The sequence below is a fragment of the Pseudonocardia terrae genome (assembly GCF_021343995.1).
In the GTDB taxonomy this organism is placed as follows: domain Bacteria; phylum Actinomycetota; class Actinomycetes; order Mycobacteriales; family Pseudonocardiaceae; genus Pseudonocardia; species Pseudonocardia terrae.
In genome coordinates, this window is sequence record NZ_JAJTTE010000003.1 from 56,972 (window position 1) to 113,909 (window position 56,938).

The 56,938-nt window shown below is 73.5% G+C and carries 48 protein-coding genes, 1 tRNA gene and 2 pseudogenes (2 of these 51 cut by a window edge); 24 read left to right on the forward strand and 27 right to left on the reverse strand.

What is annotated here, in order from left to right; genetic code table 11:
• Positions 1 to 252, reverse strand: partial view of an isochorismatase family protein gene (locus LWC33_RS02680; RefSeq protein WP_233302556.1) — the 5' portion only. Its footprint begins 63 nt before the window's first position; 252 of the gene's 315 nt are visible here — the first part of the coding sequence; the start codon lies at positions 250 to 252; its stop codon lies off the left edge, out of view.
• Between the two features lie 638 nt (positions 253 to 890).
• Here LWC33_RS02680 and LWC33_RS02685 point away from each other — a divergent pair.
• Both LWC33_RS02685 and LWC33_RS02690 read left to right on the forward strand, forming a co-directional pair.
• Positions 891 to 2,354, forward strand: coding sequence for a hypothetical protein (locus tag LWC33_RS02685; protein ID WP_233302557.1), 1,464 nt, complete (start codon positions 891 to 893; stop codon positions 2,352 to 2,354).
• 56 nt (positions 2,355 to 2,410) lie between these two features.
• The gene (locus LWC33_RS02690; RefSeq protein WP_233302559.1) at positions 2,411 to 4,411 is read left to right on the forward strand and encodes a glycosyltransferase; all 2,001 of its coding nucleotides are present in this window, start codon (positions 2,411 to 2,413) and stop codon (positions 4,409 to 4,411) included.
• A gap of 3 nt (positions 4,412 to 4,414) precedes the next feature.
• Here LWC33_RS02690 and LWC33_RS02695 read toward each other — a convergent pair whose 3' ends face one another.
• From LWC33_RS02695 to LWC33_RS02705, 3 genes are all read right to left on the reverse strand, one after another.
• Positions 4,415 to 5,071: a globin family protein gene (locus tag LWC33_RS02695; RefSeq protein WP_233302562.1), complete on the reverse strand. Its 657-nt coding sequence runs from the start codon at positions 5,069 to 5,071 to the stop codon at positions 4,415 to 4,417.
• A 138-nt stretch (positions 5,072 to 5,209) separates the two neighbouring features.
• Positions 5,210 to 7,147, reverse strand: a complete 1,938-nt coding sequence (locus LWC33_RS02700; RefSeq protein WP_233302564.1) for a glycosyltransferase — start codon at positions 7,145 to 7,147, stop codon at positions 5,210 to 5,212.
• A 109-nt stretch (positions 7,148 to 7,256) separates the two neighbouring features.
• Positions 7,257 to 10,211: an arabinosyltransferase domain-containing protein gene (locus LWC33_RS02705; protein ID WP_233302565.1), complete on the reverse strand. Its 2,955-nt coding sequence runs from the start codon at positions 10,209 to 10,211 to the stop codon at positions 7,257 to 7,259.
• A gap of 132 nt (positions 10,212 to 10,343) precedes the next feature.
• On the opposite strand from LWC33_RS02705, the gene LWC33_RS02710 reads away from it, so the two are divergent.
• The gene (locus LWC33_RS02710) at positions 10,344 to 12,104 is read left to right on the forward strand and encodes an arabinofuranosyltransferase AftB family protein (protein ID WP_233302567.1); all 1,761 of its coding nucleotides are present in this window, start codon (positions 10,344 to 10,346) and stop codon (positions 12,102 to 12,104) included.
• On the opposite strand, the gene LWC33_RS02715 is transcribed toward LWC33_RS02710, so the two are convergent.
• The gene (locus LWC33_RS02715) at positions 12,105 to 15,296 is read right to left on the reverse strand and encodes an arabinosyltransferase domain-containing protein (protein WP_233302569.1); all 3,192 of its coding nucleotides are present in this window, start codon (positions 15,294 to 15,296) and stop codon (positions 12,105 to 12,107) included.
• Positions 15,297 to 15,528: 232 nt separating this feature from the next.
• On the opposite strand from LWC33_RS02715, the gene LWC33_RS02720 reads away from it, so the two are divergent.
• From LWC33_RS02720 to LWC33_RS02730, 3 genes are all read left to right on the forward strand, one after another.
• Positions 15,529 to 17,691, forward strand: a complete 2,163-nt coding sequence (locus tag LWC33_RS02720; protein WP_233302571.1) for an acyltransferase family protein — start codon at positions 15,529 to 15,531, stop codon at positions 17,689 to 17,691.
• A 65-nt stretch (positions 17,692 to 17,756) separates the two neighbouring features.
• The gene (locus LWC33_RS02725) at positions 17,757 to 18,416 is read left to right on the forward strand and encodes a class I SAM-dependent methyltransferase (RefSeq protein WP_233302573.1); all 660 of its coding nucleotides are present in this window, start codon (positions 17,757 to 17,759) and stop codon (positions 18,414 to 18,416) included.
• Between the two features lie 194 nt (positions 18,417 to 18,610).
• Entirely contained in the window at positions 18,611 to 20,011 is a 1,401-nt protein-coding gene (locus LWC33_RS02730) for a hypothetical protein (RefSeq protein ID WP_233302574.1), read from the forward strand.
• Positions 20,012 to 20,086: 75 nt separating this feature from the next.
• On the opposite strand, the gene LWC33_RS02735 is transcribed toward LWC33_RS02730, so the two are convergent.
• From LWC33_RS02735 to LWC33_RS02750, 4 genes are all read right to left on the reverse strand, one after another.
• On the reverse strand, positions 20,087 to 20,740 hold the full coding sequence (locus LWC33_RS02735) for a nitroreductase family protein (protein WP_233302576.1): 654 nt from the start codon (positions 20,738 to 20,740) through the stop codon (positions 20,087 to 20,089).
• Between the two features lie 21 nt (positions 20,741 to 20,761).
• Complete coding sequence (dprE2, locus tag LWC33_RS02740; RefSeq protein WP_233302578.1) at positions 20,762 to 21,517, reverse strand: decaprenylphospho-beta-D-erythro-pentofuranosid-2-ulose 2-reductase; 756 nt, start codon at positions 21,515 to 21,517, stop codon at positions 20,762 to 20,764.
• 31 nt (positions 21,518 to 21,548) lie between these two features.
• Complete coding sequence (gene dprE1 / locus LWC33_RS02745) at positions 21,549 to 22,913, reverse strand: decaprenylphosphoryl-beta-D-ribose oxidase (protein ID WP_233302579.1); 1,365 nt, start codon at positions 22,911 to 22,913, stop codon at positions 21,549 to 21,551.
• Positions 22,914 to 22,978: 65 nt separating this feature from the next.
• A complete protein-coding gene (locus tag LWC33_RS02750) occupies positions 22,979 to 24,391 on the reverse strand; it encodes a hypothetical protein (RefSeq protein WP_233302581.1) in 1,413 nt (470 codons plus the stop codon).
• Positions 24,392 to 25,024: 633 nt separating this feature from the next.
• Here LWC33_RS02750 and LWC33_RS02755 point away from each other — a divergent pair.
• Positions 25,025 to 26,275: a hypothetical protein gene (locus LWC33_RS02755; protein ID WP_233302582.1), complete on the forward strand. Its 1,251-nt coding sequence runs from the start codon at positions 25,025 to 25,027 to the stop codon at positions 26,273 to 26,275.
• Complete coding sequence (locus tag LWC33_RS02760) at positions 26,272 to 26,865, forward strand: DUF1707 SHOCT-like domain-containing protein (RefSeq protein WP_233302584.1); 594 nt, start codon at positions 26,272 to 26,274, stop codon at positions 26,863 to 26,865. The genes LWC33_RS02755 and LWC33_RS02760 overlap by 4 nt, the downstream gene beginning before the upstream one ends.
• 41 nt (positions 26,866 to 26,906) lie before the next feature.
• Here LWC33_RS02760 and LWC33_RS02765 read toward each other — a convergent pair whose 3' ends face one another.
• The 6 genes from LWC33_RS02765 to LWC33_RS02790 form a co-directional block, all read right to left on the reverse strand.
• Positions 26,907 to 27,335, reverse strand: coding sequence for a GtrA family protein (locus LWC33_RS02765; protein WP_233302586.1), 429 nt, complete (start codon positions 27,333 to 27,335; stop codon positions 26,907 to 26,909).
• A 35-nt stretch (positions 27,336 to 27,370) separates the two neighbouring features.
• Positions 27,371 to 28,294, reverse strand: a complete 924-nt coding sequence (gene glfT1 / locus LWC33_RS02770) for a galactofuranosyltransferase GlfT1 (protein WP_233302587.1) — start codon at positions 28,292 to 28,294, stop codon at positions 27,371 to 27,373.
• Positions 28,291 to 29,097 (reverse strand): galactan export ABC transporter ATP-binding subunit Wzt/RfbE, encoded by an 807-nt coding sequence (gene wzt / locus LWC33_RS02775; RefSeq protein WP_233302589.1) that lies wholly within the window; start codon positions 29,095 to 29,097, stop codon positions 28,291 to 28,293. Before wzt ends, glfT1 begins: the two co-directional genes overlap by 4 nt.
• 1 nt (position 29,098) lies before the next feature.
• On the reverse strand, positions 29,099 to 29,971 hold the full coding sequence (gene wzm, locus LWC33_RS02780) for a galactan export ABC transporter permease subunit Wzm/RfbD (protein ID WP_372476536.1): 873 nt from the start codon (positions 29,969 to 29,971) through the stop codon (positions 29,099 to 29,101).
• Positions 29,972 to 30,059: 88 nt separating this feature from the next.
• Positions 30,060 to 30,626 (reverse strand): bacterial proteasome activator family protein, encoded by a 567-nt coding sequence (locus LWC33_RS02785; RefSeq protein WP_305080842.1) that lies wholly within the window; start codon positions 30,624 to 30,626, stop codon positions 30,060 to 30,062.
• A gap of 18 nt (positions 30,627 to 30,644) precedes the next feature.
• Entirely contained in the window at positions 30,645 to 31,628 is a 984-nt protein-coding gene (locus LWC33_RS02790; protein WP_233302590.1) for an NAD(P)H-quinone oxidoreductase, read from the reverse strand.
• A 56-nt stretch (positions 31,629 to 31,684) separates the two neighbouring features.
• On the opposite strand from LWC33_RS02790, the gene LWC33_RS02795 reads away from it, so the two are divergent.
• Both LWC33_RS02795 and LWC33_RS02800 read left to right on the forward strand, forming a co-directional pair.
• The gene (locus LWC33_RS02795; RefSeq protein WP_233302592.1) at positions 31,685 to 32,332 is read left to right on the forward strand and encodes a GNAT family N-acetyltransferase; all 648 of its coding nucleotides are present in this window, start codon (positions 31,685 to 31,687) and stop codon (positions 32,330 to 32,332) included.
• Positions 32,333 to 32,427: 95 nt separating this feature from the next.
• Entirely contained in the window at positions 32,428 to 32,739 is a 312-nt protein-coding gene (locus LWC33_RS02800) for a DUF2695 domain-containing protein (RefSeq protein WP_233302595.1), read from the forward strand.
• Between the two features lie 9 nt (positions 32,740 to 32,748).
• Here LWC33_RS02800 and ypfJ read toward each other — a convergent pair whose 3' ends face one another.
• Positions 32,749 to 33,699, reverse strand: coding sequence for a KPN_02809 family neutral zinc metallopeptidase (ypfJ, locus tag LWC33_RS02805; protein ID WP_233302597.1), 951 nt, complete (start codon positions 33,697 to 33,699; stop codon positions 32,749 to 32,751).
• Positions 33,700 to 33,883: 184 nt separating this feature from the next.
• Here ypfJ and LWC33_RS02810 point away from each other — a divergent pair, with 184 nt between their 5' ends.
• Together LWC33_RS02810 and LWC33_RS02815 are read left to right on the forward strand one after the other, a co-directional pair.
• Positions 33,884 to 34,375 (forward strand): MarR family winged helix-turn-helix transcriptional regulator, encoded by a 492-nt coding sequence (locus tag LWC33_RS02810; protein ID WP_233302598.1) that lies wholly within the window; start codon positions 33,884 to 33,886, stop codon positions 34,373 to 34,375.
• A gap of 39 nt (positions 34,376 to 34,414) precedes the next feature.
• Positions 34,415 to 34,502, forward strand: a tRNA-Ser gene (locus tag LWC33_RS02815).
• 170 nt (positions 34,503 to 34,672) lie between these two features.
• Here LWC33_RS02815 and LWC33_RS36415 read toward each other — a convergent pair.
• Positions 34,673 to 35,191, reverse strand: a pseudogene (locus LWC33_RS36415) (TetR/AcrR family transcriptional regulator); the annotation flags it as partial.
• Here LWC33_RS36415 and LWC33_RS02825 point away from each other — a divergent pair.
• Positions 35,133 to 35,773 (forward strand): annotated as a pseudogene (locus LWC33_RS02825) (aldo/keto reductase); the annotation flags it as partial. The pseudogenes LWC33_RS36415 and LWC33_RS02825 overlap by 59 nt on opposite strands.
• A 69-nt stretch (positions 35,774 to 35,842) precedes the next feature.
• Here the strand turns inward: LWC33_RS02825 and atpF are convergent.
• Positions 35,843 to 36,409: a F0F1 ATP synthase subunit B gene (atpF, locus tag LWC33_RS02830; RefSeq protein WP_233302601.1), complete on the reverse strand. Its 567-nt coding sequence runs from the start codon at positions 36,407 to 36,409 to the stop codon at positions 35,843 to 35,845.
• 259 nt (positions 36,410 to 36,668) lie between these two features.
• Between atpF and LWC33_RS02835 the strand changes: the two genes are divergently transcribed.
• Entirely contained in the window at positions 36,669 to 37,823 is a 1,155-nt protein-coding gene (locus tag LWC33_RS02835; RefSeq protein ID WP_233302602.1) for a threonine synthase, read from the forward strand.
• On the opposite strand, the gene LWC33_RS02840 is transcribed toward LWC33_RS02835, so the two are convergent.
• From LWC33_RS02840 to LWC33_RS02855, 4 genes are all read right to left on the reverse strand, one after another.
• The gene (locus LWC33_RS02840) at positions 37,790 to 38,095 is read right to left on the reverse strand and encodes a YbjQ family protein (protein WP_233302605.1); all 306 of its coding nucleotides are present in this window, start codon (positions 38,093 to 38,095) and stop codon (positions 37,790 to 37,792) included. The two genes, LWC33_RS02835 and LWC33_RS02840, sit on opposite strands and share 34 nt — an antisense overlap.
• Before the next feature lie 230 nt (positions 38,096 to 38,325).
• Complete coding sequence (locus LWC33_RS02845) at positions 38,326 to 39,744, reverse strand: amidase (RefSeq protein ID WP_233302607.1); 1,419 nt, start codon at positions 39,742 to 39,744, stop codon at positions 38,326 to 38,328.
• 41 nt (positions 39,745 to 39,785) lie between these two features.
• Positions 39,786 to 41,120 (reverse strand): MFS transporter, encoded by a 1,335-nt coding sequence (locus LWC33_RS02850; protein WP_233302609.1) that lies wholly within the window; start codon positions 41,118 to 41,120, stop codon positions 39,786 to 39,788.
• Between the two features lie 102 nt (positions 41,121 to 41,222).
• Complete coding sequence (locus LWC33_RS02855; protein ID WP_233302610.1) at positions 41,223 to 42,494, reverse strand: M18 family aminopeptidase; 1,272 nt, start codon at positions 42,492 to 42,494, stop codon at positions 41,223 to 41,225.
• Between the two features lie 18 nt (positions 42,495 to 42,512).
• On the opposite strand from LWC33_RS02855, the gene mftG reads away from it, so the two are divergent.
• The 4 genes from mftG (at position 42,513) to LWC33_RS02875 (ending at position 47,222) form a co-directional block, all read left to right on the forward strand.
• Complete coding sequence (gene mftG, locus LWC33_RS02860; RefSeq protein WP_233302612.1) at positions 42,513 to 43,985, forward strand: mycofactocin dehydrogenase MftG; 1,473 nt, start codon at positions 42,513 to 42,515, stop codon at positions 43,983 to 43,985.
• 78 nt (positions 43,986 to 44,063) lie between these two features.
• Entirely contained in the window at positions 44,064 to 44,435 is a 372-nt protein-coding gene (locus LWC33_RS02865) for a hypothetical protein (protein ID WP_233302613.1), read from the forward strand.
• 114 nt (positions 44,436 to 44,549) lie between these two features.
• Positions 44,550 to 46,568 carry a M3 family metallopeptidase gene (locus LWC33_RS02870; protein ID WP_233302614.1) on the forward strand — a complete coding sequence of 673 codons (2,019 nt, stop codon included), beginning with the start codon at positions 44,550 to 44,552 and terminating at the stop codon, positions 46,566 to 46,568.
• A gap of 150 nt (positions 46,569 to 46,718) precedes the next feature.
• Positions 46,719 to 47,222, forward strand: a complete 504-nt coding sequence (locus LWC33_RS02875) for a hypothetical protein (RefSeq protein WP_233302615.1) — start codon at positions 46,719 to 46,721, stop codon at positions 47,220 to 47,222.
• Here LWC33_RS02875 and LWC33_RS02880 read toward each other — a convergent pair.
• Positions 47,215 to 48,375, reverse strand: a complete 1,161-nt coding sequence (locus tag LWC33_RS02880; protein ID WP_233302616.1) for a benzoate/H(+) symporter BenE family transporter — start codon at positions 48,373 to 48,375, stop codon at positions 47,215 to 47,217. The two genes, LWC33_RS02875 and LWC33_RS02880, sit on opposite strands and share 8 nt — an antisense overlap.
• A 58-nt stretch (positions 48,376 to 48,433) precedes the next feature.
• On the opposite strand from LWC33_RS02880, the gene LWC33_RS02885 reads away from it, so the two are divergent.
• Both LWC33_RS02885 and LWC33_RS02890 read left to right on the forward strand, forming a co-directional pair.
• Positions 48,434 to 48,991, forward strand: coding sequence for an XRE family transcriptional regulator (locus tag LWC33_RS02885; protein WP_233302617.1), 558 nt, complete (start codon positions 48,434 to 48,436; stop codon positions 48,989 to 48,991).
• A 140-nt stretch (positions 48,992 to 49,131) separates the two neighbouring features.
• Complete coding sequence (locus LWC33_RS02890) at positions 49,132 to 49,458, forward strand: hypothetical protein (protein ID WP_233302618.1); 327 nt, start codon at positions 49,132 to 49,134, stop codon at positions 49,456 to 49,458.
• A 1-nt stretch (position 49,459) separates the two neighbouring features.
• Here LWC33_RS02890 and LWC33_RS02895 read toward each other — a convergent pair whose 3' ends face one another.
• A complete protein-coding gene (locus LWC33_RS02895) occupies positions 49,460 to 50,890 on the reverse strand; it encodes a glycoside hydrolase family 16 protein (RefSeq protein ID WP_233302619.1) in 1,431 nt (476 codons plus the stop codon).
• A gap of 310 nt (positions 50,891 to 51,200) precedes the next feature.
• On the opposite strand from LWC33_RS02895, the gene LWC33_RS02900 reads away from it, so the two are divergent.
• Entirely contained in the window at positions 51,201 to 51,863 is a 663-nt protein-coding gene (locus LWC33_RS02900; protein ID WP_233302620.1) for a response regulator transcription factor, read from the forward strand.
• An 82-nt stretch (positions 51,864 to 51,945) separates the two neighbouring features.
• Here LWC33_RS02900 and LWC33_RS35745 read toward each other — a convergent pair whose 3' ends face one another.
• Positions 51,946 to 52,368: a GlsB/YeaQ/YmgE family stress response membrane protein gene (locus tag LWC33_RS35745; protein ID WP_308190895.1), complete on the reverse strand. Its 423-nt coding sequence runs from the start codon at positions 52,366 to 52,368 to the stop codon at positions 51,946 to 51,948.
• A gap of 154 nt (positions 52,369 to 52,522) precedes the next feature.
• Between LWC33_RS35745 and LWC33_RS02910 the strand changes: the two genes are divergently transcribed.
• Entirely contained in the window at positions 52,523 to 52,798 is a 276-nt protein-coding gene (locus LWC33_RS02910) for a GlsB/YeaQ/YmgE family stress response membrane protein (RefSeq protein ID WP_233302621.1), read from the forward strand.
• Positions 52,799 to 52,883: 85 nt separating this feature from the next.
• Here the strand turns inward: LWC33_RS02910 and LWC33_RS02915 are convergent, their stop codons facing one another.
• Together LWC33_RS02915 and hisC are read right to left on the reverse strand one after the other, a co-directional pair.
• Positions 52,884 to 53,279, reverse strand: a complete 396-nt coding sequence (locus tag LWC33_RS02915) for a DUF4870 domain-containing protein (protein ID WP_233302622.1) — start codon at positions 53,277 to 53,279, stop codon at positions 52,884 to 52,886.
• Between the two features lie 111 nt (positions 53,280 to 53,390).
• A complete protein-coding gene (gene hisC / locus LWC33_RS02920; RefSeq protein ID WP_233302623.1) occupies positions 53,391 to 54,440 on the reverse strand; it encodes a histidinol-phosphate transaminase in 1,050 nt (349 codons plus the stop codon).
• Positions 54,441 to 54,500: 60 nt separating this feature from the next.
• Here hisC and LWC33_RS02925 point away from each other — a divergent pair, with 60 nt between their 5' ends.
• Entirely contained in the window at positions 54,501 to 55,187 is a 687-nt protein-coding gene (locus LWC33_RS02925) for a dienelactone hydrolase family protein (RefSeq protein ID WP_233302624.1), read from the forward strand.
• 65 nt (positions 55,188 to 55,252) lie between these two features.
• Positions 55,253 to 56,938, forward strand: the 5' portion of a protein-coding gene (locus LWC33_RS02930) for an acetoacetate--CoA ligase (protein WP_233302625.1). Its footprint extends 315 nt past the window's final position; only the first 1,686 of its 2,001 coding nucleotides appear in the window; the start codon lies at positions 55,253 to 55,255; its stop codon lies off the right edge, out of view.

Consider the following 56,938-nt stretch of genomic DNA (forward strand, 5'->3'; position numbering starts at 1 on the left):
GGGGAAGATCCGCTCGACGGCGTGCCGGTGCCCGTCGGCGTCCCGGTCGGCCATCGCGTCCGCGACCGTGGTGACGTGGTACCCGTGCTCGTGGGCGGCCCGTGCGGTGGACTCGACGCCTGCGCCGATCAGCAGCCCGCCCAGCGTCGGCCCGACGACCGAGATCGTCTGCGTGGACACCGACAACACGATGAGGATGCCGGCAGGGCTCGCCAGCCCGGTGCGCCGGGACTCGCTGCGGATCAGGTACATCGCGGCGGGACAGCCCGCGCAGGTCTCGAACCACCGAGGATCAGGCGGCGCGCCAGCCACTCGGCGCGGGCCGCCCGGTCACCGCCGCGCGTTCGCGCCCGGCGGCCGACAGCGTGATCAGCTGCCGGCGCCCGTCCTCGGGGTCGGGACGGACGCTCGATGAACCCGCGCCGGTCGAGCGCGGAGAGGATCGTGGCCATCGACTGCGGCCGGACGCCCTCGGCGGCGGCGAGCCACGCTCGCGGACGAGTCGCCCTCCTTGGCGAGCCGGGTCAACACCGCGGTCTGCGACGGGGTCAGCCCGGCCGTCTCCTCCGAGGCGACCTCGCGCAGCCGGTGGCGCAACCGTCCGACGACGGCCCGCACGTCCTGCGACGCGCAGTGCCGACTCCGAGATCTCGTCCATGCCGTCGACCGGAGAACTCGACAGCTGAAACTGTGCAGTTGAAGCTGCGTAGCTGTGGCTGACGAGTCGGTGTACCGGGTTCGTCCCGCGCCGTCCGCCGGTCGCCGCCCGCCGGTGGCCGCTGCCCGACGACCATGCCCCCGCCGTGCGGGGACGGACCCGTGATCCGTACGGTCGTTCGTATGGCGGTTCACCCGGTGTTCACCCGCTATGAGCTGAACGGTCACCTCCGGTGAGCGCGGCGCGCCTGCGTGCCCTTCGCGCGCTGCCCGGCCGCGCCCGGGCGCAGTTTCGGCGGCTGCGGGAGCTGCCCGTGCAGATGCGGGAGCTCGACCGGCACCTGTCGGCGATCGACGCGGAGCTGCACCACACCCTCGAGGAGCTGGGCGCGGTCCGCTCCCGGCTCGACGAGGTCGGGTCGACGGTCGCCAAGGCGCCCGACCGCCACGCCGAGCTGCGCGACTCCATCCACCTCGTCGCCCGCCGCGCGGCCCTGCACCGCACCCCGATCCGGGTGCTGTTCCTCACGCACGTCCTCGGCTCCTGGGACGCCACGCACCCGCTGGTCGAGGCGATGCAGGCCAGCGAGGACTTCGAGCCCGTCGTCGCGTCGATCCCGCGCCGCTTCCGCGGCTCCCCCGGCTTCTCCGGCGAGGAGGACGTGCACGAGGGGCTCCTCCACCATGGGGTGGCCCACCTCCGCCTCGCGGCCGACGGCGAGCAGGACCTGCTGCAGTTGGTCAAGGCCATCGAGCCGGACGTCATCTTCCGGCAGTCCCAGTGGGACGCCGACGTGCCGGAGGAGTTCGCGACCGAGCGCCTCGGCTTCGCCCGGACCTGCCTGGTCCCGTACGAGACGATGAACATCGTCCACAACGTGCCGGACCCGCGCACGCCGAACACGGCCGTCGACGCCCCGTTCCACCGGTCCGCCTGGCTGGTGTTCTGCGCCAACGAGCTGATGCTCCGGACGGCGGTCCGCGACGGCGTCCGGGCGGGCGCGCAGTTCCGGGTCGTCGGGCACCCCAAGGCGGACCGGCTGCGCGCCGCGGTGCCACGTTGGCCGCTCTCGGGTGACCGTCCCGGCCGGCCGGGACGGGTCGTCTGGTCGGCCCACCACACGATCGCACGGGGCTGGACGGACTTCGGTGCCTTCCACCTCATGCGGGCCGAGATGCTGGAGTGGGCCGCCGACAACCCCGACACCGAGTTCGTGTTCATGCCGCATCCCGCCCTGCTGCCCCTGCCCGACGCGCCCGAGTCCCCGATCACCCGGGCCGAGTTCGACGACTGGATGCGGGCGTGGTCGGCCCTGCCCAACACCGCCGTGCTGTCGGAGGCGGAGTACGGGCCGACGCTGGCCGCGTCCGACCTGATGGTCACGGACGGGCTGTCGATGCTGGTCGAGTACCAGCTGTTCGGGAAGCCGCTGCTGTTCGTGGAGCGCGAGGGCCACCGTCCGTTCAACGAGATCGGCCGGCGGGTCGTGCGCGGCGTGCACACGGTGCACGCGGTCGACGAGGCGCGGCGGCTGGCGGACAAGTTCCTCTCCGGCCACCCCGACCCGTTGGCCGACGCGCAACGGCGGAACGCGGACGAGCTCTTCGGCGCGGGGAACAGCGCACAGCGCGTCCTGGCCGTCCTCCGCGAGGAGATCGCCAGGGAAGCGGCCGGCACCCGGTCGTCGGCGTCGTGACGCCGCGTGGCTACCCTCGCCGGTGCCCCCGCCGGTAGCGAGACACCGAGGACCGAGTGACGACCACTGTGACCACGACCACCTCGGCTGAGAAGCCCAGCTCTGTACCCGCGCGCGACGGCACCGCCGACACGCTGCTGCAGCGCATCATCCTGCCCCGCCCGGCCGACCCGCTGGCGGTGCGCGCGCTCTACGTCGACGAGCGGACCGACACCGCGCTGGCGCCGACCGAGCCGGAGCCGGGGTCGCAGGACAAGCCGATGACGCTCACCGTCTCGGCGAGCACCGGGCGGGCGCTGCGGGTCACCTCGCGGACCTCCGCCGTGTTGCCGGCGCAGAGCGAGGTGTCCTTCGGGGCGTACTTCAACGGCTTCGCCGCGGGCTACTGGCGGGCCTGGTCGACCCTCACCGACATCCGGCTGCGGCTGGCGCTGGAGGGGTCGGGCCGGGTCGACGTCTACCGGTCGAAGGCCGACGGCTCGCACATCTACGTCACGGGGCAGCGCGTGGAGGGCCGGCAGGAGCTGGACCTCCCCCTCGACCTGCGCCCGTTCGAGGACGGCGGCTGGTACTGGTTCGACCTGACCACGGACGAGGGCGAGCTCGTCCTGCACGAGGGCGGCTGGCACGCGCCGACCGCAGCCCCGGGCCGCGCGGCCGTCACCATCGGCATGCCGACCTTCAACCGGCCGGCGGACTGCGTCGCGACGCTCACGGCGATCGGCGAGGACCCGGCCGTGCTCGCGGCCGTGACCGCGGTGGTCCTGCCCGACCAGGGCACGCAGAAGGTCCGCGACCAGGCCGGCTACGAGCAGGCGGCGGCCGTGCTCGGCAACCGGCTGCGGATCATCGACCAGCCCAACCTCGGCGGGTCGGGCGGCTACGCGCGGGTCATGTACGAGGCGCTCGGGTCGACCGACTGCGAGCAGATCCTCTTCATGGACGACGACATCCTGCTCGAGCCGGACTCGATCCTGCGGGCGGTCGCCTTCTCCCGCTTCTCCCGCGAGCCGATGCTGGTCGGCGGGCAGATGCTCTCCCTGCAGGCCCGCTCGCAGCTGTCGACGATGGGCGAGGTCGTCGACCGCAACCAGTTCCTGTGGCGGGTCGCGCCGGACACCCACCCGCACCACGACCTGGCCGACCGGACGCTGCGGCAGACGCCGTGGCTGCACCGCCGCGTCGACGTCGACTACAACGCCTGGTGGATGTGCCTGATCCCGCGCGTCGTCGCCGAGGACCTGGGCCTGCCGCTGCCGCTGTTCATCAAGTGGGACGACGCCGAGTACGGCCTGCGGGCCCGCGGCCGCGGCTACCGCACGGCGACCGTGCCGGGCATCGCGATCTGGCACATGTCCTTCATCGAGAAGGACGACTCCAGCGACTGGCAGGCGTACTTCCACTACCGCAACCGGTACGTCGCCGCCGCGCTGCACGGCCCGGACTCGCCGAAGGCGCTGCTGCAGGAGTCGTTCAAGCGCACGCTGCGGCACCTGATGCTGATGGAGTACTCGGCCGTCGCGCTGCAGATCAAGGGCCTCCGGGACTTCCTGGCCGGACCCGAGGCACTGTTCGCGAAGCTCCCGGTGGTGCTCGGTGAGATCCGCGCCGAGCGCGCGGAGTACGACGACGGCCGCCCGCTGCAGTCGGCGACCGAGGTGCCCCTGTCGACCCTCGACGCCCTGGGCGCCCAGCTGTTCCCTGAGCCGCCGCAGGGCAAGGTGAAGGTGGGCCTCGGTCTCGCGAAGGGCGTGCTGCGCAACCTCAAGTCGCCGAACCCCGCGCACGCCGAGGTGCCGCAGCGCAACGTGCCCTGGAAGCAGGCCCAGTGGTTCGTGCTGGCCGGGCTCGACTCCGCCACCGTCTCGACGCCCGACGGCCGCGGGGTCACCTTCCGCCGCCGGGACCCCGAGCTGTTCCGGCGGATGGTGAAGGAGTCCTTCGAGCTCCACCGCGAGGTCGCCCGCCGCTGGCCGCTGCTGCGCACCCGCTACACGGACGCGCTGGCGTGGCTGACCAGCCGGCAGGCGTGGGCCGAGGAGATCTTCGACCGCTGAGACTCAGGCCCGGGAACCGGTCTCCGAGGGCGCAGGGCGGGAGATGGCCTCGCGCATCGGCCCGGTCAGGGCCTTCAGCTGGGTCAGCGCGCCCTTCGGCACCCCGTGCTCCGCGAGGACGCCGAACAGGGTCTCGACGGCGGCGTCGTAGGCCGCGGGCGTGATGCCGGTGCCCTGCGCGTTCGTCACGGGCAGGTGCGCGTCCTGCAGCCGCCGGAGCGTGCCCGCGGTCAGGCCCTCACCGGTGAGCATGGTCAGGGCGCGGGCGAAGTGCTGCTGCAGCCGGACCATGTCGCTGCGGCCGAAGTAGTCGGCGATCTCCGGCACGGCGGCAGCCCGGTCGTAGAAGGTGGCGACCACGGTGGGCCACACCTGGTCACCGCGGGCCGAGTAGTGCACGAGCCAGTCCCGGAGGGGGAGGTCGCCCACCATCGGGGGCGGCGCCAGCAGCCGGCGGTCCGGGTGCTGGTAGGGCACCGGTTCGGCGGACGAGCGCTGGCTCGGGACCGCCGCCCGCCGCCGGCCCTCAGGCCGCGGGGTCGGTGGATCCTCCGTACGGGACCCGACCGCCTCCCGGCGGTCCCTCAGGAACAGCGCGGCGCCGGCCGCGAGCGCGGCCACCGCCAGGACGACGAGGACCACCACGGCCCAGAACGGCATCGAACACTCCGACGTACGAACGTGGCGCGACCTCGGCGATCGAGGACGCCGGGCCGAACGGGCGCGGCCCCGCTTCCGATTGTCACCCGACGGGGTGGCGCTCGGGGGTACGAAATGTCACGTCGTGTATCGCCGAGGTTACGACCTCGCGCGCTCGGCGGTCTCGTCCGTGAGCCCGTACAGCCGGGCCCAGTTCTCCCGGCTCGTCAGCTCCGGCACCGCGGCGCGGTAGCGCTCGGCCACCGCCGGACCCTCGGTGTGCAGGCGGCGCATCGTCTGCAGGCCGCGGCGGGCCAGCGCGTACAGCTTCGCCTTGTCCCGCTGCCGGACGCGGACGCCCTGCTCGCCCATGTCGGTGACGACGGCACGCTCGAACAGGCCGACGTGCCACCAGTGCGCGTCGCCGGCCGGGATGAAGCCCATCGGGTAGGGCGTCCTGCCGAGCAGCTGGTACACGGCGCGCTTCACCCAGGTCAGGCCCTCGCTGCTCGGCTCGCCGCCGGCGCGGTGCACGGTGAGGGCCCGAAAGTCCTCGGGTAGGTCGGAGATCTTGTGGACCATCGTCTCGGGGTAGTCCGCGCGGACCCGCCGGATCCGGGCCGCGGAGCCCACCGAGCCGTCGCGCAGGATCTCCGGGCCCTCGAGGAAGTCCTCCACGGCCTGCAGCAACGTCGCCGACAGCCCGTAGTGCATGCCGATCAGGTACACCGACAGCAGGTGCCGGACCCGGCCGACGATCGTCTTCGTGGAGAAGCCGGTGTGCAGCGCCGCCATGATCAACCCATTGCGCAGGTTGAAGTAGCGGTGCCACTCGTCCCAGTCCTTCCACCCGAAGTCGCCGTGCCACACGCCGGCACCGGGGAGGGAGACCGTGGGGACGCCGGCCGCGCGGGCGCGGTAGCCGTACTCGACGTCGTCCCACTGGAAGAAGATCGGCAGCGGGTAGCCGATCCGGCGGACCACCTCGGCCGGGATCAGGCAGGACCACCAGCCGTTGTACTCGGTGTCGGTGCGCCGCTCCTGGTTGATGGGGAGCAGCCGCTCGTCGCGCCCGAGCAGGTAGGCCTCGCGCAGCGAGCCGGGCGTCGGCAGGCCGTTGATCAGGTTCTCGGGGTCGGCCCGCTCGCCGGAGATGTGCAGGTGCGCTGGGTGCAGCAGGTTCAGCATCTGCCCGCCGACGATCGTCGGCTGCGGCGTGCAGGCCGCGAACGACGTCAACCGGATCAGGATCTCGGGCTCGAGCATCACGTCGTCGTCCATGAACAGAACGTCGCGGTGCTCCTCCGGGGCGCCGGTGGTGGCCTCGTAGAGCCCGCGGGTGAACCCGCCCGCGCCGCCGAGGTTGGGCTGTCGCAGGTAGACCAGCCGGTCGCCGAGCGCCGTGGAGACGGCCGCGAACCGGTCCCGCGACTCCAGCGGGTCGCTGCCCTGGTCCACCACCCGGACCACGCCGACGACGGCGAGCGCCTCGGGGTCGTCGGCGAGGGCCTGCAGCGTGTCGAGGCACTCCTCGACCCGGTTGTACGTGCAGATCACGACGTCGGTCGGCGGCACCGGGAGCGGGGCGAGAACGCTCCAGCGCACCTCCGACACGGTGAGTTCGCCGATCTCGGTGGTGATCTCCAGCCACATGCCGCCGCCGTCGAGGAAGCGGTCGATCGGCGCCGAGAGCCGGATCTCGCTGGTCTCGGGACCGGCCGCGGTACCGACGTCGACCGCGTCGACGATCCGGGAGACCTTGTTGGTGTCCGAGGCGAGCAGCCGGACCCGGCCCTCACCCGCGGCGACCGCGGTGACCTCCACGCGTTCGACCGCCGTCCAGCGCTGCCAGTAGGTCGCGTGGAGCCGGCCGAAGTAGGTGTTGGTGCTGACGCGCGTGCCCGGGGTCAGGCGGACGCGGCCGCGCTCGCGGCGGGCCACCCCCTTCTCCACCACCGAGTAGAGGTCCTCGGGAGCCAGCGCCGAAGGACCGAAGAACAGGCCGCGCTGTACGGTCAGCCGCACCGGGCCTTCCGCGCGATGCTCCGGGAACGCCGGTGCGGCCAGGGTCTTGTCCGGCGTCTCTGTGCGAAGCATGGGTGCGGCTCAGTCCTCCGGTGCGGGGTCGGTCCGGCGGGCCGGACCGCGGGGCGTCGGTGTGCCCCATTGTGGGGTATGGCGCCGCTCGCAGGCGGTCCGGCGTGCCTCAGCCGACGGGATCGAGACCGGGGACACGGGTACGTCCCGTGTGCACCCAACCACCGACCGTGCGTTCCGTGACCTGCGGCGTCGCGGCGGCCAGCGGCCGGACGGGGACCCAGCGGTAGACCTGGGCGGCGTCGCGGGTCGGGTCGCCGGCGAGGTAGGTCGCCATCCGCTGCTCGATCACGAGCGTGCGGGCTGCGGCGAACGGTCCCCCGAAGCCCGGCGTGTAGGTGATCGCGGCAGAGTCGTCGTCCTGCCGCGGACCGACCCGCCACTGTGGCAGCGCGGTGGTGCCGAGGGGGAGCGGCGCGGGCGCCAGGCACGGGAACACGAAGGCGACGGGCCAGTCGAGGATCGCCTCGGTCCCGGCCGGGAGGACCTGGTCCATCGGCGTGAGCCGCGGGACCCGGGGCAGGGTCGCGACGGCCGGGGTGTCGACCGGCTCCCGAACGTCGACGACGAGCCGCACCCGCGTCGCGCCCTCGGGCGCGAGCAGCCGGATGTCGCGTGGAGTCTCGCCGTCGGGCTTCAGCGCGATGCGGGCGAGGGGCGCGCCGTCGTCGCCGGCGAACTCCGCGGCGACGGTGTCCCCGGGCCGTAGGGCACCCGCGACCGTCACGACGACCGGGAGCTCACGCGACCGTTGGGCGGGGTCGAGGGCGAACCAGGCCGTGTGGCCGGTGCCGGCCGCGCGGATCCCCGGCAGCTCGGTGCCGCCCGCGTCGACCGGTACTGCCGGGAGGCCGGACGGGTCGGGCAGGGCGGGCAGCAGGCCCGCAGCCGGGTTCGTCTCGACCGAGAGCCGCTCCTGCAGACCACACGGGGTGCCCCGGGCGGTGGACAGCGCGTCGGACAGGAGCGTGTAGCTGTTCCGGTGCTGCCAGCCGGTGCGCGCGAACGACCCGACCTGCAGCAGCACCACCGCCACGAGCAGCACGGTCGTCACGGCGGCCGGACTCGGGAACCACCGCGGCAGCCGCCCGGACCCGCCGCCCGAACGGCGCCACGCCACGACCAGCAGGGCCGCGGCGACCAGCACGAGCCCCGCCACCAGCCAGACGGGCGCGAGCTCGACGCCCCCGACGAGCGGAGGGAGCGTGCTCCAGGTCAGGCCCCACCAGCCGGAGACGAAGGGCCAGAGGTTGCGCCCGGCCAGCACCAGCGAGCCGGCGACGGCGAGCGCGCCCAGCCCGGCGAGCCACGGCGCCGTCCGGCCCGCCAGGGCGCGCCGCCCGACGGCCACGATCCCGACGAGCAGGACAGCCGCACCGATCCCGGCGAGGTCGCCGAAGTGCTGGGTCCACTTGGTCGGGGTGGCGGTCATCGACGCGAGCCCGAGCAGGAACACCACGGCGATCCGCCGCGTAGGCCCGGGCGGGATCCGGCGGCCGCCGGCCGACAGCACGGCCCACAGCGCCGCGACCGCCGCGAGGAGCGTGAGCAGGACCGGCGCGCGCTTGCCGAGCGAGCCCTGCAGGTCGTCCTGCGTGAGCAGCAGCGCATAGCGGCTGTACTCGTCGTACCAGGGCTGGCCGCCGCCGATCAGCGTCCGGACCCGGGTGGCCTCGAGCATCGCGGCGAGGCTCTGGTCGTACACCATGAGGAACACCGCGGCGGCCGGGCCGGCCAGCAGGACGAGCACGAGCGGTACCGGACCCAGGCCGCTGCGGCGCAGCGTCCGCAGCACCGGTACCAGGCCGGCGACGACGGGGGCGAAGGCCATCAGCCCGCCGGGAGTCACGGCCGTCGTCAGGCCCGCGACGAGCAGCGCCAGGACCAGCGGCGTCACCCGACGCAGCGCGATCGCGCGCTCGACACCGACGAAGGCCAGCACGCTCCCGACCGCGACCCACGGCTCGGGGCGCAGGCCCAGCGTGTAGGGCAGCCACCAGGTGAGGAAGGTGAGTGCGGCGAGCCACGCGACCCCCCGGCCGGCGCGCGGCAGCAGCCGGGGCACCACGCACCGGGACAGCAGTCCCCACGTCACCAGGCCGAGCAGGACGGACGGGAGCCGCAGCCAGACCGTCGACGCCGAGACCTGGGACCAGGCGTAGTAGAGGTCGTAGAACCAGCTGAAGGGCGCCTCGGGGGCGTTGAGCCAGCGGTAGACGTTGCCGACGAACCCGCTGCTGCCGCGGTCGCGGACGATCCCGGCGATGTAGCCGTCGTCGACCGTCACCGGCCCGGACACCCACCACACCGCGAGGACCGCGGTCACGGCGAGATCGGGGAGCCGGGGCCGCCACCAGCGGCGCGGCAGGACCCGGACCGCGCGCCGCCGCTCGCCCCGGGCCAGCACGACCACCATCGCGACCAGCGCCAGCACCCCGACGGCGGCGATCGCGGCCTTCAACGGGGTGATCGAGGTCTGGAAGCGGGTGTCGGCGGTGAGCTGCAGCCGCAGGCCGGACGGGTCGGGGGCGTCGCTGAGGATCGCGGCGACGGCGGGCCGCAGGTCACCGGCGCGGGAGACGACCGGCGCGCCGTTGAGCAGCACGGTCGTGGCCGAGGGGTCGCTGCGGAACTCGACGGTGCACGCCCCCGCCGGGAGGGGCACGGGGTCGAGCTCGACGCCGGCCGTGGTCACGTGGAGCGCCCCTCCGGTGACCTCCATCCGCAGGCCGTCGAGCGGGTTCGCGCGGGGATCGGGCGCGGCGGGCGTGGTCGCGAGGAGCGTGCCCTGGCCGAGCGCGCGGGCGGCGTCGCACGTCGTCGAGGCCGTGAGCGCGACCGGCTGGTAGGGCATCAGCGGCAGCGCGGTCGGCACGGCACCCGGGCCGCCCCAGTCGTACCGGACCTCGGGCTGCACCACCGGCGCGAACGGGAAGGCGACCGCGCACGCGACCACGACGAGGCCGAGCAGAGCGGCGAGGACCCCGCGCCGCCGCCTCGGCGCGACGGTCGCCGAAGGGTCCTCCCGCGTCGCGTCGGGTGCATGGCGCGCGGGGGAGACCACGCGGACACAGTGCCAGCCCGGGCACGACACGCGACGCCCCGGGGCCGCAGGTCGGTCTCGATCCGTGATCGATCCGCCAGAATGTCCACGCCTGCCCGGGGGAAGGCTCGTCGAGTACGCAGAACGCGAGTGATGAGGAGCAGGTCCATCGACACCGTCGCGCCGGTCCACCACGCCCAGGTCGGACTCCCGCCCGCCCGCACGATCCGGCTCGGCCTGTGGAACGGCGCCGTCCTCGTCCTGCTCCTGGCGGTGTTCGCCGCGCTGATCTGGAACCGCCGCTGGATGAGCGACGACGGTCTGATCGTGCTCCGGACCGTGCGCAACCTGCTGGCGGGCAACGGACCGGTGTTCAACGCCGGGGAACGGGTCGAGGCCAACACCTCGACCCTCTGGACCTACCTCCTCGCGATCCCGGGCCTCGCGCCCGGCATCTCGCTCGACTGGACCGCCGTCGTCCTGGGCCTGGTGCTGTCCGTGGCGGGGCTGGGGTTCGCGGTCGACGCCGCCCGCCGCCTGCACCGGGCCCGCGCGATCCTGCCGGCCGGCGCGCTGGTGGTCCTGGCCCTGCCGCCCTTCTGGGACTTCGGGACGTCCGGCCTCGAGACCGGGCTGATCACCGGCTGGCTCGGGGCGAGCTGGTGGCTGCTCGTCCGGCGTCTGCAGGTGCGCCGGGGCGAGGTCACCGGGCGCGCCTGGCCGTTCGCCCTCCTCGTCGGGCTGGCGCCGCTGGTGCGGCCCGACCTCGCGCTCGCCGGGCTGGTCCTCGCCGTCGCCTTCGTGGTGCTGGAGTGGCGGCGCGGGGTCCGCAGGCTGCTCGCGCTCGCCGGCGTGGCGCTGGTCGTGCCGCTCGGCTACGAGCTCTTCCGCATGGGCTACTACGGCCTGCTCGTCCCGTCCACCGCGCTCGCCAAGGAGGCGAGCGACTCCCGGTGGGACCAGGGCGGCTGGTACCTGTTCGACCTGCTGGAGACCTACGAGCTGTGGTTCGCGGGCGCCTGCGCGGCGCTCGTCGCGTTCGCGCTGCTGAGCCGGCGCGGCCGGACCGGTCCGGAGCCGTCCGGCTCCCGGGGCGCGACGGCCGTGGTGGCCGTGGCGCCGGTCGTCGCCGCGCTGCTGCTGGGCCTGTACGTCACGCGGGTCGGCGGCGACTTCATGCACGGCCGGATGCTGCTGCCCGCGCTGTTCTCGCTGCTCCTGCCGGTGATGGTGGTGCCGGCGACCCGCTGGGCCCTGGTCCCGGTGCTCGGCACGCTGGTGTGGGCGGCGTTCTGCCTGACCTCGCTGCGCCCGGCCTACGGCGAGCACCTCGGCCCGCACTGGATCGCCAACGAGCGGCTCTACTACGTCCTGCTGCTCGGCAACCCCCACCCGGTCACGGCCGCGGACTACTCCACCCACCCGATGGTCGGCGAGGGTGCGGCCCGGCTCGTCGCGGCGCCCGGGCCGTCGCTCGCGATCGTCGGGGGCGGGCAGTGGTACGTCTACCCGGCCGCCGGTGAGCGGAGCACGCTGGTCTGGCTCAACCTGGGCGTGGCCGGCGAGCTGGCGCCCCTCGACGTCCGGGTGCTCGACGGCGTCGGGCTGGTCAACCCGGTCGCCGGGCACGCCACCGGGGTGCCCGGCGGGCGGATCGGGCACGACAAGGACCTGCTGCCGGAATGGTTCCTCGCCGACGCCGGCGTGCGCGGCGACACCGGCTTCGTCGGGCCGGCCTTCGTCGACGACGCCCGGCGCGCGCTGGGCTGCCCGGCGACCCGCGAGATGCTGGCCTCCTACCGCGACCCCCTCACCGCCGACCGGTTCCGGCAGAACCTGAGCGGGGCGGTCGAGCGGACCTCCTACCGCTATCCGCGGGACGCGGCGGCCGCCGCGTCCCGCTGCGGGAACTGATCAGGGGCGGTCGAGGGGCGGGTCCGCCGGGGCCTTGCCCATCTGGCCCACCTTCTGCCAGCCCCACGTCGTTCGGGTGCCCTGCTCGACGTCGGGGCCGCCCGGCGTCGGGGACCACGGCTCCAGCATCCGCAACTGGCCCCAGTCGAAGTCCCACTGACCCTGCAGGTAGGTCGGCAGCACGCGCTGCCGTGCCACGTGGTCGATCCAGCCCTGCGGACCGCCGGTCGAGGGGAAACCCCAGTTGTCGCCGACCTCGCGCTGCTGGGTGTCGGCCAGGATGCGGTAGCCCGGCATCTCGGCGACCCCGCGGTGCACCCCGAAGGGACGCAGGCACGGGCTGGGGAAGGCCGTCGGCCAGTCGTTGTACCCGGCCATCCCCGCGACCACGGTGGTGAGCGGGGTCAGCTGGGGGACCCGCGGCTCGGTCACGGCGATCCACCCGTCCTGGCCCAGGGCCCGGTCCGTGGCGACGACCCGTACCGCGTCGGCGGTCGCGGCGGCCCCGCTCAGCGGCAGGCGGACGTCCCGCCAGCCCAGGCCGGACGCGGCGGTCCCGAGCGGGTCGGCCGTGGCCGTGACGGTGCCGGACTCGCCGTCCGGCTCGATCCGGTCGACGACCTGGCCCCCGCGGGCGAACTCCAGGGTCAGCGACGTACCGTCGCCGACCTTCCCGGCGATGCCGAGGACCAGCGGGGCGGAGCCGTCGCGCGCGGGCTGCGGCAGGGCGTACCAGCCGCTGCGGTAGTCGCCGATCGCCTGCGGGTCGGCGCTCCAGCTGCCGGACACCCGGCCGCCGTGCGGCCCGGTCCCCGTCACGCCCGGATCGTGGTTGCCCCGGCCATCGGTGTCGCGCAGGGAACCGGGCCCTGCCGGCGGGAGGCCGTCCGGGGTGAACCCGACGGCCTCCGGCGGGCCACCCGGCCCGGTCGTCGGCGGGAGCACGCCCGCCTCGGGATCGGTCTCGACGAGCACCCGCCCGGCGAGCCCGCACCGCGACCCCGTCGGGTCCCCGATGATGTCCGCGGCCAGCGAGTACGTGCCCCACTGCTTCTCCACGCCCTTGGCCAGCGACGCGATCTGGAAGACCACCATCAGCGCGCAGATCACGGCGATCGGCGCGTTGTTCAGCCGCGGGCCGCGGCCGTCGGCCGGCAGGGGGCGCGGGACGGCAGGCCCGCGAAGGTGCTCGACCAACGCGTAGAGCAGCGCGAGGGCCGCAGCGACCAGCAGCAGCGACGTGGCCGAGATCCCGTGCACCGACGGCGGCTTGTCGAACCACGGCACACCCCAGTTCGAGACGTACCACCAGGTGTTCGGGCCCGCGAAGGCCAGCGCGGTCGTGCCGAGCAGCGCCGCGACGAGCAGCGCCTGGTTGCGCCGTGACCGCAGCACGCTCGTGCCGGTGGCCAGCGCGGCGATCGCCGCCATGCCCGCGCCGAGCGCGGCGAAGGCGCCGAAGTGGTGGGTCCACTTGGTCGGGGTGAACGCCAGCACGACGAAGGCGAGCAGGCTGCTCCCGATCAGCCGTCGCGACACGCCCAGGGCGGCCCCCGGGATCCGGCCGCGGCGCAGCAGCACGGCGATGCTCACCCCGAGCAGCAGCAGGAGCAGCAGGACCGGGAAGCGCCGCATGAGCGAGCCGTCGCGGCTGTCCGAGAACAGCAGCTGGTAGCGGGCGAGCTCCTGGTACCAGGGCTGGTTCGGGCCGATCTCGGTGCGCACCCGGGTGGCCTCGGCGACCGACGCCCAGGTCTGGTCGTCGAACACCGCGACCAGCACGATCACGCCGGCGGCCAGCAACGGCAGCAGCACCACCAGCCAGCCGGCCTTGCGGGCCCGCCCGGTGAGCAGGCGCAGCAGCGGGCGGGCCGCGGCGAGCAGCGGCGCGAAGGCGATCAGGCCGGTCGGGGTCGCCGCCACGGCGAACGCCCCGGAGACCAGCGCGCCGGCGATCGGCAGCAGGCGCTGGGTGACCAGCGCGCGCTCGAGGAGCACCAGGGACAGCAGCGCGGCGATCACCACGACCGGCTCGGGGCGCAGGCCGTTGTCGAAGGGGATCCAGAAGCAGAGGAACACGCCGGCCGCGGCCCAGCCCGCGGAGCGGCTGCGGCGCACCCGGGTGCCGAGCCGGGGCAGCAGCGCGCGGCTGATCAGGAACCACGAGGCGACGCCCATGAGGAACGCCGGGATCCGCAGCCACAGGACCGCGTCACTGACCTCGATCCACTTCGAGTACAGCTCGTAGAACCAGCCGAACGGCGCCTCCGGGACGTCGAACCAGCGGTAGTAGTTCCCGACGTAGCCCGAGGTCCAGGTGCCGCGGGCGATGGTGAGGATGTACCCGTCGTCGGGGGTCATGCTGCCGAACACGGTCGCACCGCCCAGCAGCACGACGACCGCGGAGTCCCGGATCCAGTCGTGCCCGCGCAGCCGGCCCGACAACCGGCCGGTGTGCACCAGCCGGCGGCCGTCCCGGTCGTCGAGCCGACGGAGCACCAGCAGGCACCCGAGCAGGGCGACGACGGCGAGCGCCGCAGCCGCCACCTTGAGCCCGGACGGGGCGGTGTCGAAGCGGTTGTCCGTGGCGAACCGGATCGCCGTGCCGGCGACCGGGTCCAGGTTCCGGTCCAGGTCCGACCAGAGCCCCACGACCTGCGGGCGGCGGTCGTCGTCGAACGCGGCGAGCGGGTGGCCACCGACCGTGACGGTGGTGCTCGCCCAGTCGGAGTGGACGACGAGTGTGCAGTCGCCCGGCGCGAGATCCGCCTCGGCGATCCGTTCCCCGCGGTCGTCGACGGCGAGCCGGCCGGCGTCGACGCTGACCCGCATGCCCACCGTGGCGCCGTCGGGGGCACCGGGGGCGGTGGTCGTGAACACCGTGGCCGCCTGCGGGCTGCGCGCGTCGAGGCTGCGCACGGCGGGACAGGAGACGGCGGCGTCGAAGCTCTCGGGGCGCAGGGCGACGAGGGGAGCGGTCACGGGGGCGGTACCGCCGTCGGCCGTCGGCCAGCTGAGCTCGGCGGTGTTCTGCGACACGGGCAGGAACGGGATCGCGAGCGCCAGCACGGCCGACAGCAGGCCGAGCCCGGCGGCGAGCCGTCGCAGACCGGGACGGTGGTGTGGGGGAGCGGAGCCACGCCGGGGAGGGGAGCTGCGGCGCGCCTCGTCCACCGTGTCGGTGGTCAGCACGACGCCCGAGGCTAGCTCCCGCCCCGGTGCGTCGCCGAACCCGTCCTGACCGGTGATGCGCGACACTGTCGTCCGGCTGTCATCCGGTTCGGGCATCAAGAATGACAGCGATGTAGTTCCACCACTGTACGTAATGTATTGGGCCGTTCGGGCGCTCCGTGGGGGACACCCGTGACGGCTACACGGGGGCATCGTTGTGGCCGATGTGACCACGACCGCCCAGCACGCGCCCGTGTCCGACACGGGTCGGCCTCCCGGCTCCACCGCCTCCGGACGGGTCGAGCTGCGCGCGTTGACAGGACTCCGTGCCGCCGCCGCGGCGTGGGTCGTGTTGTTCCACTTCCACTTCACCGCGCTGCCCGGCGTCGCGCTCGTCAGCGGGCTGCTCGGTCCGTTGGTCACGCAGGGTGCGCTCGGCGTGGACCTCTTCTTCGTGCTCAGCGGGTTCGTGATCGCCTACACCTACCTCGAGCAGCTCGGCCCGCGGCTCTCCGCGGCGCGGACCGGCCGCTTCGTCTGGGCCCGGGCCTGCCGGATCTGGCCGGCGTACGCGCTGGTGTTCCACATGTTCGGGATCTGGCTGGTCGCCCGCGCCGTCTACGGGAGCGACCCCGAGATCGCCTTCCAGGCGGTGCAGCCCGTGCTGAGCCCTGGTGAGTGGCTGCAGCAGATGTTCATGGTGCAGATGTGGGACAACCCCTACCTGGACGGCGCCTCGTGGGTCGGCCCGACGTGGTCGATCAGTGCCGAGTGGCTGGCCTATCTGCTGTTCCCGCTGGTCGCGGTGGTCTTCCACCGGATGCGGAACCTGCCGGTCGTCGTGCTGGCCGGCGCCGCCCTGGCCCTGATGACGCCGATCGCGGCGGCCTACCTGACCACCGGGAGCCCCTACTACCCGTGGAGCTGGGTCGTCCGGATCCTGTGCGGGTTCGGGGCGGGGATCCTGGCCTACCTGGCCGTGCGCCGCCTGCGCCGCCGGCCGGGCGTCGGGCGCCCGGCGTCGGTGGTCGCCTCGGTCGTCCCGGTGCTGATCGCCGTCGGCCTGCTTGCGGGCGAGCTCGTCGGCCCCGGACGCGGCGGTGCCGTCCTGGTGCTCTTCCCGGTGCTGGTCGGCGCCCTGGCGCTGGCCGACGGCGGCGTCCGCGGCGGCGTCGCGCGGTGGCTCTCGCGACCGGCGATGGTGCACGGCGGCCGGATCTCCTACGCGCTCTACCTGATCCACATCCCGATGTTCGAGGTCTTCTGGCTGGCCCTGCGCCGCTACGGGGGCTTCGGGGGCAGCTCCCTGCTCGCACCTGACGGCGTGCTCGCGCATGTGCTCGCGGTCGTCGTGCTGCTCGCGACCGTTCCCGCCGCCCACCTGCTGTTCCGATACGTCGAGGAGCCGGCGCGCGCCGCCATGAAGGAGATGCCTCCGCTGTGGGCGCGGCAGCTGGGCGACGTCCGGGACCGGCTGCCGGGGGTTCTCGCGCGTCTCGTGCCGGTCGGACCTGCCGCGTCCGTCCCGGTCCTGGCCGTGCCGGTGGCGCCCGCGCCGCGGCGGGCGGGGGAGCGCGGATCCGTGCGCGTCGGCGGCGTACCCGTCCCCCTCGTGCCCCCGGCCCGGACGGCATCGGACCCGCGGGCCGTCGAGCCCGCCCCCGTTCTCGCGGCGCCCGAGGTGCAGCGTTCCGTTCCCCCTGCCGATCACGCTGCCGATCACGCTGTCGAGCCGGCCGTCGATCCCGCCGTCGTTCCCGCTGTCGATCCCGACCTGGAGGTGGCCGCCATGCCGTCCGTCCCGACCGGCTCCTCGCAGGCCGCCGCTGACCGTCCCGCGGGCCCGCGGACGGCGCCGTTCCCGGCCGTCCCGCCCGTCGACCGTCCCGCCGTCGGGGTGCCCATCGACACCGACGCGGCCCGGCGGGACCCCGTCACCGCGGTCCTTCCGGCCGTCGCGCTCGAGCCGGAGGTCGCGATCGGGCTGAGCGGGGCCGGGTCCTGGCCGGAACGGCGGCGACGTCCGCATCCCGCACCCACCCCTCGGCCCGTCCCGGCACCCGAGCCCGCCCCACGTCCGGCGGCGATCGCCCCGATCGACACCACCAACGCCCGGCAGGACCCGGCCACCCGGGCGTTGCCGACGGTCGTCCCGATGCCGCTGATCGAGCCGCCGACCCAGGCCTTCCCGGCGGTCGCGCCGCTGCCCGAGCAGCCGAGCCCCGTGCGCCGGCTCCTCGACGCCCGCAACGCCGACCTCCGGTCGCCGCACCCCGAGCTGGCCGAGGCGCTGGCGCAGCAGCTCGTCGGCGCCCGGCTGGCCCGCGGGAAGCACCGGGTGAAGAACGCCCGCCCGCACGCCGCCCCGCACATCGCCGGGCAGCGCGGTCCGGAGCGCCAGGGCCGCGCGCGCTGACCGCCCACCCCCGGCGGAGGAGGGCGGCGGTCGGGCTGCTCGCGGCCTGATGCCACGATGCAGGCGTGCACGCCGAGCAGGTGACGGAGCCCGTCGATCGGGAGCGCGACCGTAGCCCGCTGCGCTGGTACGTGCGGCTCGTCCTGAGGTACGCCGGTCGCGGCCCGTACCTCGAGGTCGGCGGTGACGGCCGGCTGCTGCGCCGGCTCGCCGAGCACGGCCCGGCCTCCGGTGTGGCCCCGTCGGCGGGGACGGCGGCGCGGATCAGGGCCGAGGCCCCCGGATGTCCGGTCCACCGCCTCGTCGACGTCCCCGACGGATCCTTCCGGTGTGTCGTCGCGATCGACGCGCTCGGCCGCACCGACGATCCCGAGCAGGACTTGTCCGACGTCCGCGAGTGGCGGCGCGTGCTGGTCCCGGGCGGCCGCGCGATCGTCCTGGTGCCCGACGCCGCGGGCCGCGGCGCCGAGCTCACCGGCGATGCCGGGGCGGGTGCCCGGGCGGTCCGGCGATCCCACGCCGACTGGCTCCGGCTCTTCGCCGAGGCCGGCCTGTCCGTGCAGCGGGAAGGGTCCGACGGGCTGAGCCGGGGTCCCTACGGCCGGATCCCCACCTGGCTCGATCCCCGCAGGCTCCCGGCCCGGGTCCAGCAGGCGTTCGGTTCCCTCTACCTGAGCCCCGGCGAGGGCGAGAACAGCGTCTTCGTCCTCGAACGCCCGAACTGATCGATCCCTCGGTGCGCGGCACGCCGGTCGCGGACGTGCAGCACGTGATCGGACTGGCGCGCGCCGGGCCCCCGTAGACTCCGGTCGGTCCGCGCACTTCCCCCGTGCAGATCGGCGAGGCCGTGACCCTGAAGGATCCTTCGGCCCGACCGACTGGGTCACCATCTCCGATCCGGTCCGTTCGGCCCGCCGGCGTGTGCTTCGCCCTCGGAGGAGGGGTAGGCGGCCTCCTCCTGTTCCTGCTCGCCCGCGACGCGCTCATCGACGACGCCTACATCACCCTCGACTACGCGAGGTCGCTCGCCCTGCACGGACAGTGGGCTCTCGAGCCCGGTCACGTGGCGAACACAGCGACATCGCCCCTGAACGTCCTCCTGCTCGCCCTGATCACGGTCGTGACCAGGGCCCCGTTCCTCGCCGTGGCGGGCGTGCTGGCAGGGTCGCTGGCCCTGTTGGGTCTCGCGCTCTCCAGCATCTGCGGAAGGCTCGGATGGAACCGGTGGCCGGCAGCGCTCGCTCCGCTCGCGGTGGTGGTGAACCCGCTGCTCGCTGCCACGGTCGGTATGGAGACCTACCTCGGGATCGCGCTCATCGCGTGCCTCGGGTGGGCCGCGGTCGCGAGGAGGCCCGGGATCGCGGGCCTGGTGATCGGGCTGCTCGTCCTCACCCGGCCGGACCTGGTGATGTTCGGGGTCGCCGTGGTCGCCGTCCCCTCGCTGGTACGGCGGCTGCACGTCGTCGCGTCGACCGCGCTCCTGACGGCACTGCCCTGGTTCGCCGTCAGCTGGTGGGTACTCGGGTCGGCTCTGCCGGACACCGTGCTGTTGAAGGTCGGTGACCATTGGGGGCCCTGGACGTTCGTGAACGGGCTGCAGTTGTACTTCGGGGTCTACCCCGCCGCCGTCCTTCTCTCGGTCGTTCCGGCCGCGTGCGGCGTCGTGGCTGCCGCGGTCTGGTTCGTGCTCCGCCTCGCCAGGTGCGCGGCGGCCGGGGCGGTGCTGGCGATCGTGTGGGGGGGCGGCGCGTGCCTGCACGCCGTGCTCTTCGTGGCCCTCGGCACGGCGCCCTACCACTGGTACTACGGACCGCTGATCGGGTCGCTGACGCTCCTCGGCACGCTCAGCCTCGCAGCGGCGCCGGCCGCGATACGCGCGATCGGCCTGGTGGTCGGAGCGGTCGGGCTGATCGCCACCGTCGTGTTCCTTGTGCAACGGCCGTGGTCGACGGCCCCGATCACCACCAACTGGGCGACGGCACAGCAGTACCGCGACGCGGCTGCGCTGGTACCTGCGGGAGCGGTCGTCCGTTCCCCGGGCGAGATCGGGACGCTCGCCTACTACTGCGACTGCACCGTCGTGGACGGATTCTCGGATCGGGCGCTGATCACCCCGCTGATCCAGCAGCGGAGCGATCGCAGCGGGAGGCTGGGCCGGCAACTCCTGGCGGTCAACTATGCCCGCCTCGCTACCGGCCCGCCCCTCGATCCGCGGTTGCAGTTCGTGGTCGCTCAGGACGGGCCCGGCGTGAGCATCGCCACACCGTGGAGGTCCGCCGGGGTGCTGCGGGTCGGGCCGATCGAGCCTACTCCGGCGTGATCGCCTTCCTCGGCGTGAAGCCCGCTTGATCCGGCCGGGAGGTGACAGTGCTCAGCGCCCGGGTCGGCCGCCCGCTCACCATCCGTCCACGTGCAGCACCTCGTCGAGGGGCTGACGCGGTGCCGGCTTGAAGTCGGTGCCCTTCGTGTAGGCGACCGGCAACAACACACCCTGCTTGACGGTCGCCGGGATGCCGAGCGCCTCGGCGACCTCCTTCTCGTAGCGGAGGTGCAGCGTCGTCCAGGCGCTCCCGAGCCCACGGGCGCGCAGGGCGAGCTGCAGGCTCCAGGCGGCCGGCAGGAGCGAGCCCCACAGCCCGGCCTGGTTGCCCGCGGGCAGTTCCTCGGTGCCGGTCTCGATCGCGCCGATCACCAGCACCGGGACCTCGGCCATCACCTCGGCCAGGTACTCCGCGCTCGACGCGACGCGCTTCTGCGTGGCCTCGCGGCCGGCGTCGCCCGACGTGTCGTTGGCCGCGTAACCCGCCGAGTTGCGGTACAGGTCGAACGACCGCGCGTAGTGATCGGCGACGACCTTCCGCTTGGCCGGGTCGGTCACCACGATCCAGTGCCAGCCCTGCTTGTTGCTGCCGCTCGGCGCCTGCAGCGCCACCGCGAGCGACTCGCGGATGACGTCGAGCGGCACCGGGCGCTCCAGGTCCAGGCGCTTGCGCACCGAACGCGTGGTGCTGAGCAGTTGATCGGGGTCCAGCGGGAGCAGCTCTGCCATGTCCCCGACTCTAGATCGCCGCTACAGCGGCAGCCTACGGAAGACCGGACGCGGGACGTGCCGCAGCGCCGACATCACGAAGCGCAGCGGGGCGGGTGCCCACACCAGCTCCTGCTTGGTCCGCACCGCGTGGACGATGACCTCCGCGACCGCCTCCGGGGTGGTCGACAGCGGGGCAGGCTTGAGGCCCTCGGTCATCTTGGTGTGCACGAACCCGGGCCGGACCACGGTCACCGTGACGCCGAAGGGCCGCAGCGCCTCGGTGAGACCGGTGTAGAAGGCGTCGAGCCCCGCCTTGGTGGAGCCGTAGACGAAGTTCGACCGGCGCGCCCGCTCGCCCGCGACCGAGGACAGCGCCACCAGCGAGCCGTGGCCCTGCTGCTTCAGCCGGTCGCCGAGCGCCACCCCGACGGAGACGGCCGCGGTGTAGTTGACCTGCGCCAGCTCGACGGCCTTGGCGCCGTCCGTCCAGGCCTCCTCGTTGTCCCCGAGCAGGCCGAACGCCACGATCGCCACGTCGACGTCGCCCTCGGCGAAGGCCTTCTCGACCACGGAGGCGTGGGTGTCGAGCGCCTTCGCGTCGAAGTCGAGCGTCTCGACGGCGCAGCCCCTGGCCTCGAGCCGGGCCTTGGCGTCCGTCAGCCGCTGCGACGGCCGCGCGGCCAGCACGACCCGCATGGGCCGGTCCGAGGCGAAGGCCTCGACCGCGGCGAGCCCGATCTCGGAGGTCCCGCCCAGCAGCAGGATGCTCTGCGGGTTGCCCACGGCGTCGATCACGACTCGCTCCGCTCGTTCCGGGTGTCGATCATCAGATGAGCTCCAGTCGTCGTGCGAGGTCGGAGGCGAAGACGCCCGCAGGGTCGACGGCGGCGCGCACCGTGCGCCACTCCTCGAGCCGCGGGTAGCCGCGCCGGATGGCCTCCGGCGTGGTCCGGGACTCCTTGGCCAGGTAGTGCCGGCCACCGGCGTCGAGCACGATCCGGTCGAGATCCTCGCAGAGCTCGTTCAGGCCGGGCCCGATCGGGATGTCGACGCAGAGCGTCCAGCCGGGCTTGGGGAAGGACAGCGGGGCGCGGTTGCCCTCGCCGAACCGCTTGAGCACGTTGAGTGCCGAGACCTGCCCGGCCTCGGTCATCCGCTCCAGCACCGTGCGGATCACGTCACCGCGCTCCAGCGGCACCACGAACTGGTACTGCAGGAAGCCGTGCGGCCCGTACCCGCGGTTCCACTCGCCCGCGATGTCGAGCGGGTGCAGGAACTGGGTGATGTTCTGGATCGCGCCCAGCTTGGTGGGGGACTTTCGGTACCAGAGCTCGCTGAACAGCCTGCCGGTGACGCGGTTGAGCATCCCGGGCGGGAACACGTCGGGCACGGTCAGCAGTTGCGGGGCGTCGAACTTCAGCGGGTCGCGGCGCTGCTTGGGCGTGAGGTCCGCGAGCGTCGCGTGGTTCGCCCTCGTCAGCAGGCCGCGGCCGAAGTGCTCACCGGTGGTGACGGCGTCGAACCAGGAGACCGACTCGGCGTACTTCTCGTCGTCCCGGGTCTGGCGGTCCATGAGGTCGGCCAGGTTGTCGATCTGCTCGGTGTCGACCTTGAAGTAGGCGGTCTCGACGTGGTGCAGCTTCAGCCGCGCCCGCACGATCACACCGGTCAGACCCATCCCGCCGACGGTGGCCCAGAACAGTTCGGCGTCCGGCCCCTCGGGTGTGAGCTCGCGGGTCGAGCCGTCGGCCAGCACGATCGTCATGGCCTCGACGTGGTTGCCGAAGGAGCCGACGACGTGGTGCGCCTTGCCGTGGATGTCCGCGCCGATCGCTCCGCCGATGGTGACCTGCCGGGTCCCGGGCAGGACCGGCACCCACAGGCCGAAGGGCAGCGCGCGGCGCATGAGTGTGTCGAGCGAGACGCCGGCGTCGAGGTCGACGACGCCGGAGTCGGCGTCGATCGTGTGGATCCGGGCGAGCCCGGTCATGTCGAGCACGGTGCCGCCGGCGTTCTGCGCCGGGTCGCCGTAGGACCGGCCGAGGCCGCGGGCGATGATCCCGCGGCGCCCCGCGGCCTTCACCGCGGCGGCGACCTCCTCCGGCGTCCGGGGCGTGATCACCGTGGCCACGGTGGGCGCCGTGCGCCCCCACCCGTGCAGGGTCCGGGTCTCGCTGGCTGGGCTGGTCATCGGGAGCCAGGCTACCGACGCAACGGCGTGCCGTCGGAGTCGGCACCCCGCCCTGGCGGCCGCGGTCATCCGAGCCGGAACCGCTCCTTTCGTGCCAGTTTCGCCAGCTTCCGGTGCACCGGTGCCTCGGCCACGGCGTCGAGCAGCCACGCGAGGTCCGGGTGGCCGCTGCGCACGCTCTCGCCGAGCAGATCGAGCTGATCGGCCAGCGGCAGGCTCTCGAACGCGATCTCGACGGCACCGGTCTCGGCCAGCGCACAGAACGTGTCCGCGGCGGCCAGCCGAGCCTCGGCCGCGGTGAGCTCGGTCGTCGGCCCCGCCGCCGGCGGCCCGCCCGGTCGCTCGCGGAGAAGCCACGCGGCGGCCGCTGCGCCGCCGATCCCGCCGCGAGTGCGCGCGTCCCTCGCTGCCTCGATGCCGTGCTCGCCGGTCTCGGCGAACACCTCGAGCACGATGGCTCGGTCGCCGGGTGTGACGCCGGGCTCGTCGAGGGCCTTCGCCGCTTCCCGGGCGGCCCGGGCGGCCCCACGGTGGCCGATCCAGCCCGCGAGGGCGGCCTCGATCGTCTCCGGCGAGGCGTCGTCGAGCGACCGGAGCAGGGCGGCGAGCGACGAGCGGACCATGTCCTCGACGACCGGCGCCACGACGCCTTGCTCGACGAGCCGGTTGTTGACCGCCCACAGGCCCAACGGGGTCAGCGCGGCGACCCGGAGATCGGCGTCGCGACGACCGGTCAGCTCGCGGATCTTCTCCTCGTGCTCCCGGTCGGGCGCCGGTCCGAGACGGACGGCGCCGAGCGCCTCAGCCAGGCCCAGCGCGTCGAGCAGCGCCGCGTGCCAGTCCTCGCGGTCCCTGCCGGCAAGACCGGCCCAGGGGGTGAAGCCGAGCATCCCCACCGGGGCCTCGAGCGTCACCTCGGTCAGCATCTCGACCGGGACCGGCCCGCCGCCGGCTGTGTAGAGCGTCAGCTCCACCAGCTCCTGCATCGTCGGCCAGTACCACCACAACGTGGGCTGGAAGCGGGGATGGCCGTCGCGGGCGTCGGCGATCCGGGCGAAGGAGTCGAGGACGTGCTGCCAGAGCTCGAGGGGTCGGTGGCGGAGCGCGGCCCGGCCCTTCACCGGGACCAGCCGGCCCTTGAGAGTGCGGAGCAGACCCGCCGCTCGTGCCCACCGCAGGAGCAGGTCGACCCCGCACGCGCCGGGTCCGGCCTCGTCCTGGAGGCTCAGCGCCTGCTCCACCTCCCGCGCTCGCGTCGCATCCAGTCGGCCCCTCGGGTCGAGCGGGACACCCGTCCCGACCCACTCGACCAGGCCGATCAGCCGCCGGCACACGGGACTCGCTTCAGCGACTGCGATCAGCTCCGCGACCGGTGCGATCGACACCGGAGGCAGCCGGGGTGGCTCGTCCGGCACCTCCCAGGGCGCGGGGGCATTGATCTGCCCGAGATCGAGGAAGCGGTTGCGCGCGCCCGTCATCCCGGAAGTTTTGCAGAACGGGGCCCGACAGCTCGGCAGGTCGGCACCGCGTGCCGGTACGCGGTTGCGCTCGAGCTGTGAGCGGGGTGAGGCCTCGTGAAGCCGGTGCGGCGTGAAGTCGCTGCGGCCGCTACAGCACCTCTGTGCCACCCTGCGGCCCGTGTCCGCCCCTCCCCGTTCCGCGTCGGCCGCCGCAGTGCGGGTGGCGGGGGAGGGGCGCAGGTGGCTCGGGCTCGCGGCCCTGATCTACCTCGGGATCTCGCTGCTCCTCCAACGCCGCGTCCTCGGCGACCTCGCCGGCAGCGCCGTCGGGCGGGTGTCGACCGACCCCACCGGCTTCACCTGGTGGCTCGCCCACACCGCGCACGCGCTGGCCGACGGCGTGAACCCGCTGGTCACCGACCTGCAGCACTACCCGGTCGGGGTCAACGCGCTGTGGAACACGGCCGTCCCGCTGCTCGGTGTGCTCCTGGCGCCGGTCACGCTCACGGCGGGTCCGACGGCGGCGTTCAACGTCGGGATGGTCCTCGGACCGGTCGTCTCCGGGCTGGCCGCCGCGGCCGCGCTCACCGGGATCGTGCGGTCGCCCGCCGCGCGTGTGTCCGCCGGTGCGCTCTACGCCTTCTCCCGTTCATGCTCGCCCACCTCCAGGCCGGGCACCTCAACCTCGTCTGGGCGGTGCTGCCCCCGGTCCTCCTCGCCCTGGCCCACCGGCTGTTCGTGCGGGACCTCCGCCGGCCCTGGCTGCTCGGCGCCCTGACCGGGCTCGCCCTGGCGCTGCAGGCCTGGCTCTACACCCAGACGCTCGCGATCGGCGTCCTGATGCTGGTCGTGCTCGGGGTGGTGCTGGCCGCGCGGCACCCGGGCCGCGCCGCCGACCGGGTTCCCGGGCTACTGAAGGCCGGGACGGCCTGCGTCGTCGTGTTCGCCCTCATCGCCGGCTACGCGATCTATCTGGTCCTCGCCGGACCCGCACGCCCGCACGGCCCCCTGCGTTCACCCGAGTACGGCAGCGCCGACCTCGCCAATACGGTCGCCCCCACATGGCTCACCGTGATCCGGCCGGTGCCGGCCCCGGCCGAGATGCAGGGCAACCTCGGGGAACAGGGCGGGTACCTGGGCGTGGCGGTCCTGGTGCTGGTCCTGCTGGCCGTGTGGACGTGCGGGACCGCGGCCCGCGTCGCCGCGACGGTCGGCGCCGTCGCCTGGCTGCTCGCGCTCGGGCCGCAGCTGTTCGTGGCCGCGGAGCCGACCGGTGTCCCGCTGCCGTGGCGGGCCCTGCAGGGCGTGCCCCTGCTCGGCGAGATCGAGCCCGTCCGCCTGCAGGTGGTGGTCACGTTGGCGGTCGCCGTCCTGGCCGGCCTCGCGCTCGACCGCTTCCCGCGGCCCGTCGCGCTGGTCGCGATCCTGGCCGCGGCCTCCTGGCTCCCGGCCGACGCCCAGCGCACCACCTCCGCGTCCGCGCCGGCCTTCCCACAGCTCGCCGGGCAGGTGGTGGAGACGTGGCCCCGGATCACCAGCGACTGGTACGGCGGCGCGGACCCGCTCCGCGCGCAGATCGCGTCGGGCTTCGGCTACCGCGTCACCGGCGGCTACTTCCTCGGCTCCGACGCGGAGCACGCGGTGCTGCTCGAGTCCCCGTGGAACCGCTACCAGGCCGGCGCGGCGCTCGCCGGGGACTGGCAGGGGCTGGCCGCCCCGCCGGATCCCGACGCCGCCACCCGCGACCTGCGCGCGACGGGCGTGACCGTGGTCCTCGTCGTGCCACAGCCGGGCCGCGACCCGGCCCCGGTCCTCGACTGGACCCGCCGGGTCACCGGATCCGAGGGCGTCCCGCTGGACGGGGCATGGGCCTTCCCGTTGGCCGCTACCCTGCAGAGGTGACCGTTCCACCCCGCCCGGAGATCCGGATCTCCGACGCCGACCGGGAGCGGGCCGCGGCCCGCCTCCACACGGCGCTGGGCGAGGGCCGGATCACGGTCGCCGAGCTCGAGGAGCGGCTCGGGGCGGTGTATGCGGCGCGCTACGCCTCCGACCTGGTCCCGCCGCTCGCGGACCTGCCCGGCGAGCCGCTCGACGTCATGCAGCCCACCGCGTTGTCCACCCCGGTCGGTCCGCCGATGGTGCTGCGGACGGGGATGGGCACGCTGCGCCGCACCGGTCGCTGGGTCGTGCCCGCGCGGCTGCGCGTCCACAGCACGATGGGTTCTGTGCTGCTCGACTTCACCGACGCCGAGCTGACCCATCCGGTGATCGAGGTCGAGCTGGAGCTCGGCGCGGGTTCGGCCCGGCTGCTGGTGCCGGACAACGCGACCGCGGATGTCGACGGCCTGGTCGCCGGCATGGGCACGATCCGCAGCAAGGTGTCGGCCGCGGCCCGCCGGGGTGCCCCGCACTTCCGGGTCTACGGCCGCGCGGGCATGGGGTCGGTGATCGTCCGGCGTCGCTACCGCCTGGGCAACTACAGCTTCTGACCGCCGCGGGCGGGGTCGGTCGCACGCCGTGGTGACGGGCCTCAGCGGGCCCGGAACACCACCGTCCGCAGCATCACGAAGTTGATCGCGGTGGCGGTGCCCTGCGAGATGACCCAGGCGATCGACGCCTTGAACCCGATCTCGGGCAGCAGGTACAGCGCCAAGGCGTTCACGCCCACCGCGATGCCGAAGGTCGTGGCGTAGAGCAGCACGAACCCGGCCAGCCGGCCGCGGCCGCCCGCGGCGTCGCCGAAGGTGAACCGCTTGTTCAGCAGGTAGGCCGTGGTGGTGCCGCAGATGAAGCTGATCGCGCGGGCGAGCCAGGTGGGCGCGTCGAGCGAGAGCAGCAGGTGGTAGATCCCGAAGTCGACGGCGGCGGACAGCACGCCGACCACCCCGAACCGGACCAGCTGGCCCACGAGTCCGTGGCCGACGGGGGCGGGGGTGGCCTCGGGCTCGGTCGCGGTCACGCGTCGAGGGTAGCGACGCACGCCCCGGCCGGCGCTCAGGGGGCGCGGTGGAAGCGCTCGGCGCGGCCCTGGTTGAGCAGCCGCAGCCAGTCCCGGAACCCGCGCGGGTCCTTCTTCGTGACGAGGAAGTACCAGGCGAACCGGGGCAGCTCCAGCGCCCCGATGCGGCGCATCCCCGGCTGGCTCATGAGGAACCCGCGGTTGCGGTAGGTGTAGTACCGCTTGGTCGGGTCCTCCGGGTCCTGTGCGTGCAGCCGCCCGCCGAGCATCGGCTTGAACTCCTCGCCGCCCTGCGGGTGCAGGTAGGTGGCCTGCAGCGCGGTGCCGAAGGGCAGCCCGGAGCGCACCATCCGGCGGTGGGTCTCCACCTCGTCGCCGCGGACGAACAGCCGCAGGTCCGGCACGCCCACGACGTCGAGCGTCGAGGCCCGGAACAGCGCCCCGTTGAAGAACGACGCGATGCCCGGCAGCAGCTCCTGGTCGCCGTCCGGGTCCGCGGCGAGCAGCGCGGGGCGGGTCCGGTGCCAGGTCAGGCCGCGGCGCAGCGGGAAGGCCAGCCGGTCCGGCTCCGCCTTGTCCGCGACGACCGGCGAGACGGCGGCGAGCCCGCGCCGTTCGGCCAGGTCGAGGAGGGTGGCGAGGGCGGACTCGTCGCCGGCGTGCCCGTCGTCGTCGCCCAGCCAGACCCAGTCCGCGCCCATCGCGAGCGCCTGCAGGATGCCCAGGGCGAAGCCGCCGGCCCCGCCGAGGTTGTGCCAGGAGGGCAGCCAGGTGGCCGGCAGCCCGCAGGCCTCGACGACCTCGCGCGCGGGCCGGTCCGGCCCGTTGTCGACGACGACGAGGTGCGCGATCGGGTGGGTCTGCTTGGCCAGTGCGGCCAGCGAGTCGACCAGCAGCTCACTGCGGTGGCGGGTGACGACGACGGCGACGACCGAGCCCTGCGGGAGCGGCTCGCTCACGAGGCGGCGTCCTCGTGGGCCGGCTTGTGCAGGCCGTGGACCGGGTGGTCGGCGAGGACGTCGCGACCCTTGTAGTGGTGCAGCACGTCGCGCAGCGGCCCGAACTCGTGGATCGTGCCGTGCTCCATCCAGATCGCGGTGTCGCAGAGGTCGGCGAGGAACTCGTCCGAGTGCGACGCGAACACGAGGATGCCGGAGCGCTCGACCAGCTCGTTGAGCCGGTCGCGGGCCTTGGCCAGGAACTCGGCGTCGACCGCGCCGATGCCCTCGTCGAGCAGCAGGATCTCCGGGTCGATGCTGGTCACGACGCCGAGCGCGAGCCGCACCCGCATGCCCGTGGAGTAGGTGCGCAGCGGCATCGACAGGTAGTCGCCGAGCTCGGTGAACTCGGCGATGTCGTCGACCCGGGACTCCATCTCCTTGCGGGTCATCCCGAGGAACAGGCCACGGATGATGATGTTCTCCAGGCCGGAGATCTCCGGGTCCATCCCGACGGCGAGGTCGAAGATGGGCGCGACCTTGCCGCGCACGGCGGCCCGGCCGCGGGTGGGCTCGTAGATGCCGGACATCAGCCGCAACAGCGTGGACTTGCCGGCGCCGTTGTGCCCGACGAGCGCGACCCGATCGCCCTTGCGCAGCGCGATCGTGATGTCCCGCAGCGCCTCGATGATCGGCACCTTCGCCTCGGTGCCGATCCGGCCGCCCGCGCGGCCGAGGACGGACTTCTTCAGCGACCGCGTCTTGGCGTCGAAGATGGGGAAGTCGACGCAGGCGGCGTCGAGGTCGATGCTCGGCTCGTTCATCTCACACCCAGTACGCCACGCGGGCCCGGTAGTTGCGCATGCAGACCAGGCCGACGGTCCAGCCCACGACCGTGATCGCCAGGACCACGTACCAGTACCGCCACACCGTCTCCTGGCCCAGCAGCGGCCGGCGCAGGATCTCGAGGAAGTGGAAGACCGGGTTCAGCTCGACCAGCCGGGCGCGCTCCTGCACCGACGGGTTGTTGCTGAGGAAGTCCACCGACCACACGATCGGCGTGAGGTAGAAGACCAGCTGCACGACGCTGCCGATGATCGGCGGGATGTCGCGGAACCGGGTGGCGAGGATGCCCGACAGGATGGCGATCCACCCGCCGTTGATCGCCAGCAGGAAGAACGCGGGGATCGCGAGCAGCAGCGACCAGCCCAGCGGGTGCGGGAAGACGATCATCAGGATGACCCAGATGACCATGTTGTGCAGGAAGAACAGCGTCTGCCGCCAGACCAGCCGGTAGACGTGCAGGGACAGCGGCGCCGGGAGGAACTTGATCAGCCCCTCGTTGGCGATGAACACCTCGCTGCCCTCGAGGATGCAGCCGGAGACGAAGTTCCAGATCAGCAGCCCGACTGCCACGTGCGGCAGGAACTCCGCGAGCGGGACCTGGAACAGGAGCGAGTAGAGCAGCCCCAGGCCGAGGGCGATCACGCCCATGCTGATGCTGATCCACAGCGGGCCGAGGACGGAACGCCGGTAACGCTGCTTGATGTCCTGCCAGCCCAGGTGCCCCCAGAGGGCTCGCTGGTGCCAGCCCTGGCGCAGGTCGCCGAAGGCGCGCGCCCAGCTCCGCGAGCCGGGCGCGTCGGCGATCACCGGGCGCGCCCGCCCGGCAGTGCTGTCGTCCACGGTCACGGCCACCCGACGAGGGTACCGACGGGTGAACGTCCGGCCGCGAGCGGTGGGCCACCGGTCGCGACCTGCGCGGACAAGAGTCGGGAGGTGGCCGTCAGAGGTACTGGCCGGTGCCGCGCCCGCCGCCTTCCGGCACCTGACCCGGCATCTGGCCGCCGATGCCCGGCGGCAGCCCGCGGCGCATCTGCTCCAGCTGCGCCCGTGCGGCCATCTGCTGGGCGAACAACGCCGTCTGGATGCCGTGGAACAGACCCTCCAGCCAGCCCACCAGCTGGGCCTGGGCGATGCGCAGCTCACCCTCGCTCGGGGTCGCGTCGTCGGTGAACGGCAGCGACAGCCGGTGCAGCTCCTCGCGCAGCTCCGGGGCCAGGCCCTCCTCGAGCTCCTTGATCGAGTTCTCGTGGATCTCGCGGAGCCGGGCCCGGGAGGCCTCGTCGAGCGGTGCGGCGCGCACCTCCTCGAGCAGCTGCTTGATCATGGTGCCGATCCGCATCACCTTGGCCGGCTGCTCGACCATGCTGCCGATCCCACTCTGCTCACCGTCGTCGCCGTCGGCCTGCCGGATCTCCGACTGCGGCACGCTGGCCATGCCGACCGGGCGCCCGTCGGGCCCGATCACCATGACCTGCTGCTGGCCGTCGTTGTCCTCTGGTGCCGTCATGGCCCCCATCATGCCCGCCTACTCGGCGACCAGCAGCAGCTTGCCCACCACGCCGCCGGCCCCCAACGTGCGGTGCGCCTCGGCGGCCTGCGACAGGGGGAAACGGGCGTGCACGACCGGCTTGACGCGCCCGTCGCCGAACATCGGCCAGGTCTGCTCGCGCACCCCGCCGACCACCGCGGCCTTGCTGTTCGGGCCCTCGACCGGACGCCCGCGCAGCCCCATCGCGGTGACGCTGCCCCGCTTGGCCAGCAGCGCGCCGATGTTGATCTCCGCCTTCACCCCGCCCTGCATGCCGATGATCATCAGCCTGCCGTCGGCGGCGAGGGCGGCCAGGTTCGCCTTGAGCCCCTTGGCGCCCATGTTGTCGAGGATGACGTCGGCCCCGTGCCCGTCCGTCGCCTTCTTCAGCTCCTCCGGCACGTCGGCGTCGTAGTCGATCACGATGTCGGCGCCCAGCTCACGGCAGACGTCGAACCGGGCCGGGTTGGCCGTGGCGGCGACCCGGGCGCCCAGCGCCTTCGCCACCTGGATGGCGTGGGTGCCGATGCCGCTGCTGCCGCCCTGGATCAGGAAGATCTCGCCCTGCGCGAGTCCCGCCCGGTCGACGACGTTGGACCACACCGTGCACGCCACCTCGGGCAGGCTCCCGGCGGTCACCAGGTCCACGCCCTCGGGCTGCGGAAGCAGCTGGGGCGCCGGTACCACCACCTTCTGCGCGTACCCGCCGCCGGCCAGCAGGGCGCAGACCTCCTCGCCGACCGACCAGCCGGTGACGCCCTCGCCGAGGGCGGCGATCCGCCCGGAGCACTCCAGCCCGAGGATGTCCGACGCCCCGGGCGGCGGCGGGTAGTTGCCCTGCCGCTGCAGCAGGTCGGCCCGGTTGACCGCCGTGGCGACGACGTCGAGCAGCACCTCGCCGGGCCCGGGCTCCGGGTCGTCGACCTCGGTCCACCGCATGTTCTCCGGGCCGCCCGGCTCCGCCACCCTGATCGCGTACATGGCCCTGGACGCTATTCCGTCGTGGCCCCGGACGCAGTCCGGCAGGCTGGTGCGCCATGGGAACGGTCCGGCACTGGCCGCAGCGCGATCTCGTCCTGCGCACCCCGCGGCTCGAGCTCCGCCCCGACGACGACGCCGGCCTGGCCGAGCTGGTCGAGGTCGCCTATGCGGGGATCCACCCGCCGGAGCGGATGCCCTTCCTCGTGGCGTGGACGGACGCCGACCCGCGGTACATGGGCCGCGGGACGTTGCAGTACTTCTGGTCGGAGCGGGCCCGGTTCGCGCCGGAGGCGTGGGCGCTGCACTTCCTCGTGCGGCACGCGGGCCGGGTGATCGGGGTGCAGAGCCTGACGACCACGCAGTTCGCCGCCCGCCGCGAGGTGGACTCCGGCTCGTGGCTGGGCCGCGAGCACCAGGGCCACGGGTTCGGGACGGAGATGCGCGCGGCGGTCCTCGGCTACGCGTTCGACCATCTCCGCGCCCGGCACGCCCGGTCCGACGCGTTCGCCGACAACGCGGCCTCGCTGCGGGTGTCGGAGAAGCTCGGGTACGTGCGCGACGGGATCTCGGTCGTGGCGCCGCGCGGGGAGCCGGTGGAGAACGTGCGGCTGCGGCTGACCGCGGAGCGGTTCGTGCGGCCGGGGTGGGAGCTGGTCGTCGAGGGGCACGGGCCGGAGCTTGCCGGACTGCTCGGCGCGGCGTGAGGAGTTGTCCACAGGCCGGAGATCCTGTGGACAACTCGGCCGCGGTCCCGGCCCGGACCGCCGGGAGCGTCGGTGCCGCGGCCGACCGTGCGGCCATGACCACACACGGCCGTGACCCCGAGCCCGACCGGACCTCCCTCCCGGAGCGCAGGTCCGCCGACGCCCCTCCCGCCTCCGCCTGGCAACGCGTCGTCTGCGTGGTGCTGGGCATGTGCGTCGAGCACGTCGCGGCACTGCGCAGCCGGCTCGCCGCCTGCCTGGCCCTGCGCTGTTGCGACGGCTCGCTGCGCGAGACGCGGCGGTGGGCCCGCGCGCACCGCGTCCCGTGGGACCCGCTGGAGGGCGGTCTGCGGGCCCTGGGCGCCCGGTGCGACTGCGAGGCGCTGGAGGTGGTGGAGCGGGAGTGACCGCCGGGCTCAGCCCAGGGTGTTGGTGCTGAACGTGTCGCAGCGGGCCGGGTCGCCGGTGCTGTAGCCGGTGGTGAACCACTTCTCGCGCTGCGCCGAGGTGCCGTGCGTGAACTGGCTCTGGTCGACGCGTCCGCCGCCGAGGTTGCTCTGGATGTAGTCGTCGCCGATGCGGGATGCGGTGTCGAGGGCGGCGGCCACGTCGGCCTTGGTCACGTCCGTGATCAGCGGGCGGCCCGAGGACGTCGGGGTCGTGGTGGCGTGCTTGCCCCACACCCCGGCGTAGCAGTCGGCCTGCAGCTCCAGCCGCACCGAGCCGGAGGTCGGGCCGCTGTCGCCCGAGCGGACCTGGCGGTTGGTGCCGAGGAGGTTCTGGATGTGGTGCCCGTACTCGTGCGCGATCACGTACGCGCGGGCGAAGGGGCCGCCCTGTGCACCGAACCGCTGCTCCAGCTCCTGGAAGAAGGAGAGGTCGATGTAGACCTCGGAGTCGCTCGGGCAGTAGAAGGGCCCCACGTCGGAGGTCGCGCTGCCGCAGCCGCCGGTGCTGACCTGGCCGGAGAAGAAGTTGGTGCGAGGCGCGCGGTAGGTCTGGCCCGAGCGGGCGAAGGCGTCGGACCAGTAGCCGTCGAGCGAGTTGACCACCGCGGTCACCTCGCAGTCGAGGTTGGAGTTGGCGTCGGCGCCGGTGCGACAGCTCTGGGCGATCTGCGTGTTGTCGGCGGTCTGGCCGGAGGAGAGCCCGGACAGCCCGCCCGGCAGCGCGAACCCACCCGAGGTGCCGCCGCCCCCGCCCAGGGAGGAGAGCACGAAGTAGAGGATCAGGCCCACGATCCCGAGCCCGCCGCCGCCGAGGGCGACCCGGCCGCCCAGTGCCCCGCCACCCCCGCCGCCTCCGCGGGACCCACGCAGGTCGTCGATGTTCGACGTGTCCAGGTCCGCGTTCTCGTCGAACCGCATCCGTGCTCCTCCCCCGGGGCCCGGCGGGCGACCCGCGGACCGACGACGAGATCCCACCACACCGGGTCGAGGCGGGCGACACCACGCGCGGTCCCCGGAAGCTCGGCGCGTCACGGCGTACGGGGTCGTCCCGCACGCGGCGGCGGAACCGCCGGTCCGAGGTCCCCCAGTAGGGTGCGCAGCTGTGACGGATCACGCGGCGGAAGTGCCGGAGTCGTCCTCCACCCCGTGGCTGGACGAGAGCGAGCAGCGCTTCTGGCGGGCCTGGATCCTGTCCTCGACGCTGCTGGAGAACCGGCTCAACCGGGACCTGCAGGAGGGCCACGGCCTCTCCCACGGCGACTACGGCGTGCTCGTCATGCTGTCCGAACAGGACAATCATCGGATGCGGATGAGCGCGCTCGCGGAGGTGCTGGCCCTGTCGAAGTCCCGGCTGTCGCACCAGATCTCGCGGATGGAGAAGGCGGGCCTGGTCCGCCGGGACGGCGACGTGTCCGACGGCCGCGGCATCTTCGCCTGCCTCACCCCGCACGGCCACGACCGGCTCGTCGCCGCCGCACCGACCCACGTCACCGGCGTGCGCAAGTACGTCGTCGACCTGCTCGACGCCGAGGAGCGTGCGCAGGCCGCCGTCTTCATGGAGCGCGTCGCCGCCGGCCTGCGGGAGTGCTCGTAGCGGCGGCCGGCCCCAGAAGCAGCCGCTAGGCTGCCCGACGGAAGCGTGGCAGAGCGGCCGAATGCACTCGCCTTGAAAGCGAGAGACACGAGAGTGTCCGGGGGTTCGAATCCCTCCGCTTCCGCCAGGTCGGGACTCGGTCACCGATCTTCCCTCGCTGCATCGAAGCGTGGACGGCACGCCGGAGACGCACGGTCGACGGACACGGACGCCTCGCGGTGACGACGCCGAGGGCCGGCGACACCGAGGGTCTGACGACGCCGAGCGCTGTCGACGCCGAGGGCTGCTCAGCCCGTCGAGGATCAGTCCGAGCATGGGTTGTGAGCGGTCCTCCGGGCCTGTCGAAGCCCTCCAGAGCGCTCCCGTCAGCTGGAGGAAGTCGCGGGGGTCCGCGTCGGGACGGACGGAGCCGTCGCGGCGGCCCGCCTCGAGGAGCTGTGAGATGGCGGCGATCACCGGACCGTAGGTCTGCTCGGCGATCGACTGGTGCCCGCCGGGGCTGAGCGCATCGCCGAGCCCGTGTTTCCTCCGCATGGCATCGACGAGGTCGGTGGTCCATCGTCGGAGCGCCTCCAGGGGCGGATGGGCTGCCAGGAGGCCCGGCACGGAGTCGACGAGCCGGTCGACCTCGAGCTGGTAGACGGCGAGGACGAGTGCTTGGCGGGTCGGGAAGTTCCGGTACAGGGTGCCCGGCCCCACACCCGCCCGTTGGGCGATCTGGCTCATCGAGGTGTCGCCGTTCTCGGCGAGGGCCTGCCGCCCGCTCATCAAGCACGCCCTCGAAGCCGGCATGAACTTCTTCGACACCGCCAACATGTACTCGAACGGCTCCAATGAGGAGATCCTCGGCCGCGCCCTGAAGGATTTCGCGAATCGCGACGACATCGTGATCGCCACCAAACTGCGCCATCCGATGCGGTCGGGACCGAACGGGAAGGGACTGTCCCGCAAGGCGATCATGATGGAGGTGGACCACCGCCTGCAGCGGCTCGGCACCGACTACATCGACCTCTACCAGGTGCACCGCAACGACCACACGACACCGCTGGAGGAGACCCTCGAAGCACTGCACGACGTGGTCAAGGCCGGCAAGGTGCGTTACCCGGGTGCCTCGTCGATGCACGCCTGGGAGTTCGCAAGGCCCTGCATCTGCAGCGGCAGCGGGGATGGGCCCGCTTCGTCTCCATGCAGAACCACTACAACCTGCTGGCCCGTGAGGAAGAACGCGAGATGATCCCGCTGTGCCGCGACGAGGGCGTGGGCGCGATCATCTGGAGCCCGCTCGCGCGAGGCCGGTTGGCCCGCTCCTGGGGCGCCGCCCGATCGACGACCCGGGCCGAGACGGACGGCGGGTACGCGGACCTGCTCTACACCGCGCTCACCTCCGACAGCGACCGGGAGATGCAGCGGATCAGGGACCGGGTCCCCGGGTTCGCTCCCGCCTAGCGGGTCGATCTCCTTTGAGGCTCAGTTCGTGGCGGAGCGCTGCGAGCCCTGCAGCTCGGCCAGGTGGCGGTCGATCGCGGAGGAGCCGCGGGCTGGCAGCATGCTGCCCAGGATCCGCTGGGCCATCTGCGTCGACAGCGCGCCCAGGTCGGCGTGCAGGGCCTGCGCCGCGGTGGCCCGCTGCGTGGCGATCTCCTCGGCGGCGCGGGCGCGGATGGCGGCGGCGTCCTGCTCGGCCTGCGCCCGCAGCTCGGCCTTCACCTCGGAGCCCTCGGAGCGGGCGGCGTCGCGGATGCGCGCGGCCTCGGCGCGGGCGTCGGCGAGCTGGTCCTCGTGCTGTTTCTCGAGCTCCATCGCCTGGGCGCGGGTCTCCTCGGCACGGGCGAGACCGCCCTCGGTCCGGTCCTCGCGCTCGGCGTAGAGCCTCTCGAACTGCGGGAAGACCAGCTTCGTCAGCAGGAAGTAGAGGAGCCCCAAGCAGCCCAGGCCGACGATCACCTCGGTGAGGCCGGCACCCAGCGGGGCGCCGAACCCGGTGATCACGAACACCAGCAGGGCGAGCAGCGCGACCGTCACGATGGCGGACACGACCGTCGCCACGGCCGAGTGCCGACCCGAGCCCTGCGATGACATGCGGCCCCCTGAGGTCGTGGACGCAGGTACGACGTCATGTTGCCCGATGGGGCCCGCGCCATCACGAACCGGGTACGGATGAGGCCGGCACGCACCCCTCCGGTGTGTTCTCCCACCCGGCCCGCGCACGGTCTGCTCCCTGCCGATGTCGCGGGCGAGCGGTGTCCGACGGGTCCCGTGCCGACCTCGGCCCGGTGCGCGAGGATGACAGGCGATGCTCCTCGACAGGTCCGGTCGCCGCTACCCGCTCGACGAGCCGCGCTGGTGCGGCGACGACGGCTCCCCGTTGATGGTCGAGCCGCTGCCGGGCATCACCCGCGAGCAGGTCGTCCCGACCGTACGGTCGCAGTGGCGCTACGCCGCTGCCCTCCCGCTCCCGCTCGAGCCCGTGACCCTCGGCGAGGGCACGACCCCCCTGGTGCCCCTCCGCATCGAGGACGGGGACGGCGGGGACGACCTGGACCTCGGGCTGAAGCTCGAGTGGTTCAACCCCACCGCCAGCTTCAAGGACCGCGGCAGCTCCGTGATGCTCTCGCTGCTGCGCGCCCAGGGTGTGCCGGCGATCCTCGAGGACAGCAGCGGCAACGGCGGGTCGTCCGTCGCCGCCTACGCCGCGGCGGCCGGGATCGCGGCGACGATCCTCGCTCCGGAGTCCACCTCACCCGCCAAGATCCGGCAGAGCCGCGCGCACGGGGCGAGCGTCGAGCTCGTCCCGGGCACCCGGCAGGCGACCGCCGACGAGGCCGTCCGCCGCTCCGCCGAGGTCTTCTACGCCAGCCACAACTGGCACCCGTTCTTCCTGCAGGGCACCAAGCTGCTGGCCTATGAGATCTGGGAGGACCTCGGCTTCGCCGCGCCCGACGCCGTCGTGCTCCCGTGCGGCGCCGGGAGCCTCGTGCTGGGCTGCCACCTCGGCTTCGGCGAGCTAATGGCGTCCGGCGCCATCGACCGCCGGCCCCGGCTGCTGGTCGCGCAGCCGCAGCGCTGCAGCCCGCTCGTCGCGGCCTTCGAGGCGGGGGAGGACGCCGTCGCGCCCGCCACCTGGTCCCGCACGATCGCCGAGGGCACGGCGATCGCGCTGCCGGTGCGGGACCGTGAGGTGCTCACGGCGGTGCGGGTCTCCGGGGGCGCGCTGGTGGCCGTCCCGGAGGAGGAGATCGGTCCGGCGACACTCGCCCTCGCCCGTCGCGGCCTCTACGCCGAGCCGACGAGCGCGCAGGTCCTTCCCGCGATCCGCGCGTTCCGGGCCCGCGGCGCACTCCGGTCCGGCGAGCGGGTCGTCGCCGTGCTGACCGGCTCGGCGCTCAAGGCCACCGACGCCGTCGCGGAGCTGCTTCAGGCGGGTTCCACCGAGCAGGCGGTGCCGTAGGCGCACACCTCGGACCAGGTGTCGCCCATCTCCGTGGTGTCGAAGCGCATCGCGACCACGGCGTTGGCCCCGTGCGCCTCGGCGGCCCGGGTGAGCCGGTCGATCGCCTCCTGGCGGCTGGACTCGAGGTTCTTCGTCATGCCCTTGAGCTCGCCGCCGGCCAGCGACTTGAAGGCCGCGCCGAGCTGCGAGCCCACGTTGCGCGAGCGCACCGTGAGCCCGAACACCTCGCCGTGGACCTGCGTGATCCGGTGCCCCGGCACGTCGTTCATGGTGGTGATCAACATCATGGCCCCCCTGAAGGATCGACGGTCACCCTAGCGCCGTCTTCCTCCCCAAAGTTGTGTACGCACATTTCCCATCTGGTGCGGGCTCCAGCACGGGTTCATGCTGGTCGTGAGCCCGGAAGCTCCCGCATCGGGCTCGAAGGCCACCGCGTCAGGGGGAGCTGACGCGTCTCTCGCCGCCCCCGGCGCCCCACGGGCGCCGGGGGCGACGCACGTCAGCCGACGGCCGGGGGTCTGCGTTCGCCGACGCGGGTGGCCTGCTCGAAGGCATGGGCGGCCTGCAGCAGCGCCGCCTCGCCGCGGTGCGCGCCCACCAGCTGGAGCCCGACCGGCAACCCGTCGGGGGTGAAGCCGGCGGGCACCGAGATCGCCGGGTGGCCGAAGCTCGAGATCAGGTAGGCCGAGCGCATCCAGTCCAGGTAGGAGCTCTGCGCGACGCCCGCGATCTCGGTCGGGTACTCCATCTCCACCGGGAACGGGGGCACCTGCGCGACCGGCAGCGCGAGCAGGTCGTACTGCTCGTAGAACCGGCGCATCCGCTGGAAGAGGGCGGAGTGCAGGATCTCGGCGCGGGCGACGTCGGCGCCGGTGAGCCGGCGCCCCTCCTCGATGTTGCCGACGAGTGTCGCCTTCATCCGGTCGCGGTGCCGGGCCAGCAGCGGACCCATCGTCACCGCGAAGATCCACGCCCGCAGCGTGCGGAACACCTCGTCGGCCCCGCGCAGGTCCGGGTCGGCGCGCTCCACGGTGGCGCCGAGCTCCTCCAGCACCCGCACCTGAGGCTCCAGCGCTGCGGTCACGGCCGCGTCGACCGGGATCGACCCGCCCAGGTCCGGCGACCACGCCACGCGCAGCCCGGTGAGGTCCTCCCGGTCCAGCGGCGCGGCGAACACCGAGCCCGGCTCCTCGATCGCGATCGGGCTGCGCGGGTCCGGCCCGGCCATCACCGACAGGAGCAGGGCGACGTCGGAGACCGTGCGGGCCATCGGTCCCTGCACGTTCACCGTCGAGTAGGCCAGCTCGGCGGGGTACGACGGCACGCGGCCGGGCGCCGGTCGCAGCCCCACGACGTTGCAGAACGAGGCCGGGTTGCGCAGCGAGCCACCGACGTCACTGCCGTCGGCGAGCGGGTGCATGCCCGTCGCCAGCGCGGCCGCGGCGCCCCCGGAGCTGCCTCCGGCGCTGCGGCCCAGGTCGTAGGGGTTGCGGGTGACGCCGAAGAGCGGGTTGAAGGTGTGTGAGCCGGCGCCGAACTCCGGGACGTTGGTCTTGCCGAGCGTGATCGCGCCGGCCGCGCGGATCCGCTCGATCACGAGCTCGTCCTCCGTGGGCACCTGGTCGGCGAGGATCGGCGAGCCCTTGGTGGTGCGGATCCCGGCGGTGGCGTGGGTGTCCTTGTGCGCCATCGGGATGCCGTGCAGCGGCCCGACCGGCTCGCCCGCGGCGAGCCGGTCGTCGGCGGCCCCGGCCTCGGCGAGGGCACGCTCCGCGACCAGCGTGACGACGGCGTTGACCGCCCCGTTGCACGCCTCGATCCGGTCGAGGTGGGCCGCGACCAGCTCCCGCGCCGAGATCTCCTTGCGGCGCAGCGCTGCCGCCATGCCGCGGGCGGTCTCGAAGCAGACATCCGTCACGACCACGGACCGTATCCCCCCGGACCGGGGCGGCCCGCCTCCTACCCCTGCTTGACGGCGGCCCGCACCGACCCTGCGTCGACCGACGCCCGGCGCGGCATCAGCACCAACGCGATCATGGCGATCACGCAGCAGATGACGATGTACCAGGCGATCCCGGCGCTGGCCCCCGTGTTCTTGAGAATGTACGCGGCGATCAGGGGGGCGGGCCCGCCGGCGATCACCGACGCGAGCTGGTAGCCGATGCCGGCGCCGCTGTAGCGGATGTTGGTGCCGAAGCTCTCGGCGATCAGCGCGGCCTGCGGTCCGTACTGCATGTCGTGGAAGATCAGCGAGACCACGATGGCCAGCAGCACCAGCCCGGCCACCCGCGTGTTGAGCAGGCCGAAGTACGGGAAGGCGAACAGCGCGGTGCACACGATGCCGATGCCGTACATCATCTTCCGGCCGATCTTGTCGGACAGCCAGCCGAAGAAGGGCACGCTGACCAAGCCGATGGCGGCGGCGACGAGGGTGTCGTTGAGCAGCCCGGTACGCCCCAGCTTCAGCTGCTGGGTGCCGTAGGTGAGCACGAACGTGACGAACAGGTAGAAGGGCGCCTGCTCGGACAGCCGCACGAAGGCGGAGCTGAGGATCTCCCGCCACTGCGTGCGGAAGGCGTCGACGACCGGCATCTTCACCACGGTCTGCTTCGCCTTGACCTCGGCGAACTCCGGGCTCTCCAGGACGCGGAGCCGGACGTAGAGCCCGACGCCGACGAGCACGATGCTCGCCAGGAACGGCACCCGCCAGCCCCAGGTGAGGAAGGCCGGGCCGGTGGTCGTCGACATGAGCTGCACCAGCCCGGTGGAGATCAGCAACCCGAGCGGGACACCGAGCTGCGGCCAGCTCGCCATCAACCCGCGCTGCTTCGCGTGACCCCATTCCATCGCGAGCAGCACCGAGCCGCCCCACTCCCCGCCGACCGCTACACCCTGGATGATCCGCAGGATCGTCAGCAGGATGGGTGCGGCGAGGCCGATCGCGGCGTACGAGGGCAGCACGCCGATCAGCGCGGTACCGATCCCCATCAGCAGCAGGGTGATGATCAGCGTGGCCTTGCGACCGATGCGGTCGCCGTAGTGGCCGAAGATCGCCGCGCCGATCGGCCTCGCCGCGAACCCGGCGAACTGCGTCCCGAAGGCCAGCAGGATCCCGACGTAGGGGTCCTCGCCGGGGAAGAAGAGCTTCGGGAAGACGAGTGCCGCCGCCGTCCCGTAGAGGAAGAAGTCGTACCACTCGATCGTGGTGCCGACGGTCGAGGCGAACACCGCCCGCCGGCGCTGCGACCGCCGAATGGCCTCGTCGTCGCGAGGGCCCCCTACCGTGCTGGTCATCGGTCTGCTCCCCGTCGTCGTCGTCGCGGATAGACGTGGCCGACGGTGACGCGCGGTAGGTGCGCCGTCAAACGGAAGTGTGACAGGAGACCGGTAGGTCCGTTATGCCGGGTCGGCGAGGAAGGCCGCGCCCGCCGCGGCCAGGTGTCCGGGGTCGTCGATGCCGCACAGCTCGCGCGCCGAGTGCATCGACAGCACCGGGATGCCGACGTCGACGGTCCGGATCCCGAGCCGAGTCGCCACGATCGGACCCACGGTGGTGCCGCAGGGCACCGTGTTCTTGCCGACGAAGAACTGGGTGGGGACGCCGGCGCCGAGGCAGGCCCGCCGCCAGGCGGCGGCGCCCGGGGCGTCCGTGGCGTAGCGCTGGTTGGCGTTGACCTTGAGCGCCGGCCCGCCGTTGGGGATGCTCCGGTGCCCCGGGTCGTGTCGCTCCAGGTAGTTGGGGTGCGCCGCGTGGGTGACGTCCACCGAGAGGCAGCGCGACGCCGCGAACGCGCGCGCCCGGGCGTCGAACCCGCCGGCGAGCCGGGTCAGCAGGGTCTCGAGGAGCGGGCCCGCCGCACCCGTCGCCGTGCCGCTGCCGATCTCCTCGTGGTCGAAGCCGACGAACACGGGGATCACGCCGGTGTTGGAGCGCGACGCCGCGAGCAGCGCCGCCAGCCCGGCGTGCACCGACGCCAGGTTGTCCAGCCGCGGGCAGGCGAGCAGCTCGCCCTCGCGCCCGAGCCGGGCGGGCGGGGTGAGGTCGTGGACCACGAGGTCGTGCGCCGCGACCTGCCGCGGGTCGATCCCGACCTCGGCGGCGAGGAACTCGACGAGGTCGCCCTCGCGGACGTCGCCGATGCCCCAGATCGGCAGCAGGTGCTGCTGGGAGTCGAGGGTGAGGCCCTGGTTGACCTGCCGGTCCAGGTGGATCGCCAGCTGCGGCACGCGCAGCAGCGGCCGGTCGACGTTCACCGGCACCACGGTCCCGTCGAACAGCGCGAGCCGGCCCGCCAGCCCGAGGTCGCGGTCCAGCCACGAGTTCCACAGCGCACCGCCGTAGACCTCGACGCCGACCTGCCGCCAGCCCGCCGCCCCGGTGTCCGGCCGCGGCTTGACCTTCAGGGTCGGGGAGTCGGTGTGCGCGGCGAAGATCCGCAGCGGCGAGCCCGGCCGGGCGCCGTCGCCGACGTGCCAGGCCAGCACCGTGCCGTCGCGTACGAGGAAACGCCCGCCGGATGTGGTGTCCCACTCCTCCGTCTCGACCTGCTCGGTGAAGCCCGACTCGCGCAACCGGCGGACGGACTCGGCCACGGCGTGGTACGGGGTGGGGGAGGCGGAGACGAAGTCGGCGAGGTCGCGCGCGGCACTGCTGTCCCGGGGGCTCACGTGCGGCATCCTCGCACCGTGACCGACCCCGGGTTCGACGTGGTGGTGGTCGGTGCGGGCTCGGCCGGGTGCGCGCTGGCCGGGCGGCTGGCCGAGCGCGGCGACCGCACGGTCTGTCTGGTCGAGGCGGGTCCGGCCTCCCGGCTGCCCGACGTCACGAGCGCCGCGTCGCTCGCCGCCACCGCGCCCGGGCACCCGCTGAACTGGGAGTACACGGCCCGCCTGGTGCGCGGCCGGATGGTCTCGGTGCCCCGCGGCCGGGTGGTCGGCGGCTCCTCGGCGATCAACGGGTCCTACTTCGTGCGGGCCGTGCCGCAGGACTTCGCGGACTGGGGGATCCCCGGCTGGTCCTACGACGACGTCCTGCCGTACTACCGGCGTTCGGAGGCGGACCTCGACGTCGGCGGGCCGCGGCACGGCCGGGCCGGGCCGTTGCGGGTGCGCCGGCCGGCGGGCAACCTGCTCGCCCCGGTCACGCCGGTCTTCCTCGCGGCCTGCGCCAGGCTCGGCTATCCCGAGGAACCCGACAAGAACGCCGGCGGGCCGCCCGGGGCGGGGCCGATCCCGTCGAACGCCGCCGAGGGGGTGCGGATCAGCACCGCGACCGCGTACCTCCCGCCGCCCTGGGGCGCCGCGCCGGAGGCACCGACCCTGACCGTGCGGGCGGATGTCCGGGTCCTGCGGGTGCTGCTCGACGAGGACCGCGCCCTCGGCGTCGAGACGACGGCGGGGATGATCCGCGCCGCGGAGGTCGTGCTGGCGGCCGGGGCCGTCGGCTCGCCGTACCTGCTGCTGCACAGCGGGATCGGGCCCGCGCCGGTGCTGGAGCAGGCCGGTGTCCCGGTGCGGGCGGAGCTGCCCGTCGGGCAGGGATGGTCGGACCACCCGAGCGTCTACCTGCCCTTCCGCTGGCCCGGCCCGCCCCCGCACCCCGACGCCGTCGCCGGACAGGCGGCGCTCCACCTCGACTCCGGCTCCGACCCCGCGGGCGACCTGGAGGTCCTGCTGTTCGCGCGGCCGTTCAGCGAAGGCGGCGACGTGCACCTGATGTGCGCGCTGCAGCACCCGGAGAGCCACGGCGACCTCACGATCACCTCCGCCGACCCGCTCGCCCCGCCGCTGCTCGACTACCGCTACCTGCGCACCGAGGCCGATCGACGACGGCTGCGCGCCGCCGTCCGGATCGCGGCGGACCTGCTGCGGGCGGCCGACCTCGACCGCGCAACGCCGGAGGGCTGGGTGCTGGGCAACGACGTGCGGCTCGACGGCTGGATCCGGGACGTGCTCACCACCTCGGTGCACCTCTGCGGCAGCGCCGCGCTCGGCCGGGTAGTGGACCCCGACCTGCGCGTGCGCGGCTTCACGAACCTGCGGGTCGCCGACACCTCGGTGCTCCCCGTGGTCCCCCGCCGGGGGCCCGCCGCCAGCGCGGTGATGGTCGGCGAGCGGGCGGCGGACCTGCTGGCGGGGCCGGTACGCACAAGTACGTAGTGCCCGCGCAGGCCGACGCGCGTATGCCCGGGTGCACGTCCCGCCACCGGGGCGGGGCCGACCCCGAGGAGGACACCGATGTCGGAGACGGGCAGGACGAACATCGTCGTCATGTGGACGGTCGGCCCGGACGAGGTCGCGGAGGGCGACCGCATCTTCACCAGTCACGCGAAGTGGATGACCGGGCACCCGCGTTCGGGTGAGGAGGCGCTGCTCTCCTACACGATCTCCAAGGGGCCCGAGCTGTCCGACCCCGTCGACCCGAACTCCGCGCCGACGGGCAACACGATCTTCGTGCTCAACGAGATCTACCAGGGGCCGGCGGGGGTGCCCGAGCACTGGCGGCAGGCGATGGAGAGCTGGGAGGACCTGCCCGCGTTCATGGAGTGGAGCAGGCGCAACCGGGTCTCCACCCTGCACGACGGTATGGTGGTCCAGGCGCTCTGGTGATCCACCCCGACCTGCACGGCCGCTCGGTGCCCGGTCCGATGTGCCGGGCACCGAGCGATGGGTGGCGCCGCGTTCCCGGCTCTCCGACGCCCCGGCCCGGGCTAGCGTGAGGGGATGGCGAACCCCTTCCTCGCGCCGAGCGAGCTGCCCTACGGCCTCCCGGACTTCGCGGCGGTCACCGACGAGGACTACTTGCCGGCGTTCGAGGCGGGGATGGCGGAGCAGCGCGCCGAGGTGCAGGCGGTCCTCGAGTCCGGCCCGCCGACCTTCGCCAACACGATCGAGGCGCTCGAGCTCTCGGGCCGCACGCTCGACCGGGTCTCGCGGGTCTTCTTCAGTCGCGCCGGGGCGCACACCACCCCGAGGATCGAGGAGGTGCGCGCGGCCGTCGCGCCGATGCTCGCCGTCCACGCCGACGCGATCGCGCTGGATCCGCGGCTGTTCGCGCGGATCGCGGAGCTGCACGGGAAGCGGGAGGAGCTGGCCCTCGACCCGGAGTCGCTGCGGCTGCTCGAACGCCACCACCGCGACGCCGTCCGGGCCGGGGCCGAGCTCGGCGAGGCCGACAAGGAGCGGCTCAGCGCGATCAACTCCGAGCTGTCCTCGCTGTCCACGACCTTCAGCGCCCGGCTGCTCGCCGGGGCGAACGCGGCGGCGGTGCACGTCCACGACGTCGCCAAGCTCGACGGGATGTCGCCGACCGCGATCTCGGCCGCGGCCGCCGCGGCGGCGGACCGCGGGCACGGCAGCGGCTTCCTGATCACGCTCGTGCTGCCGACCGGGCAGCCCGTGCTCGAGTCGCTCACCGACCGCGAGCTGCGCCGGGAGATCTTCGAGGCCTCGATCGGACGCGGCGCGCGGGGCGACGAGAACGACACCCGGGACGTCGTGCTGCGGCTCGCGGCGCTGCGGGCGGAACGGGCGCGGCTGCTGGGCTTCCCGAGCCACGCCGCCTACGTGATCGACGACAACACCGCCGGCTCGGTCGACGCCGTCGCCAGTATGCTCGCCGACCTCGCCCCGCCCGCGATGCGCAACGCCGACGCGGAGGCCGCCGACCTCGCCGCGCTCGCCGGGCACGCGCTCGAGCCGTGGGACTGGGCGTTCTACGCCGAGCGGGTGCGGCGGGAGCGGTACGAGGTCGACGCCGCGCTCCTGCGCCCGTACCTGGAGTTCGAGCGGGTGCTGCAGCACGGCGTGTTCCACGCGGCCGAGGAGCTGTACGGGATCCAGTTCCACGAGCGGCACGACCTGCCGACCTACCACCCGGACGTCCGGTACTGGGAGGTGTTCGACGCCGACGGCACGCCGCTCGGCCTCTACGGAGGCGACTACTACGCCCGCGAGTCGAAGCGCGGTGGCGCGTGGATGAACGCGCTGGTGTCGCAGGCCGAGCTGCTCGGCACCCGGCCCGTCGTGATGAACACGCTCAACATCGCCAAGCCGGCCGAGGGCGAGCCCACGCTGCTGACGATCGACGAGGTCCGCACCCTCTTCCACGAGTTCGGGCACGCGCTGCACGGGCTGTTCTCGGCCGTCCGGTACCCGACCTTCTCCGGGACGTCCGTGCCCCGGGACTTCGTCGAGTTCCCGTCGCAGGTCAACGAGATGTGGCTGGAGCGCCCGGAGATCCTCGGCCGCTACGCGCGCCACCACGAGACCGGCGAGCCGCTGCCGCCCGAGCTGCTGGAGAAGCTGCTGGCCAGCCGGGCCTACGGCGAGGGCTACCGGACCACCGAGTACCTCGCGGCCTCACTGCTGGACCAGGCCTGGCACACGCTCAGCGTCGACGACACGGTCGAGGACGTGCTGGCCTTCGAGACCGAGGCGCTGCGCAAGGCCGGGATCGCGCACCCGCTCGTGCCGCCGCGCTACCGCAGCACCTACTTCAACCACGTCTTCGCGGGCGGGTACTCGGCCGGCTACTACTCCTACATCTGGTCCGAGGTCCTCGACGCGGACACGGTCACGTGGTTCGAGGAGAACTGCGGGTCGCGCCGGGAGAACGGCGACCACTTCCGCCGCGAGCTGCTGTCGAAGGGCGGCAGCGTGGACGCGATGGAGGCCTACCGCGCCTTCCGCGGCCGCGACCCCGAGATCCGCCCGCTCCTGGAGCGCCGCAACCTGACCTGACTCCCGCGAGTTGGGCCTCGGCGGGTCGGGGTCGCTGAGCACGCCGCCCGAGGCTCACACCCCGACTCGCGGGAGCCCAGAGCCCGACTCGCGGGAGCCCAGAGCCCGACTCGCGGGAAGCTCCGTGCCCTTCTCGACGGCACCGCACCGGTGACCGCCCGCCCGCGGCTCGACGCCCCGGTCCCGCTGTTCGTGCTGGCCACGGGCAAGGGGTTGGCGGTGGCCGGAGACCTGGGGTTCCCCGTCGTCGTCGGTGGCCCGGTGCTCGACGACACCCCGGCGGGTGCCGAGGCGCTCGCGGACTACCGCGACCGGGCCGGGGAGCGGGCGTACGTCGTCGTGTCGCTCGACGTGCTCGTCGGCGACGCGGAGCTCGCCCTACCGGAGGCCTGGGCGCTGGCCGCCGCGCACAGCACCGGGGAGTTCCCGCCGCTGGAGCCGTCCGATCCGGACCGGCCGCTTACCGACCGGCAACGGGCCACGGTGGAAGGAGCACTGCGGCGCACGATCGTCGGCGACGAGGCGACGGTCGCCGCGCGGCTCGACGCGCTCCTCACCCGCACCCGGGCCGACGAACTGCTGGTGAGCTCCTCGACCTACGACCGCGCGGCCCTCGCCGAGTCCGACGCCCGGCTGGCGACACTCCTCAGCTGACCGTCCGGGTGCGGCGCCGGTGCAGGAGCAGCATCGCGCCGCCGGCGAGCAGGCCCCAGAACGCCGAACCCAGACCGAGGAACGACACCCCGGCGGCGGTGACCACGAACGTCACGATCGCCGCCTCCCGGCCCTCCGGCTGCGCGACGGCCGACGTCACCGCGCCGGCCAGCGCGCCCAGCAGGGCCAGTCCCGCCACGGCCTCGACCAGGACGGGCGGGGAGAGCAGCAGCAACGCGGTGGCCAGCCCCGACCCGAGGCCCAGCACCGCCAGACCCAGCCCGGCCGTGACCGAGGCGATCCACCGCCGGTCGGGGTCCGGATCGGCGTCGGGCCCTGCGGCCAGCGCCGCGCTGATCGCGGCCAGGTTGACCGCATGCCCGCCGAAGGAGGCGGCGCCGAGGGTGGCGAGCCCCGTCGCGACGAGGATCCCGCGCAACCGCGGCACGAACCCGTACTGCGCCATCACCGCCATCCCCGGCACGTTCTGCGAGGCCATCGTGACCAGGAACAGCGGCAGCCCGATCCCGATCAGTGCCGACGGCGTGAACACCGGCGTGGTCCACTCCAGCCGTGGCGCCAGGTCGCTCCCGCCGAGGCCCGGCCCGGTCAGCGCGATGCCCGCGATCGCCACGACCAACGCGGCCGGCACCGCCCACTGCCGGGCGAACCGGGCCACCAGCGCCCAGACGACGATCACGGGCGCGGCCAGCAGCGGCACGTCGTGCAGGGCCCGGACCGGCGCGAGGCAGAGGTCGAGCAGCACCCCGGCCAGCATCGCGGCGGCGATCGGCCCGGGGATCGCGGCGATGAGCCGGCCGAGCGGTCGGACCAGCCCGGCGACGACGATCAGCGCGCCGCACAGCAGGAACGCGCCGACGGCCGCCGGGAACCCGCCCTCCGGAACACCCGAGGAGATCAGCAGCGCCGCACCCGGCGTCGACCACGCGATGCTCACGGGCATGCGGGTCCGCAGGCCCAGCACGAGCGCGACGATCCCGGACCCGACCGCGACCGCCAGCAGCCCCGACGCCGCCTGCGCCTCGGAGGCGCCGGCCGCCCGGAGCCCCGTGAGCACCACGGTGAACGAGCCGCCGAAGCCGACGATCGCCGTCACCACGCCCGCCAGCACCGGTCGTGCGATCCCGCGCACCGCGCCTCCTCCCGACCGTTCCGTTTACGGAACGCCAGCGGGATGGGACGATAACCGCGTGGACTCGACGGCGGCAAGCGAGTCGGCGCCGGCCCTGCCCGGCGGCGCCGCCCACGTCGGCCCGCGCGTGCGGGCCCTGCGGACGGAGCGGGGGATGTCGCTGTCGGAGCTGGCCCGCCGTGCGTCCGTCGGCAAGGCCACGCTCTCCGGGCTCGAGGCCGGCACCCGCAACCCCACCCTGGACACGTTGCACGCAGTGGCCGCCGCGCTCGGCGTGGCGCTGACCGCGCTCGTCGTGGGCGGCGGCAGTCCGCGCATCCGCGGCGCGGCGGTCGACATGGAGCTGCTGCGGGTGTTCGACGACGGCCCGGCCACCTACGAGCTCTACCGGATGCGGATCCCCGCCGGGGCCGAACAGGCCTCGCCGGCCCACCACCCCGGCGTCACGGAGCACGCGACGGTGTTCGCGGGCGAGCTCCAGGCCGGGCAGCTCGACGCGCCGGGGGTGGCGGGGCCGGGCGCGTATCTCGAGTGGGCCGCCGACGCTCCTCACGGATACGCCGCCGTCGGACCGGAGGACGTGCACGCCTCGCTGCTGATCCGCTACCCCACGTAGCGCGACCGCACGCAGCGGGACTGGCCGGTCACTGCGGGTGAAACGGCTGCTCAGGACCACGTTCGGGCTGATGTGACGGTTAACGCAGCCTGAGATCGGCTCGACAGAGTGAGGACCGACCCGCCGCCGGATGGACCGCCATGAGCCTGCAGCCGCGCCGGACCCTGCCCGACGACAGCCTGTCCGTCCGCGGTGCCGTGCAGCGCCCCGCGGAGCGGGCCCTCCGGCTGGCACCCCGCACCCGCGGGCCGCGGACCTGGGCCGAGTCAGCCGCCCGGCATCGCAGCCGGATCCGCCGGGCCCGGTTCGGCCGGCTGCTGCTCGCACTGGTCGTCCTCGCCGTGCTGACCGGGGCGGCCGTGATCTGGCAGCTCGCCGACGGGCGGCCCCAGCAGCTGCTCCGGGACGGGTGGGCGCTGCTCGAGCCGCGCGTCGACGACGTGGTCCGGCTGATCCGCCGGGAGTAGCTCACGAGTAGATGCGCAGCCAGTCGACCTGCATCTCGGTCGGGCGCGGGGAGCCGCCGTCCGGGAAGTAGTCGAGCTGGATGGTGGGGTGCATCGTGCCCGGCGGAAGGGTGGCCCGGTCGGTGCTGGAGAACCACTGCTGCCCGTCGAGGTAGCCGGTGATCCCGTTGGGCGTCCACTCCACGGCGTAGTTGTGCCACTGGGTGATGTCGATCTTCCGGTTCGCGGACTTCTGGTTGTTGTCCGCGCCGTAGTGCAGGAAGAACGACACCCCGTTCGAGGCGCTGTCCGTCTCGGCGAAGTCGATCTCGCCGCCGCGCGGCCACTCGATGTCGCTCGGCCAGAGGATCAGCACGGGGTGGTACTGCGAGTCGCCCGCCGGGAACTTGGCGCGCATCTCGTACCGGCCGTACTGGCGGCTGTCGTTGAACGCCATCCCGCCGGTGTTGCCGTTCGAGTCGCCGCGGATCGTGAGGATCCCGCCCGAGGTGGAGACGGCGTCGGGGGTGCGCCGGCCGTTGCCGCCGTGACCCGCGCCGTCGTACAGACCCCACTTGTCGAGGCCACCCGAGAACTCGTCGCCGCCGATCGACGTCCAGCCCAGCCGGCCGGCGGCCGTGCTGCCGTCGCCCGTGGCGACCGGACCTCGCGCCCGGGCCGGGCCGGTCCCAGGGTTCGCCGGGTTCGCCGCCGGTGGCCGCGTGGTCGTGGTGGCGTGCCGGCGCGCCGAGTCCACCGCCTGGCTCAGCGCGCCGGGGGCCGGGACGGCCGCGACGCCGGTCGAGGGTGCGTCCGGTGTGCCCTGCGCCGTGTCCGACGAGGTCAGCGACGTGGCCAGGTCGGGGCCGTCGTCGGAGACGGGGCGCAGCAGCCAGGCGACCGCGGCCGCGACGAGGACCGCGGCCAGGCCCACGGTGAGCGGGGCCCAGCGGCGCAGGGCCGAGCGCGGGGCGCGGCGGCGGCCGCGGCGGGGTTCGGGGGCCTCCCGCTCGATGTGGGTGCCGTCCGCGGAGTCGTCCGGGCCAGGGCTGTCCGGGCCGGTGGTGTCCGGTCCGTCGGGCACGCTCGGGGGCGGGCCCGCGATGATGTCGGCCGCCGTGACCACCGGCATCCCGGTGATCGGGCTGATCGGTGGTGGCCCTGCCCCCTCGGGATCGACCCGGGCCGCGGAGAGCGACGACGTGTGCGTCAGCAGCGCGGGCTCGCGCTGCGACTCGTCCGGTCCGGAGTCGAAGGCGGGGCTGAAGTCGGTGTCGGAGTCGTGGCCGTCGGCGGAGCCCGGCGCGGGGATCGTGGCCGTGGCGCCGGCGGCGTGCCGCCGGTGCGCCGAGCGGCCCGACCGGCCGGTGGGGGAGCCGTGCTCCGCGGAGAGTCGGGCGACCAGCTCGCGGGGGTCGAGCCGGTCCTCCGCGGCGGAGGGTTTCCGTCGCATGATCATGACCATATGGAGCAACGCCGTGACGACGGGGCGAAGCTGAGAGCCGAGGTTGCCTCAGCGCGCCGACAGGTCGTCGAGCGGCGCCGGAGCGCCCCGCTCTCCCCGGAATTCCCGGAGGTACTGCTCCGTTCGGAGCAGCACGACTCTCAGGGAGAGCCGCTCGTCGGACCGGTACACGCCGTTCGAACTGTTGACGGATTGTGATCGGAGGGCTTTCCCGTCAAGCTTGTCCGCGATGCTCCCCGCTGCTCCCCCGGGGGGTGCGTCCGTCTTCGTGCCGTCTCAGGCGACGGCTCGAGCGTCCGTGCCCCCGTACGCCCCCGTCCTCGTGGCGCTGCCCCCGACCGCCGCGTCCGCGTCGGTGCTGCGCTCCCTCCGTGCGGAGGGGATGCGCGCCGATCTCGCCGGCGACGGCATCGCCGTCCTCGACACGATCCGTGCCGCCCCGCCGGCCCTCCTGGTGCTCGACGTCGATCTCCCCGGACCCGAGCACGCCGCCGTCCTCGCGGCGGTCCACGCCGAGTCGCCGAGCGTGCCGGTGGTGGTGCTCACCCCGCGTGAGCGTCGCAACGCCGTGATCGCCCAGCTGCGCAGCGATCGGGACGACTACGTCCTGCGCCCCTTCTCCGTCGACGAGCTGTCCGCGCGGATCCGGCTGCGGCTGCGGCTCACCGGTGCCGTCGGGCACACGCTGATCCGCCGCGGCGAGCTGGTGGTCGACACCGAGCTCGGCGAGGTGACGGTCGACGGCAGCCCGGTGTCGCTGTCGCCCACCGAGTTCTCGCTGCTCACGGCCCTGCTCACCGAGCCGGGAGCGACGGTCTCGCACGAGGAGCTGGCCAACCAGGTGTGGCGCGAACCGGCCTCGCCCAACCTCGTCCAGGTCTACATCTCCTACCTGCGGCGCAAGATCGGCCCGGAGCGGATCCGCACGGTCCGCGGGGCCGGGTACGTGCTCGAGGGCTGAGCCGGAGCGGCCCCGGACGTACGACGGCGCCCGTCCCGGGTTCGCCGGGCGGGCGCCGTCGTGTGCCGAGCGACGGCTCGCGTTATGCGTGGGTGCGCGTGCGCCGACCGACGACGAGCCGGTAGATGCCGAGCAGCACCAGCGACCCGATCAGGGCGATCACCCAGGTGCGCAGGTCGAAGAAGCTGCCCGTGTCGACGCCGAACAGGGCGGAGCTGATCCACCCGCCCAGCAGGCCGCCCACGATCCCGATGATGCAGGTGACGATGATGCCGCCCGGGTCCTTGCCCGGCATGATCAGCTTCGCGAGGGCGCCGACGATGAGCCCGACGATGATCCAACCGATGACACCCATTGCTTCCTCCTGCGATCGCGCCGGGTTCTCCGGAGCGTGTCCGATGTGGTCGAGGAACGGGTGCCCGATGATCGGGAGCCGTAAACGGACGGTGACGATATTCGTCCCGTTCGGGCCTTCCGACAGGTCTGCTGGGCCCACCGTGGTCATCCGTCCGGGTGTACTTCCTGCCCTGCGACGGAACGAGAGATAACGCTTCGGTCCCGACCGTCCTTCCGGGAGGCCGCGGCCCCCGCGCTGTGCTAGGCAGACGCCCGGGGGGCGACCGCGGGGGTGGCCCTGCACTCAGAGTCGGGAGAGCGATATGACCATCACCGGCATCATCAGCGCGATCATCATCGGCCTCATCATCGGCGCGGTTGCCCGGTTGCTCGTACCGGGCAAGCAGAACATCCCGATCTGGCTGACTCTTGTCATCGGCCTGGTCGGCGCGTTCGTCGGCTCGGCGATCGCGCGGGCCTTCCACGTCGTGAACACCTCGGGGATCGACTGGATCGAGATCATCCTGCAGATCGTGGTGGCAGTGATCCTTGTCGTGATCGTCTCGGGCCTGTGGGCGAGGCGCGGCGCACGGCACTGACTACTGGCGCACCACTCCCACCGCACGCACGCCCGACGGGCCCGCCCTACGGGGCGGGCCCGTTGCGTGTGCTTAGGGACTCAGCTCAGTGGACGAGGCGCAGCGTGAGCGGGTAGCGGAAGTCCGTGCCCTGCGAGGCCCGGACCGTCCCCATCACCACGCAGGCGACGTAGAACACCCCGTAGAGCGGCAGCAGGATCAACCCGATACCCACGAAGATCAGCATGCCGAACACGACCGTCCACACCAGGGCGTTGATCTGGAAGTTCAGCGACTCGACCGAGTGTCGGCGCACGTAGGCCGAGTCGCCGCCCTTCACCAGCAGCACGATCAGCGGCGCGAACAGGCCGAGTGCGAACCAGGCGGACACGAAGCTGAGCACGTGCGCGGCCATGGCCCAGTTGCGCTCGTCGTCGCGCGGCACGAGAGGGGCGCCGCCGGGGTGGTCGCCGGGGTACTCGTACGGCGAGTTGCTGCTCATACCGGCAGTGAACACCCGCACCGCGGCTCCGACATCGGGGAAATGCCCGGAGATACCGGGTCGAAGGACCCCGGGGTCCGGAGAAGGCTCGGGGTCCGGAGAAGGCTCGGGTCAGGAGAACGTGCGGGCGGCCTCGAGGAACCGGTCGTCCTCCTCCGGCGTGGTGACGGTGACCCGCACCCCGTCCGGGTGGAACGGCCTGACCACCACCTTGTGGTCCAGGCAGTGCGCCGCGAAGTCCGCGGTCCGCTCGCCGAGCGAGAGCCACACGAAGTTCGACTGGGTGTGCGGCACCGTGAAGCCGGCCGCGAGCAACGCCTCGCGCACCCGGACCCGTTCGCCCACGGCTTCCTTGCACGCCGCCAGCAGCTCGGTCGCGTGGTCCAGGGCCGCGATCGCCCCCGCCTGGGCCACGGTGCTGATGCTGAAGGGCGCGCAGACCTTCTTCAGCGCCGTCGCGATCTCCGGCGCGGTGACGGCGTAGCCGACCCGCAGGCCCGCCAGCCGGTAGGCCTTGGAGAAGGTCCGCAGCACCACCAGGTTCGGGTAGCGGTCGATCAGGGGCAGCCCGTCCACGGCCTCGGGGTCCGTGACGTACTCGTGGTAGGCCTCGTCGAGGGCCACGACGACGTCGGGACCCACCGCGTCCATGAACCGCTCGAACTCCTCCCGGTGCACCACGGTGCCGGTGGGGTTGTTCGGGCTGCAGACGAACACGAGCCGGGTGCGCGGGGTGACGGCCGCGGCCATGGCCTCGAGGTCGTGCCGGAAGTCGCCGTCGAGCGGCACGGTGACGGCGCGGGCGTTCCCGATCTGGGTCACGATCGGGTAGGCCTCGAAGGACCGCCACGCGTAGAGGACCTCGTCCGTGGTCTCCCGGCAGGTGATCTGCACGAGCTGCTGGCAGAGGCTGACCGAGCCGCAGCCCACCGCGATCCGGTCCGGCGTGACGTCGAGCTCCGAGGCGAGCCGCTCGCTCAGCGCGACGACGGCCAGGTCGGGGTACCGGTTGCCCGCGGCCGCGGCCTCGGCGATCGCCGCCAGCACCGGTGCGGTCGGGGGGAGCGCGACCTCGTTGCTCGCCAGCTTGATCGCCCCGGGGATCGCCCGGCCAGGAACGTAGGCGGGCAGTGTGTCCAGGTCGGGGCGGATCGGCGTCATGTGCGTCACGGTAACCCGCCCCGTCCCCGGCGTGCGCCGCAGTCGTGGAAGGCTGTCCACATGAGCGAGATCCGCACCGAGGCGGTGCCCCTGGTCGACGGCTCCGACCTGCGCCTCACGGTCGCGGAACCCGAGGGCCCGGCCCGCGGCGGCATCGTCGTCCTGCACGAGGCGCGCGGGGTGACCGACACCGTGCGCCGGCTGGTCGAGGGGATCGCCGGCGACGGCTGGCTGGTCGTCGCGCCCCACCTCTACCACCGCGACGGGGCCGACGAGCTCGACGGCGCCGAGGACCAGGTGGCCGACCACGTCGCCCGGCTCGACGGCGAGCAGGTGATGGCGGACACCGACACCGCCTTCGGCTGGCTCGCCGACCACGACGTCCCACCGGACCGCATGGGTGTCATCGGCTTCGACCTCGGCGGCAGCGTCGCGCTGCTGGTGGCGGCGCGGCGCAGGCTGGGCGCCGCGGTCACCGTGGGGGGCGGCGGGATCGACGAGCCGGTGGGCCCGCTGCCCGCGCTGGTGGCCGCCGCGCCCGGCCTGACCTGCCCCTGGCTGGGCATCTACGGCGACCGGGACGACAAGGCCGAGCTGGACCGGCTGCTCGACGCCGCGCGCGAGTCCGAGGTCGCCGCCGACCTCGTCACCTACCCGGGCTCCGGCCACCGTTTCGACGACGACCCCGCCACGGCCGCCGACGCCTGGCAGCGCATGCTCAACTGGTTCGACTCGCACCTGCGCTGAACCCCGCACGCCGCCCTGGTCACACGGGGGTGGCCCGCTCCCACGGCGTCGGCGACGATGACGCCATGACTCTCGACGCCGACGTCCCCGAGGTCCTCTGGTCCCCGTCACCGGAGCAGGCCGGTCGCACCGCGATCGCGGAGTTCGCCCGATGGGTGCAGGAGCACAAGGGCGTCGAGCTGGGGTCGGACACCGACTACGCGGAGCTGCACGCCTGGTCGGTGCGCGACCTGGAGGGGTTCTGGGCCGCGGCGGCGGAGTTCCTCGGAGTGATCTTCCGGGACGAGCCGACGGCGGTGCTGGGCTCGCGGGAGATGCCCGGCGCGGAGTGGTTCCCGGGCGCCACGCTGAACTACGCCGAGCACGCGCTCACCCCGGGCCCCGGGCGTGAGGACGCCGACACCGCGGTGGTGTTCGCCCGCGAGGACGGGCTGGAGCGCACCGTCACCCACGCCGAGCTGCGCGACCAGGTCGCCCGTGCCCGCGCCGGGCTGGTCGCCGCGGGCGTCGCCGAGGGGGACCGGGTGGTGGCGCTGGCCCCGAACTCGGTCGAGACCCTGGTCACGTTCCTCGCGGCGGCCTCACTGGGAGCCGTGTGGTCCTCGTGCTCGCCGGACTTCGGCGCGCGGGCGGTGCACGACCGCTTCGCCCAGATCGAGCCGGTCGTTCTGCTGGCCGTCGACGGCTACCGCTACAACGGCAAGGCCTTCGACATCCGCAACACCGTCGCTGCGCTGCAGGAGCAGCTGCCGACCGTGCGGCGGACCGTGCTGGTGCCCTACCTCGACCCGGAGGCGACGCTGGAGGGCACCACGCCCTGGGCGGAGTTCACCGCCGAGGCGGGGCCGCTGGAGTTCGAGGCGGTGCCCTTCGACCACCCGCTGTGGGTGCTCTACTCGTCGGGCACCACGGGCCTGCCCAAGGGCATCGTGCACAGCCACGGCGGGATCGTGCTCGAGCACCTCAAGGCCATGCGCTTGCAGAACGACCTGGGGCCGGGGGAGACCTTCTTCTGGTTCACCACCACCGGCTGGATGATGTGGAACTTCCTGGTCGGCGGGCTTCTCGTCGGATCGACGATCCTGCTGTTCGACGGCAACCCCGGATTCCCCGACCTCGGCGCCCTCTGGGCGCTGGCCGAGAAGCACGGCGTCACGGTGTTCGGGGTGTCGGCGCCCTTCGTGCAGTCCTGCCTGAAGAAGGGCCTGCGGCCGCGGGACTCCTACGACCTGTCCCGGATGCGGGCGCTCGGCTCCACCGGCTCCCCGCTGTCCGTGGAGGGCTTCCGCTGGATCGCCGAGGCCTGCGGCGAGCACATCCAGATCTGCTCGGTGTCCGGCGGTACGGACGTCTGCGCGGCGTTCGTGTGCTCGGCCCCGACCGTGCCGGTGTGGCTGGGCGAGCTGTCGGTCGCGGCGCTCGGGGCGGACGTGCACTCGTTCGACGAACGTGGCGAGGATCTCGTCAGTGCTGATCCGGTCGAGGTGGGCGAGCTCGTCATCACCCAGCCGATGCCGTCCATGCCGGTGAGGTTCTGGAACGACCCGGACGGCAGCCGGCTGCGCGAGGCCTACTACGAGATGTACCCCGGAATCTGGCGGCACGGGGACTGGGTGCGGGCCACCCCGCGCGGCTCCTTCGTGATCTACGGCCGCTCGGACTCCACCCTCAACCGCGGCGGGGTCCGGATGGGCACCGCGGACTTCTACGCCGTCGTCGAGGGCTTCGAGGAGGTCGCCGACTCCCTTGTG

Excerpts from the sequence above, each read along its gene's own strand:
- LWC33_RS02695 (WP_233302562.1), bottom strand. The coding sequence starts at position 5,071 with ATGCCGTTCTGGGCCGTGGTGGTCCTCGTCGTCCTGGCGGTGGCCGCG.
- LWC33_RS02700 (WP_233302564.1), bottom strand. The coding sequence starts at position 7,147 with ATGCTTCGCACAGAGACGCCGGACAAGACCCTGGCCGCACCGGCGTTC.
- LWC33_RS02710 (WP_233302567.1), top strand. The coding sequence starts at position 10,344 with ATGAGGAGCAGGTCCATCGACACCGTCGCGCCGGTCCACCACGCCCAG.
- LWC33_RS02735 (WP_233302576.1), bottom strand. The coding sequence starts at position 20,740 with ATGGCAGAGCTGCTCCCGCTGGACCCCGATCAACTGCTCAGCACCACG.
- dprE1 (WP_233302579.1), bottom strand. The coding sequence starts at position 22,913 with ATGACCAGCCCAGCCAGCGAGACCCGGACCCTGCACGGGTGGGGGCGC.
- LWC33_RS02750 (WP_233302581.1), bottom strand. The coding sequence starts at position 24,391 with ATGACGGGCGCGCGCAACCGCTTCCTCGATCTCGGGCAGATCAATGCC.
- LWC33_RS02755 (WP_233302582.1), top strand. The coding sequence starts at position 25,025 with ATGCTCGCCCACCTCCAGGCCGGGCACCTCAACCTCGTCTGGGCGGTG.
- wzt (WP_233302589.1), bottom strand. The coding sequence starts at position 29,097 with ATGAACGAGCCGAGCATCGACCTCGACGCCGCCTGCGTCGACTTCCCC.
- LWC33_RS02785 (WP_305080842.1), bottom strand. The coding sequence starts at position 30,626 with ATGACGGCACCAGAGGACAACGACGGCCAGCAGCAGGTCATGGTGATC.
- LWC33_RS02790 (WP_233302590.1), bottom strand. The coding sequence starts at position 31,628 with ATGTACGCGATCAGGGTGGCGGAGCCGGGCGGCCCGGAGAACATGCGG.
- LWC33_RS02795 (WP_233302592.1), top strand. The coding sequence starts at position 31,685 with ATGGGAACGGTCCGGCACTGGCCGCAGCGCGATCTCGTCCTGCGCACC.
- LWC33_RS02800 (WP_233302595.1), top strand. The coding sequence starts at position 32,428 with ATGACCACACACGGCCGTGACCCCGAGCCCGACCGGACCTCCCTCCCG.
- ypfJ (WP_233302597.1), bottom strand. The coding sequence starts at position 33,699 with ATGCGGTTCGACGAGAACGCGGACCTGGACACGTCGAACATCGACGAC.
- LWC33_RS02835 (WP_233302602.1), top strand. The coding sequence starts at position 36,669 with ATGCTCCTCGACAGGTCCGGTCGCCGCTACCCGCTCGACGAGCCGCGC.
- LWC33_RS02840 (WP_233302605.1), bottom strand. The coding sequence starts at position 38,095 with ATGAACGACGTGCCGGGGCACCGGATCACGCAGGTCCACGGCGAGGTG.
- LWC33_RS02850 (WP_233302609.1), bottom strand. The coding sequence starts at position 41,120 with ATGACCAGCACGGTAGGGGGCCCTCGCGACGACGAGGCCATTCGGCGG.
- LWC33_RS02865 (WP_233302613.1), top strand. The coding sequence starts at position 44,064 with ATGTCGGAGACGGGCAGGACGAACATCGTCGTCATGTGGACGGTCGGC.
- LWC33_RS02870 (WP_233302614.1), top strand. The coding sequence starts at position 44,550 with ATGGCGAACCCCTTCCTCGCGCCGAGCGAGCTGCCCTACGGCCTCCCG.
- LWC33_RS02890 (WP_233302618.1), top strand. The coding sequence starts at position 49,132 with ATGAGCCTGCAGCCGCGCCGGACCCTGCCCGACGACAGCCTGTCCGTC.
- LWC33_RS02895 (WP_233302619.1), bottom strand. The coding sequence starts at position 50,890 with ATGCGACGGAAACCCTCCGCCGCGGAGGACCGGCTCGACCCCCGCGAG.
- LWC33_RS35745 (WP_308190895.1), bottom strand. The coding sequence starts at position 52,368 with ATGACCACGGTGGGCCCAGCAGACCTGTCGGAAGGCCCGAACGGGACG.
- LWC33_RS02910 (WP_233302621.1), top strand. The coding sequence starts at position 52,523 with ATGACCATCACCGGCATCATCAGCGCGATCATCATCGGCCTCATCATC.
- LWC33_RS02915 (WP_233302622.1), bottom strand. The coding sequence starts at position 53,279 with ATGAGCAGCAACTCGCCGTACGAGTACCCCGGCGACCACCCCGGCGGC.
- hisC (WP_233302623.1), bottom strand. The coding sequence starts at position 54,440 with ATGACGCCGATCCGCCCCGACCTGGACACACTGCCCGCCTACGTTCCT.
- LWC33_RS02925 (WP_233302624.1), top strand. The coding sequence starts at position 54,501 with ATGAGCGAGATCCGCACCGAGGCGGTGCCCCTGGTCGACGGCTCCGAC.